The sequence below is a fragment of the Leifsonia sp. LS1 genome, from assembly GCF_020521355.1.
In the GTDB taxonomy this organism is placed as follows: domain Bacteria; phylum Actinomycetota; class Actinomycetes; order Actinomycetales; family Microbacteriaceae; genus Leifsonia.
In genome coordinates, this window is record NZ_BPER01000001.1 from 332,652 (window position 1) to 389,306 (window position 56,655).

Below are 56,655 nucleotides of genomic sequence, written 5' to 3' on the forward strand. Positions count from 1 at the left end.
TCAAGCTCGCGCGCTTCGGCGACAACATGCGCTTCGTCGCGGTGACCGAGGGCGACAAGACGGAGGCCGAGCTCGCATTCGGCGTGCAGGTCAACACCTGGGGCGTCAACGAGCTGGCGGACGCCGTGTCCGCCGCGTCGGCCGACGACGTGGATGCGCTCGTCGCCGAGTACGAGGAGCTCTACGATGTGGCGCCCGAGCTGCGCCGCGGCGGCGACCGCCACGAATCGCTGCGCGACGGTGCCGCGATCGAGCTGGGTCTGCGCTCCTTCCTCGAGGGCGGCGGGTTCGGCGCCTTCACCACCAGCTTCGAGGACCTCGGAGCGCTCACGCAGCTCCCCGGCCTCGCCGTCCAGCGGCTGATGGCCGAGGGCTACGGCTTCGGCGCGGAAGGAGACTGGAAGACCGCGATCCTCGTGCGCGCCGCGAATGTGATGGGCGCGGGGCTCCCGGGCGGCGCCTCCCTCATGGAGGACTACACCTACGACCTGACGCCGGGCGACGAGCGCATCCTGGGCGCCCACATGCTCGAGGTCTCCCCGACGCTCACGACCGCGAAGCCCACGCTCGAGGTGCACCCGCTCGGGATCGGTGGCAAGGACGACCCGGTGCGCCTGGTCTTCACCGCGACGCCCGGTCCCGCCGTCGTGGTGGCCCTCTCGGACATGCGCGACCGCTTCCGCCTCGTGGCGAACGTGGTGGAGATCGTCGAGCCGACGGCTCCGCTGCCCAAGCTCCCGGTCGGCCGCGCCGTGTGGAAGCCGGCCCCCGACTTCACGACCTCCGCCACCGCGTGGCTCGAGGCCGGCGCTGCGCATCACACCGTCATGAGCACCGCGGTCGGTGTGGAGGCCTTCGCCGACTTCGCGCGCATCGCCCGCACCGAGCTGCTCGTGATCGACGACGCGACGACCCTGCGCGGTTTCGAGCGCGAGCTCGACTGGAACGCCGCCTACTACCGCCTCGCCCGCGGCATCTGACCCCTGACTCCCCCCGTCGCGGTGCCGTCGAGACGGCTCGAATTCGCGCGAAATGCGCCGAGGCGGCGGATTATCCGCCGCCTCGGCGGCCCGACCTGGCGCGGGGCCTCGCGGGGAGGTTGGATGGAAGCATGACTCAGCAGGAGATGCCGACCCTCGCGGTGACCGGCGTGACGGGGACGGTCGGGCGGCTGACCGCGGCCGCTCTCGCCGACGCCGGGGTGCCGTTCCGGATGCTCGCCCGCACCCCCGCGAAGGCGCCGCCTCTGTCCGGGACGGTGACCGTCTCGTGCGCATACGGCGACGCGGAACAGGCGCGCACCGCGCTCGCGGGCGTGGACACGCTCTTCATGGTGTCCGCGGCGGAGAACGCCGAGCGCCTGCGAGAGCACTTCACGTTCGTCGACGCCGCGGCCGACGCAGGCGTGCGGCACATCGTCTACACCTCGTTCTTCGGGGCCGCGCCCGACGCGACATTCACCCTCGCCCGCGACCACTACGCGACGGAGGAGCGCATCCGCGCCACCGGCATGGCCCACACGTTCCTGCGCGACAACCTGTACCTCGACTTCGTCGAGTACATGGTCGGGGAGGACGGGGTCATCCGCGGCCCGGCGGGCACCGGACGGGCGGCGATGGTGGCGCGGGCGGACGTCGCCCGGGTCGCGGCCATCGCCCTGCAGCATCCCGAGCGGCATCGCGACGTCACCTACGACCTCACTGGACCGGAAGAGCTGACGATGGCGGAGGTCGCCGAGACCTTGTCGCGCCGGCTCGGCCGGGCCGTCTCGTTCCACGACGAGACCATCCCGGAGGCGTACGAGTCGCGCAAGCGGTGGGAGGCCCCCGATTGGCAGTACGACGCGTGGGTGTCGACGTACACGGCCATCGCCGCGGGCGAGCTCGCCGGGGTGAGCGACGCGGTCGAGCGGGTCACCGGCCGCGCACCTCTCTCGCTCGACGAGTTCCTCCGCGACCGCTGACGGTCGCCGAGGTTCACGTCGTTGCGGCCATTCCGGCGGAATGAGCGCCACGTCGTGAACCTCGACGCCGGGGTTCGGCGGCGACCGCTGCGGATGAGCGCGCTCTCACGGAACGGATACAGTTCTGGATCGAAAAAGGGTACAAATCATCCGTTCCGTGCGATCCTTGAGACATGAAGGATTCTCAGGCTGGGGAGGCGGTCCAGCCGGCCTCCGCGCACGGGCCCGGCCGTGCGCCCTCCGGGATCCCGCTGACCTTCCGGCTCGGAGAGCGGGAGTACGCGGCCCTCGTCCGCATCGCGCGGCATCGCGACACCACGGCCGCCGCGCTCGTGGAGCAGCTGGTGCTGCACGCCCTGAGCAAGGCCGACGTTCCTCCGCCGGCGGAGTCGCATCCCGCGCGCAAGCACACCACCTACGACGAGGCCACCGCAGGCTTCCGGCCCGACCCTCCCGTGCACAGGGCTCCCGAGCCGGAGCGCGAGCCGGAGCCGACGGCCTGAGGCCGCGGGCGCCGTCCCCTTGACCGGGCGGCGCAACCCTCCCATGCTCGTGTCATGGATGAACCGCGCGACGCCGCCCCCGCTGCCGACGAGCGCGACGCGGTGCCCGGCGACGGTCGCCCCGAGACGGCGAGCCAGCGCGCCGACCGCAACTGGAACGAACTGCTCCAGGAGTTCCGCGTCTTTCAGACCGGCACTCAGATCGTCGCCGCCTTCCTGCTGACGCTGCCATTCCAGCAGCGTTTCGGCGAGCTCCCGTCGTTCGACGTCGGCGTCTACATCGTCCTCGTGCTGCTTGCGGTCCTCATCACGCTGCTGGCGCTCGCGCCGGTCGCGCTGCACCGCATCCTCTTCCACCGCCGGATGAAGGAGCAGCTCGTCTCTTACGGCAGCAGGCTGCTGATCGTCTGCCTGGCCGCTGCATCGCTGCTCTTCACCGGCATCGTGATGTTCATCGTCGACTTCCTGCTCGGCGCCGGGGCCGGGTTCGTCGCCGCCGCTGTCGTCTTCGCCGTCGTCGTCGTGCTGTGGATCGTCGTGCCGCTGGTCATCCGGCGTCGGGCGATCCGTACGCTTCGCTCTGGCGCCGCATGATCTCGCGCATCGACGTGCCGCGCGGGACGCCGTACATGAGGCCGGGGAAGTCCAGCGTGCTCTGCACCGCCCAGAGCTCGTCGTGGCGATCGGGCGAGAAGAGCTGAGCGGGGTCGCCGGCGGCGATCCACCCGATGGGAACGACCGTGTCGGGCGACAGCACCGAGCCGACCTGCAGCACGGCGTGGATGCGCAGCTCCGATCGCGCGCCGACCACCGCTCCGGCGAAGACGCACGCGCCGGTGGCGATGAACACCTCGTCCTCGATCGTCGCGCCCGTGACATTGGTGTGCGGGCCGACCAGCACGGCGTCGCCCACGATCAGGGGATGCGCACTCCGTCCCCGCAGCACCGCGTGCTCCATGATCAGGGAGTCCTCGCCGATGACGACGGCGCCCCGGCTGCCGTCGACGACCGCACCTGAGAGCACCCGCGCGCCCGGCCCGAGTGTGACGTCGCCCGTGAGGACGGCGGAGGAGGCGACCCATGCCGTCGGGTGGATGCCGCTCACGCGTCCACCGCGCCGGGGGCCGCCACCAGCTCCGCGATGAGGAGGTCGTCGGCGCCGTCGGTCCAGCGAGCTGTGCGACGCACCCGTAGACCGGCCGGTGCGAACGTCTCGTTCAGCGCGTCCACGCTGCGGAACGGCTCGTGGTGCAGCATCGCGGCCGGCGGCGCGGCCCGGTGCCGTGTCGAGTCGAACGCGACGAACGTCGCCGTCACCACGCGCCCTCCCGGTCGCAACACGCGCGCCCACTCCCGGATCGCCGCCGGCGCGTCCGTGAAGAGCTGCAGGCCCGTCACACACGTGACCAGGTCGACCATCGCGTCGGGCAGCGGGAGGGAGGCCGCATCCGTCTCGATCAGCTCGGAATCGGGCAGATGACGGCGGGCGACCTCCAGCATCCGCGGCGCGAGATCGACCCCGACCATGCGCCCGCGGGCGCCCCGATCACGCAGCGCCCGCAGCACGAGCCCCGTGCCTGTCGCCACGTCGAGGATGTCTCCGACCCCGGCCGCGCCGCCCTCCGCCACGATGAAGTCCGCGACGGCCTCCGCCAGCCCGCGATGCATCGCGCTCTCGTCGTAGGTCGGCGCCCGGTCGTCGAACCGCCGCCGCACCTCCGCCCGCGCCTCGTCGGCACGGCGCTCCACACCGCTCGCACTCATGCCGCCAGGCTACTCGCGGCGCCGGCTGGCGTGGTGGCGACGGAGGAGATCGCGCCGCAATTCCGGAGAGTCACGTCCACGCCGCCCGATCCACCGTTCCGACGGAGGATCGGGCGGCGCGTCGTGCGAGAACTCCGGAGATACACCTGCCACCACCCAGCGGCCCAGCGGACACGTACGCAAGACCGGTGGGTCTACGGCAATCCATACCGATCGGTACTGAAACCTGAGAATTCGCAATCAACGGGCTTGAGATCTCGTCCAGGGTTGCGGGCGTGAGTTCTCAGAGTCCTACCTTCCGCGCCCGAGCGTTCGCCGCAGCGGCGACGGCCAGTGCCCTGCTGGCCATCGTCATGCTGGTCGGCACCGGCTCGCCTGCGTCCGCCACCTCGGCGTACGCGCCCTGCCCGGCGCAGAGCGACGTCTCGTCCTGCGACGCGGACGGCGACACGGTGCCGGATGTGGTCGAGCGCGTCGTGTGCGGCACCGCCACCTGCGCGACCGGTCGTGAAGACCGTGACGAGGATGGCATCCCCGACTGGGTCGAGGTCATGGCCTGCGGTTCCGCCACGTGCGCGTCGCCGACGAAGGACAGCGTCGGCGACGGCATCCCGGACTACGCCCGCCAGATCGTGTGCGGCTCGACGACCTGCTGGACCGACAACGCCGACGTGAACGCGCACGGTGTGCCGAAGTGGGCGTCCGTCGTCATCTGCGGCACCGCCGGCTGCGCGACCGGCCACGAAGACTACGACGCCGACGGCGTGTCCGACGCGATCGTGCTCGCCTCCTGCGTCACCCCGCGCAACCCGCTGGCCTCCACGGGCTCGATGATCGCCATCGGCGTCATCCTCGCGCTCGCCGCCGCCCTGATCGGCACGGGCGCCGTGCTCGCTCGCCGTCGCGGCCTCTACTCCGCGGCTCTCGAGCACGGCGCGGCCGTCTGATGCGCGCGTCGAGGATGCGGGGACGACTCGTCACCCGCCTGGCCGGCGCGCGCGTCGGCATGGCCGTGCTCGCGTCTGTCGCGGCGGTCGCACTCACCCTGGTCGGCACCGTCACGCCCGCGGAGGCGTCGCCCGCCGAGCTCGCCAGGCGGACCGCAGCGGCGACGCTGGCGGAGGTCCGCGCGGCCGCCGCCGTGCAGGATGCGCGCGTGAAGGCCGAGACCGAGGCTCCCGCCCCGCAGGCCACCGGCAGCATCGAGCCGGGCAAGACGTCCACGATCGACGCGGACCGCCTGGGCGCGTCGGTGACCTTCTCCGGCAACAAGGTGGAGTCGAAGCTCGACGTGGAGGTCGGGGGAGCCCCGGCCAACGCCTTGCGTGCGGCCCGCTCCGAGCAGCCGTCCGGCGGCACCCCTGTCTCGGACCCGGTCGAGGTCACGGCGAAGGACGCCGACGGCAAGCAGGTCACCCAGTTCCCGGCGAAGGCGGTCAACACGCGCGGCGGCGGCGAGAAGGGCCCGGTCGTCTCCGACGTCGTCCCCGGTGTCGCCTTGGAGCTGAAGCCGGACCTCGATCTGGTGACATCCAACAACCTCGATCCGGCCACGCTGCAGATCTACACCCGCGAGAACCCGGGCGAGCCGTGGACGGTCCTGCCGTCGTACTACGACGCGGAGGCGGGGGTGGTGAAGGGCGTCTCGTCGCACCTCTCGCAGTTCGTGGTGATCGGGATCCCGTTTCCCGTCCCGGATCGTCCCGTCATCGTGCTCGACCCGGACAATGACGAGGGGCATGTCACGACGCCCGCGCCTCCGGTGACGGAGCTGCCGTACAACATCCAGCTCGCTCAACTGGTGCGGGATCGTCTGCAGAACCTCTGCTTCGCGACGGTGCACATCACGAACGAAGCCCCCGCGAATGTCATGGTCCCGCGCGAGTACCGCGCCGGTCAGATGGCGGCGTGGAACCCTTCCCTCTCACTCGGCATCGGCTTCAACACCTGGGAAGGCGTCGCCTGGGGCGGCGAGCACCCTGAACAGGGTGGCTCGCAGGTCTACTCGCGAGGCGGCGCATCCGACAACGCGGTCTCTGATTCGCTGGTTGGAAACCTGCCGACCTACACCGGTCGCCCTGCCAAGAACATGGGCAACAACGGCAACTTCCCGGGAGACGAGTTCGCGGGCGTCCCGAACGCATTCACCCACCTCGAGGCGCTCTACCTGGACAACAACTACGACCGCGCCCACATCGACAACGGCGGTATGCTCCCGCTAGCCGACGGCGTCTTCACCGGTCTCGGCAAGTACCTGGAGACGCACGGCTTCGACTGCACCGATCCCGTGACCGGAGGCTGGCCCACGCCGCCGTCCGCAGCGGACTTCGCCCGCTGGCGCATGCTCGGCCTCCAGAACTACCTCACCTACGGCGGAGAGCCGTTCGCCTTCTCCACCGGAAACCTCTTCGAGAAGGAAGAGCTCTTCTCCCTCCCCGGAACCGGCGGATCGAGCACGGACCTCACGCTGTACTACAACAGCCAAGACGGTCGCCTCTCCCGCGTCGGCGCGGGCTGGTCGTTCGGGATGGGCGCCCGGGCGCAGCGCTTCATCGAAGGCTCAGTCATGGTGGTCCGCGGGGACGGCGCCTCGTTCGTCTTCACCGGTGACGGCAGCGGCGGCTACCACACCTCGGATGCCGGCGTGCACCAGACGCTGACGGAGGCGGGCGGCGGCCGGTTGAAGCTGACCGACGTGTCCGGGGAGTCGTGGGTGTTCGACGCGTCGAACATCGACGGCATCGGCAACCTGATCCAGCACACCGACACCGAGGGGTGCACGACCACGCTGACCTACGGCGCCCCCGCCGATCCCGAGACGACCCTGTTCTACCCGCTGGCGTCGATCACGGACAGCGCCGGTCAGACCATCGCGGTCGACTCCGACGCCCTGGGCCGCGTCACCGGCTTCACTCGCCCGGGCGGCGACCGCTGGTCGCTCTCCTACGACGGCGCGGGCAACCTCACCACGATCACCCTGCCCGACGGCCGCACCAAGCTGTTCACCTACGATGACAAGCACCAGCTGCTGACGGGAACGGATGCGACGGGCGCCACGTACCTGAAGAACCAGTACGACGACCAGGGCCGCGTCGTGAAGCAGTGGGATGTCGAGGGCAACCTCCGCACGCTGGACTACTCGGTCGCCGGGCAGACCACGTACACCGACAACCTCGGCCGCACGAGCGTCTACGCGTTCGACGACCGGTTCCGGATCACGAAGGTGACGCATCCGGACGGCACGACCGCAGCGTTCTCCTACGACGCCGACAACAACATCCTCTCGTCGACCGACGAGAACGGGAAGAAGACGACCTACGGGTACGACGCGGCGGGAAACCTCACGACCGAGACCGCCCCGGACGGCATCGTCACCAAGTACACCTACACGCCGACCGGCCTCGTTGCGACCAAGACGGACACCGGCGGCCCGCTCGTGGCGGCCTCCACGGGTAACGCGCCACGGGGCTCGCTGCGCACCTGGTCGTACGACTACGACGGGGCCGGGCGCCTCGTCGCGACCCATCAGCCGGACGGCACCACGATCACGAACGAGTACGACGCGGCGGGCAACGTCGTCAAGACGACGCAGCCGTCCGGTGCGGCCACGACCTTCGCCTACGACGCGGCGGGCAACCTCACCGCCAGCACCGACGCGATCGGCCGCACCACGACGTACGCGTACGACGCCGCGGGCCGGATGACCGCGCAGTCCGATCTCGGAGGCCACACCACCTCGTACGCGTGGGATTCCGGCGACCGGCTGGTCACCGCTACCGACGCGACCGGCGCGGCTTTCGGCTACGGCTGGGAGCCGAACGACCACCTCGCCTCCCTGACCGATCCGACCGGCGCGGTGACGAGGTACTCGTGGGATGCCATGTTCCACCTGACCGACTCCACCAGCCCGGGCGGCGGCGTGACGAGGTACGGCTACACCGCCGAGGACGCCCTGTCGTCGCAGACGGATCCGCTCGGCGCGACGACCACCAGCACCACCGACGACCGCGACCGGGTCATCACGACCGTGGACCCCAACGGCGGCGAATGGAGCTACTCCTACGACGGCGTCGGCAACCTGCTGAGCTCCACGTCGCCGTCGGGTGCGAAGACGACGTTCACGTATGACGATGCCGGCCACCTGCTGACGCAGAAGGACCCGACCGGCGGCACCACGACCTCCGTGTACGACTCGGTCGGTCGCCTGATCAGGCAGACCGACCCGGACGGCGTCGTGTCGAAGTACGAGTACGACGCGATGGACCGTGTCGTCCGCGTCATCGACGGTCTCGGCAAGCGCACCGACCTGTCGTACGACGTCGACGGCAACCTGACCGGTGTCGTGGACCGGCAGGGCAACCCGTGGGCGTTCACCTACGATGCGGCCGGGCAGCTCCTGACCGCGAAGACCCCGCTGGGCGCGGTGACCACCTACGGGTACGACGCCGACGGCGGTCTCGCCACGGTGACGGATCCGCTGGGCCGCACGACCACGAACACCTACGACGCCCTCGACCGTCTCGCCTCGACGACCGATCCCGTCGGGCGCACCACGTCGTACGCCTATGACGCGAACGGTCGCACCACCTCCGTCACCGACCCCAACGGGCACACCACCTCATTCGCCTACGACGCCGACGGCAACCAGACGTCGACGACCGACGCCACCGGCGCCGTGACCTCCTATGGATGGGATGCGGCGGGCAACCAGACCTCCGCGACCGACGCGAACGGCCACGTCACCCGCTACGCCTACGACCCCGCCGGGCAGCTCGTCCGCGTGACCGAGGGCTACCGGGAGGGTGCCGCGGCGTCCTCGGACGTCAACGTCGTGTCGAAGTACGGGTACGACGCGGACGGCGCGCTCACCAGCGTCACCGACCCGAACGGCCACCGGACGACCTACAACGTCGACGCCGCCGGCCGCACCACCAGGGAGGTCGACCCGGTCGGCACCACCACCTCCTGGTCGTACACTGCCGCGGGTCGCCTGGCTTCCCTGGTCAACGGCAACGGAGCGCGCACCACCTACGCGTACGACGGTCGCGGCGACCTCTCCCGTCAGAACCAGGCCGGTGCCGTCGCCACCTACGAGTACTCGGCGAACCAGCAGCTCATCGCGATGACCGACCCGACCGGCACCTCCGGCTGGACCTACGACAAGGACGGCCGGACCACCGCCCAGCTCGACCAGCAGGGCGGCCGTCTGAAGACCGCGTACGACAAGGCCGGGCAGGTCACGTCGATGACCCTTCCCACCGGCCAGAAGCTCGACTACACCTACGATGCCGCCGGCGAGGTCACCTCGCAGTCGTCCCCGTGGGGTGCTCTGACGTACTCGTGGGATCCCGCGGGCAACCTCACCGACCTCGTCCGTTCGAACGGTGTCGCCACGAGCTACTCGTACGATGCCGTGAACCGTGTCGTGGATGTGCTGCACACGACGCCGGAGGCGGCCACACCGGCATCCCCGTCGCCATCCGCGACGCCCGTCGCGTTCGTCGCGGGCGACGCGCAGTCGGACAAGTGCGTGACGGTCGCCGGCTACCTCGGTGCGCGTTCTGCGCCCGCCGCGGGTGAGAACGGCATGTGCAAGCACGCGAACACCTACCTGAACGGCCGCACCCTCCCGATGCCGGAGAACCCGGTGGCCGATGGTGGTGCTCTGCGTTACCAGTACGGGTACGACGCGGACGGCAACGTGACGAAGGCGACCCGGACGATCACGCCGGCCGCGCCGGTGGCAGCCGTGACTGACGGTGCGGGGCAGGCTTCGTCGCCGGTTCCTGGTGTGCCGTCGGCGGTGACTCCGCCGGCGAAGGCGAAGGTGACCTCCACGAGTTATGGGTATGACGGTGTGGACCGTCTGGCCTCCTCGTCCGTGTCGTCGGGTGAGAAGAACACGTATGCGTATGACCCGGCGGGCAACCGGATCGGGTGGACGCGCACGGGTGCTGCGGACGGGAACTTCTCCCAGTCCGCCGTGTTCAACGACGCGAACCAGTTGACCCGGTCGAATACGTCGGGTGCTGGTCGTGGGGTGTCTGGTGGTGTGGCGTCGTATTCGTATGATCGTGCCGGGAACCGGGTGTCGCAGTCGGTGGCGGGTGTCGGGACGTCGTTGTCGTACAACCCGTCCGGGCAGGCGACGCAGGTGACCCGTGAGGGCCGCTCCACGGCGTACGCGTATGACGGTCTGGGCCGCCAGGCGTCGTCGACGGATCAGACGAAGTACGGTTCGGTCACGACCGCGAACGTGTTCGATGGGACGTCTCTCGTGCAGTCGGTGAGTTCGACGCAGGGCACGTCAACGGTGGTGCGGGATGCTGCGGGTGCGTTGGCGGAGCATGTCACGTCGTCTGGTGAGGCGACGTGGGATCTGTTGGATGGTCTGGGGTCGACGATCGCGGGCGTGTCCGGTGGGTCGGTCACCCAGTTGGTGTCGTATGACGATTGGGGTGGTCAGGCGTTCGAGACGGACGGGTGGGACGCGCCCGTGGGTTACACCGGTCACGTGCAGGATGCGACCCAGGGTTTGCTGCACACGTTCGCGCGGTCGTATGACGTGGGCACGGGGACGTGGACGAGTCCGGACACGTGGCGGGGGCTGCTGGTCCAGCCGAAGTCGTTGGCGCGGTATCAGTACGCGTGGAACAACCCGACCACGAACTGGGACCCGGACGGGCATTTGTGTGCTCCGCGGACAGGTAGGTCGGATGCTCTCCCGCTCGGCTGTGGTGCACCGCCGGTGCAGGCGTGGGAGAACGTCCAGATGCCGCCGGACTCTGCTGGCGCGCCTCCAAGCAAGCCCAGCAAACCTGTTCCAGGGGGCCCGAACGGCAAGAGTGACCTGCCCGACACACACGATTGGGGTATCGCCGCGGGGTTGTGGCTTCTGACGCCGCAGACTCTTCCCAATCCGAAACTGGTTGCCGGAGTAGTAAATGCGCTTTGGGGAACATTTCAACTGGCTCAGGGATTCGATCTCTTCGCGGCGGGCTCGGTCGCAGACGCGACAATACTTGGCCTGGCTGTTGGAATCCCCGTTCAATTACTAGGGGTCGTGCGCATGGTTATGGGGGGATTCAAGATAGCTAGGGGCTTAACGCAAGTCGCGGAGTCGCAGAGCACCCCTACGGTCGAGATGGCTCCACTAATGTGGGCAATCGAGTTCAGCCGCTACGTTCTCCCCCAGTTTGACGGTGCCCTGAACGTCATTGGAGGAATGATATGACCGATCCTTCGTGGAAGCCGCCGGTCGGCCCTGATGAAGCGGTTGCTGGCGCACTACTTGTACTTCTTCGTGGGATCCTCCTTTGGATTCTTGTGCCGGGTGGTGTGATCGTTTGGCTCTTGTTTGTGGGATGGTCTGGAGTCACACTGGGCAACTTCCTCGGTTGGCTCGATTACAACGTGATTGTCTTGCTTCAGAAGAGCGTATTCAGGCCGTGGCTGGGGCACACCGGGCTTCAAAGAGTTCCCTGGGCCCGCATCCGCGAACTCAAGCATCGGATCAACTTCGGAGGCTTGTTCTAGGCAATGACGAGGAACCTACGAGGTTCGTCGTCGCAGTCGGTGGCGGGTGTCGGGACGTCGTTCTCGTACAACCCGTCCGGGCAGGCGACGCAGGTAACCCGTGAGGGCCGCTCCACGGCGTACGCGTATGACGGTCTGGGCCGCCAGGCGTCGTCGACGGATCAGACGAAGTACGGCACGGAGACGACCGCGAAAGTGTTCGCCGGGACTTCGCTCGTGCAGTCGACGAGTTCGACGCAGGGCACGACGACGGTGGTGCGGGATGCTGCGGGTGCGTTGGCGGAGCATGTCACCGCGTCCGGTGAGGCGACCTGGGACCTGTTGGACGGCCTGGGGTCGACGATCGCGGGCGTGACCGGTGGATCGGTGACCCAGTTGGCGTCGTATGACGATTGGGGTGGCCAGTCGTTCGAGACCGACGGGTGGGATGCTCCGGAGGGTTACACCGGTCACGTGCAGGATGCGACCCAGGGTCTGATGCACACGTTCGCGCGGTCGTATGACGTGGGCACGGGGACGTGGACGAGTCCGGACACGTGGCGGGGGCTGCTGACGCAGCCGAAGTCTCTGGCGCGGTATCAGTACGCGTGGAGCAACCCGACCACGTTCTGGGACCCGGACGGGCACCGGTGCGCGTCGAAGCCCGCGGGCAACGACGGACTCCTCCAGGGCTGCGGTGCACCGCCGGTCCAGGCCACGCAAGCCGTGAAGGACCCACCGACCGCCAACGACCGAGGCGGACGCGATGCGCTCCCCTCCGGAAACGGAACGTCCTACAACCCGAAGAACCTCATCAACGGACCAGCCACGCAGAACCGGCTCTCCGCACTCCACCGCGACGACGTCAACTTCAAGGTGCCGTCGGTCAACTTGCCTACCGGCGCGGGCAACAGCCATGGGTGTCCGGCTGGCACTGAGTGGTACGAGAACTCCTACACGAACGGTCAATGCGCGAACTCCCAATACCTGAAGGAACAGAACCAGTTCTGGGAGAACATCGCGAATTATGTTGCCGAACATGGAAGCCTAGGTGGACAGTTCTGTGGCCTCGTGATTTGCGTGCAACTTGGCAACGGCGGCGGCGGAATTGGGCCAGCGGTCGGCGCTGGCGGATCGGTCGCGGCGGGGCTATCGAATGGAGACGTGAACGGCCTCGGTTTCCAGTTCACATGTTGGGCTGCCGACGGCGGAGGTGTGTACGCCTCTTACTCGCGTGATTGGTTGGGTCGCGACTCGGCTGACTCAGGGATTACCGCCGGAGGCGGAGCAGGTTGCTCCGGCTACATAATGTGGTACTTCTAGGAGCATCAATGACAATTAGCAACGTGATCATGTTGGTCATGGGATTCTGCGGAATCGTAGGAGGGGCTGCGGCGGTGGTCTATCGAGTACCGCTGGCCGACCGCAACCGACGAAACATTGAGGCGAGGTTCGGCGCAGGCCAAGCGGGGTCCCGCCGATCGACCCCCGGGATGATGCTCGCGCTTGGTCTTGGCTGGGCTGCTATCGGACTGGGTGTGGTAATTGCGGCCATCATCGCCTAGACCGGGTCGTCGATGATGGGAGTACTACCCCGGGGAAACACATGAGTTCCTACTTCAACGCGATCCTGCCGCCACTTAACTCGTCGCGCTGAAGGCTCGCTGGCTCCTCCGGGGCGGAAGACTATTCGCAGGGGCGCGAAACCAAGTCGTGAGGAGCATCCATGAGGATCCGACAGGGGGTGAGGATGCTGAGTGGGAGGATTCCAAGCGAAGCCCAGTGAACCGAGTTGCGGGTCGGGTTCAGCGCTTCGTCGGGCGCGTTCGAGCACGCCGACGCACCGTTGTTGGCCGGATCCTCGTTGCGGTGGGGATCGTCAACGCGATCATTTTCTTCGCGGGCGAGTGGTTTCTCGGTTGGCGTCCTGAAAACGCGGTCGGGGTGGCGTCGATCTTCGGATGCTGCATCGGGGCTGGTCTCGACTGGACTTTTGGCCCCGCTGGGCCGCCGAGCAGGTGATGTGATGGTGGGCGTCCTCGTCCTCGTCACGACTCTTGTAACTGCGGGCCTCATCGGCGGCTTTGCGATCTGGCGGATGGAACGCTCGCGACGTCGACTTCTCGACACGGAGTCGGTGTATGGCCGTATCGTCGGCAAACGTCGTAGTGCGGAGCATGGAGAGACCGTTCTGGCCTTCCGCGGTACGGGCCTCGGCGGGTTTGTCGTCACGCCCGAGACCTTTCTCCTTCGCATCCGAACTGGTCGAGGTGACCGGGAGGTGATCGTCGACCACGCCACCTTCGACTCCTACGAGATCGGCGATCGCTTCCCCCGGTCCGGACCGGCGCCGACTCCGAGCCCCCTCACACCCCGTCCCGCCCGTTCACCCGCTCCACGATCAGCGGGTCCACCGGCGTGAACGGGAACGTCGGGAGATCCCGCTCCGGCACCTTGAACGCCGCGGACAGCACCTCGCGCGAGAAGGCGGACGCGGTCGCGCGGTAGCCGACGTCGCCGGGGGTGGGCTGGTCGAAGAAGATGAGGAAGCGGATGCCTTCGTCGGTGAGTGCTTCGATGTGGTGGGGGTAGGCGCGGGGGACGAAGTAGGCCTCGCCGGGGTGGAGCTCGTAGGTGTCGAGGGAGCCGTCGGGGTCGAGGACGGTCATGCGGGCGTGGCCGCTCTGGACGTAGCCGAGCTCGCCGGTCACGGGGTGCCAGTGGGGTTCGCGCATGCCGGTGCCGCCGATCTGCAGCTCGTACATGGAGAGGTCGTCGAGGGCGGCCCAGAACTGCTTGCGGGCGAGACGCGCCTGGCCCCACGCGTACGAGAGTGGGGCGTGCTGGCCTTCCATATCGAAAAGGCGGGCATTGGGGAGGCCGGCGGTTTCGGGGATGCGGGCGGGTCCGTCGCGGTGCACGATCTGGGAGGAGTGCTGGCGGTCGAAGGCGGCGAACGCGTCGGAGGGGAGGCCGTAGGTGTTGCCGAGGACGGCGTTCGTCATGGCGCTGACACTGTCCTGCAGGGAGAAGTGCTGCGGGCGGTCGGTGCGCAGGGCGGCGATGATCTCCGCCTCCCCGTCTCCCACGTTCTCGATGTGGTAGACCGCGCCGGACTCGACGTGGTACATCTGGCCCGTCTGCACGACGAACGACGAGAACGTGTCACCGTCGCCGAGGGTGGAGACGAGCACGGTGCCGGCGACGACGTAGGCGATCTGGTTGGCGTTGACGTTCCACTGGGGTTCACGCAAGGCGCCGGGGGCGAGCGTGATCCGCTTGACGGACATCCCGGTGAGGATGGGCAGCGAGGTCGAGGTGACCTGGGTGATGCTGCCGAACTCGTTCTCGAAGACGTCTTCGCCGCCGATCAGCTGCGCGACGTGCCTGGACTCCGACATGGCGACCCCTGTCTCCCGGATGCGGTCCGGGCTCTGGCGTTCTGCGTACGGTCAGGAGCGTAGGCCGCGGGGAGGGGTGCGGGGCAGTCCCGCTCGTCGCATCCCACCTCGACATCTGTCGAAAGCGGCGGCGCGCCTCAGGCGGGCAGCGCGGCGACGGCGGCGCGGGCGGTGGCGTGGAGGCGCCGCTCGCTGACTCCGAGCCTGCTCATCTGGATGAGTCCCTGCGACAGCGCGACGAGGTGCGCGGCGAGCGTGTCGGTGCCGGCGTCCTCGGGGAGGCGCTCGCGCACGGCGCGCTCCATCGCGCCGGTGGTCTCACCACCGATGCGCGCGACCTCGGGATGCTCGGAGGCGAGCTCGCCGATGCTGTTGAGCATGAGGCAGCCTCGCCGATCGGGTTGGCCGGCGCAGTCGTCGATGATCGCCGCAAGCATGCGTTCGGCGATGTCGCGGCGGCTGCCGTCGCCCGCGGCGACCGCGGCGCGCACGAGCGCGACGCGTCCCGCGCAGTAGCGCTCGAACGCGGCCAGGAAGAGCCCCCACTTGCTGCCGTAGGCGGCGTAGATGCTGCTGGTTCCGACGCCGCTGGCCTGGGCGATGTCGCTCAGCGATGTGGCCGCGTAGCCGCGGCTCCAGAACACGTCGGTGGCCGTCTCGAGGAGCGCGTGTTCATCGAATTCGCGTCGGCGGGCCATCTCGGCACCATAGCACCGGCCGGCGGGGTGCTCCGCACGGGCGGTGACTTGATTATGGAACCGTCATTACACAATGATGGAACCCATGACCCCGAGCGCCGTCGACACCCGCGCATGAACCTCCAGGACATCGTGGACGAGCTGGCCCGGAGCCTCCGCCGCTCCGTCGTCGTCAACGACACCGACTACCGTCCGCTCGCCGCCAGCGCGCAGGGGGACGAGATCGACAGCTTGCGCATGGAGAGCCTGCTGCGGCGCGAGACGCCGGTGGAGGCGCGCCGCTATCTCGAGACCCTGAGGCTGGACACCCTGCAGCAGCCGATCACGATCGACCTCGATGCGTTCGGCGGCAGGCAGCGCCTCGCGGTCCCGATCCGGGACGGGGAGCGGCTGCTCGGGGTGCTCTGGCTCATCGTCGGCGGCCTCCCCGCGCTCACCGGCACCGATCTGGCGAGCGTGAACGCCGCCGTCGAGCTGGCACGGCGCGCGCTGCTGCCCGAGCCGGGCACCCACTCGCGCGAGCGCAGCGATGGATCGCTGATGCGGCTCCTCGATGCCGACCCGGTCGTGCGTCGGCAGGCGTTCGCCGAAGCGGTCGGCCGTCGGCTGATCGCACGCGGCCCTCAGACGGTCGTGCGGGCCGTGCTCCACGACGGGGAGGCCGCCCCGCTCGAGCGCGCCGCGTTCGGCCGCCGCGTGACCGCGAGCCACGCGCCGGTCATCCGTTATCTCGGCGAGTCGGAGCACTGCCTCCTCTTCATCGGCCGCGCTGCCGACGGGGAGGCGATCGATGCCGCGTTGCGCTCCGAGTCGGTGCGCCGGCTGCTCCCGGTGCGCGCCATCGGCTCGGCCGCCCACGCGCACGACGACGACGATCTGACCGTGGCCGTTGCGCGGGCCGTGGCCGCCGCCCGGCTCGCCGCGGGCCTCCCCGAGCTCGGCGGCCGTGCCGACGTCGCCGATGTGGGCGGCTGGATGCTGCTCGACGCCGTCGAGGGCGACCGCTCCTCGCTCGCCGTGTTCTCGCCCGCTGCCGCCGAGCTCCTGGAGCACGGCGACGAGGTGCAGCGCCACACGATCGAGACCTACCTCGACGCGGGAGGCCATGCCCAGCTCGCCTGCGACCGGCTCCACATCCACCGCACCACGCTCTACTACCGCCTCGACAACATGCCCGCCTCGGTGCGCAGGGCGTTGGACGACGGCCTCCTGCGCAGCGCCCTGCACCTCACGCTGAAGCTGGCGCGACTGTGGGAGGGAACCGGGCGGCTCTGACGGCCGGGGCTCAGACGTCCCGCTCCACCTCCAGGGCGCGGTACAGCGTCGAGACGGACCCGAACCCGGCGGCGCGGGCGACGTCGGCGGCGGGGAGGTCGGGGCTGCGGCGGCGGAGTTCCGCCGCGGTGCGGGTGCGGGTGGCGCGCAGCTCGCGAGCGACGGTCGTCCCTTCCGAGGCGAAGGCGGCCTGGAGGGTGCGCTGCGAGACCCCGGCGAGGGTCGCCAGGCGCGGCACGGTCAGGCGGGCGTCCGCGTGGTTGTCGACGATGAGCCGGACCGCCCGCGAGAACAACGTCAGCTCGCTCGGGTCGCCCTCCGCGATGAGCCGCGCGAGGGAGTGCGCCACCTCCATCGCCGCCGCGCGCAGTGGCCCGACGACGAGTGGGTTGCCCAGTGATCCGGAACTCAGCGAGATGGCGAAGGCGGCGAGCGGCGCCAGCACGCCGGCGGGGAGTTCGGGCCGCGACCGCGCGCGGCGGGCGGTGAGGTCGAGGTCGCTCAGCAGGGCGGCGGGTGCGCTGATGTAGAGGATCTCGTTGAGCGGGCTGCGGGTCTCGAACGCCACCGGCTCCACGCCGGGCGGGACCAGGAAGAGTCCGGGCCGTCGTTGCAGCATCGCCTCGGCAGGGGCGCCGACGACGTGCCCGCTGACGCACAGGATGATCGCGGCGCGGGTCAGCGAGAGCTCGTCCCGTGGCCACTCGACGACGGCACGCGGCAGGTTCGCGTGGGCGAAGGTCAGCTCGGGGAAGCGGGTCATGCGCAGCCGGAGGCTTTCGGACTCCTCCAGCCGCGTGATCCGCAGGTTCGCCGAGCTCAGGTACTCGGTGAGCCGTTCGTTCGCCTGCACGTCGGCGATGCCGCGGGCGCGGAGGCGCAGCGCTTCGACGGGCTCCATGGCGTCCCATCTCGACTGCCGTGACGCCATCCGACCGCCTCCGCTCTCCGGCTCGATCCCAGTGAACCATCCGCTGGAGGATCCGACGAGAGCGCGGACGCACTGGCCATCGCGATCCGCAGGCCGCAGCTTCCGCGCAGAAGTCGCAGAGCGTGTCGCAGATCGCGCAAAACCAGAAGCGCCGGCTCTGACCGTCGCCACACTCGGGGACACATTCTCGATGCTGCACTCGTGGGAGGAGCGGACCATGACGGAGGGCGCCATCACCCGCACCCTGATGATCGCGGGATTCGGACTGGTGACGTGCGTCACCGAGACCGTGCGGAGCGACTCGGGGGCGCAGTTCACGACGCTGCGTTCGGCCGTCGATCAGGCCGGTCGCCGGATCGACCACCGCACCTGGCGTCGCGTCGAGCAGGTGCTGTGCGCGAAGTAGCCGTCGCTCGACATTCGTAGCAAGAGGTGTCGACACCAGACCCTCCCGCGCCCCCGGTGCACCCGAGTAGCTTCTGCTCTGTCAGCGAGAACCGCGAACAGAGAGAAGCAGACGATGCCGTACATCACCACGACTGATGGAACCGAGATCTACTACACCGACCAGGGCACCGGGCAGCCCATCGTGCTCAGCCACGGCTGGCCGCTCAGCTCCGACGCCTGGCAGGTGGAGCTCAAGCTCTTCGCCGACGCCGGCTACCGCACCATCGCGCACGACCGCCGCGGCCACGGCCGCTCGTCCAAGACCTACACCGGCAACGACATGACCACCTACGCGAAGGACCTCAGCGAGCTGGTCGAGGCACTCGACCTGCACGACGTCATCCTGATCGGCCACTCCACCGGCGGCGGCGAGGTGGTGCGCTACGCCGCCCAGTTCGCGAACGGCCGTGTCGCCAAGGTGATCACCGCCGGCGCCGTGCCGCCGCTGATGCTCAAGACCGAGAGCAACCCCGAGGGCGCGCCGATCGAGGTCTTCGACGGGATCCGGGAGGGCGTCCTGAAGGACCGCTCGCAGTTCTACCAGGACCTCGCCGTCTCCTTCTTCGGCTTCAACCGCGAGGGCGTCGAAGGCTCGAAGGGCCTGATCGACGACTTCTGGCGTCAGGGGATGCTGGTCAACCTCGCCGCCGCCTACGACTGCGTCAAGGCGTTCAGCGAGACCGACCAGACCGAGGACCTGAAGGCCATCGACGTGCCGATCTTCATCGCGCACGGCGACGATGACCAGATCGTCCCGATCGTGGCCGCCGCCGAGAAGTCGATCAAACTGGTGAAGGACGGCACCCTCAAGGTCTACCCGGGCGCCTCGCACGGCATCTGGGGCGCGTACCAGCAGCAGCTCGACCAGGACATCCTGGACTTCATCAAGAAGTAGGCACTCTGCCGCACGGCCCCGCGGGCGGTTCCCGCGGGGCCGTGCGTACGCTTGGCGACGTTCCCTTCGACCACGACCCATGGAGGCGCTATGAGCCCGGCTCTCGCCCCGCTGCGGGTGCGCATCTTCCGCGTGCTCTGGTTGGCGGGCATCGTCAGCAACATCGGGAGCTGGATGCAGACCGTCGGCGCGCAGTGGCTGCTCGTCGAGCACGGCAGCTCGGCGGCGGTCGTCGCGCTCGTGCAGACCGCCGCCTCCGCTCCCGTCCTGCTGCTCGCCCTCCCCGCCGGGGTGCTGGGGGAGTTCCTCAACCGCCGCACCGTCCTGATCGTCGTGCAATCCGTCCAGCTCGCCGTCGTCCTCGTGCTCTCCGGTCTGACCATCGCGGGCGCGACGACGCCGGCCCTGCTGCTCGTCCTGACCTTTCTGCTCGGCGCGTGCTCGGCCGTGCAGCTGCCCGCGTACCAGGCGATCGTGCCCGACATCGTCCCGCGACCGCTCATCGCGGACGCCGCCGTGCTGTCGTCGATCGGCGTCAACGTCGCGCGGGCGATCGGCCCTGCGGCAGCGGGTCTCCTGGTCGCGCAGCTGGGGGTCGCCTCCGTCTTCCTCGCGAACGCGCTCTCGTTCGCCGTCTTCCTCGCGGCGCTGGTGCTGTGGCGCGGCTACGTGCCTCCGCGCGGGAGGCCGGAGCGCTTCCTCGACGCCACACGGGCCGGCCTCCGCTACATCCGCCATGCCGGCGTGATCCGCGGTCTTTACCTGCGGCTGGCGCTGTTCCTCCTCCCCGCGAACGCGCTCTGGGCGCTGCTGCCCGTGGTGGCGAGCGGCACCTACCGGATGGGCGCGGGAGGCTACGGCCTGCTGCTCGCCGCGGTGGGGGTCGGGTCGGTGGCGGGCGCGTTCGTGCTGCCGCCGCTGCGTCGGCGCTTCAGCGCGAGCGCCGTCGTCTCGGTCTCCGCCGGAGTCTTCGGCGCGAGCATGGTCGGCCTCATCGTGCTGCCGTCGCTGTGGCTGGTGCTGCTCGTGCTGGTGGTCGCCGGCATCGCCTGGATCGGCGTCATCGCGACGATCAACGGCGCCGTCCAGTCGTTCCTCCCGGTGTGGGTGCGCACCCGCGGCCTCTCGATCTACCAGCTCGTGCTCTTCGGCATGACGGCCGTCGGTGCGGCGGTGACCGGTGCTCTGGCGGGGCCCTTCGGGGTCGGGCCGGTGCTCGTCGGCTCCGGCGTGCTGCTCGTCGTGCTCGCAGCGGTCGGGCTCCTGCGTCCTTCTGTATCGCCCGAGGGCAAGGGGCGGTCGATCGTTCCGCTGCCGCTGACCGACGTCCCGCCCGTCGAGGCCGCTGCCGCGCCGGGTGAAGGGGCCGGCGAGGCCGGGACCGACGCGCACACCCCCGTGCTCGTCCTCGTGCGCTACACCGTTCCCGAGGAGCGGCGGCCGGAGTTCGAGCGTCGCATGGCCGACGTCGCCCGCACCCGCCGTCGCACCGGAGCACGCGACTGGTCCCTGTACGTCGATCGGGAGGATACTGCGGTGATGGTCGAGGCGTTCACCGTGGGGTCGTGGCAGGAGCACCTGAGTCAGCACCTCGACCGGATCACGGAGTATGACGAGGGCGTCCTCGCTCGCGCCCGCGAGCTCGCCGACGGCGACCCCGTCGCCGAGCACCTGATCGCGCGGGCCGCATCCGCCCGGCGACGCTGACGGCACCCACCGAGCGACAACCACCGAGCGAGTCCCCCCGAGGAGGAATTCATGACCGACGACCATCCTGCGCACGACGCCCGCATCCCCGGAGTCGACCCCTCCGTACCGCCGTCCGGCCCCGGCTGCGTCGAGTGCACGAGGGACGGCTCGTGGTGGTTCCACCTGCGCCGCTGCGCGGAGTGCGGCCACATCGGGTGCTGCGATCAGTCGCTCGGCAAGCACGCGACCGCGCACGCGCAGCAGACCGGGCACCGCATCATCCAGAGCTTCGAGCCCGGCGAGGACTGGTTCTGGGACTACGCGACCCAGCGCTTCGCCTCCGGTCCCGAACTCGCCGCGCCGCACAGCCATCCGCTCGACCAGTCCGCCCCGGGCCCCGCCGATCGCCTTCCTGCGGACTGGCAGCGCCTCCTCGCCTGACCTCACGGCGCCGAGACGGCGCAAACTCGCACGAATCGTGCCGAGACGGCGCAGAATCCGCCGCCTCGGCGGGCGGTTCGCCGCGGCGTCAGCCCGGTGAATCGAGCCTGCCCGAGACACCCGAGCGGGGCACGAGAATGCGGGAATCCGGTGAAATCCCTTGCGATATCCCCGGCGGTGGTCGACAGTGTCTGCATGCCCCCTGCCTTCCCGTCCGGCGGCGCGCCCGCGAACATGCCGGTCGTCGTGCCGTGCCCGCGCTGCGGGGGACGCATCGTGGTCGTCGGACGCACCGTGGACGGAGCCTTGCGGCTCACGGCCGGAGGAGCCTGTACCGACTGCGGCGGCACCGTCTACTCCGCCCTCGACCTGGAGAACGCCCGGCGGTAGCGCGAGCCGCCGGATCACCCTCCGGTGCCACGCCGCGCAGCCGCACCGACCGCCGAGCACACGGACTCTCTGCGGACTCGACCGCTTCGCCCCCACTTTCTGCGGACCCGGTGGCGGGTGCGGCGGGTACGGCGGGTGCGGCGGGTGCGGGTCAGGGGGTCTCGGGCTCGGGGAGGTGCTCCTTGGGGAGCTTGCGGACCTTGGCCCGGCGCTTGCGTCGGTCGGGGATCATCGAGCGCATCTCCTCGAGCTTGCCGAAGCAGAGGAGGCGGTCGCCCGGCTCCAGGAGCACGCCGCTCCGCGGGTTCGGGATGACCGAGCTGCCGCGGTGCAGGGTCAGCACTGTGATGTCGCGGTCCCACAGGCCGGACTCCTTGATGGTCTTGCCGACCAGGTCCGCGTTGGTGTGCACGAGCAACTCGGCGACACCGTAGCCGGTGGACACGGTGAGGCGCTGGCGTACATCGATCTCGGGGAACGCGACCTGGTTGTCGATGAAGTCGATGATCGCGCCGGCGACGTCGAGGCCGGTGGCGCGTTCGATGCCCTCGAGGCCGGGTGAGGAGTTGACCTCCATGACGAGCGGACCGTCGTTGCCTTCGAGCATGTCGACGCCGGCGACGCGGAGGCCCATGATCTGCGCCGAGCGGACGGCCGCCTGCTCGTACTCCGGCGTCAGCTCCACTTTCTCGACGGTGCCGCCGCGATGCACGTTGGAGCGGAACTCGTCGCCGTTCGCGATGCGGCGCATGGCCGCGACGACCCGGTCGCCGACGACGAGCGCCCGGATGTCGCGTCCCCGGCTCTCGCGGATGAAGCTCTGGATGAGCACGTTCTGCTTCGTCGAGTGCAGGGTCTCGATGATCGACTCGGCGATCTTCACCTCGGGCGCGAGGATGACGCCGATCCCCTGGGTGCCTTCGAGCAGTTTGATGACGACCGGAGCGCCCCCGACCTGCTCGATCGCGCGGCGCACGTCATTGCGGTTGTTGACGAATGTGGTCGCCGGCATGGAGATGTTGTGCCGGGAGAGGATCTGGCTGGCCCGCAGCTTGTCGCGGGAGTTGGTGATGCCGTTGGCGGTGTTGGGCGTGTAGACGTCCATCTGCTCGAACTGGCGCACGACGGCCGTGCCGAAGTACGTGATCGAGTTGCCGATGCGCGGCAGGATGGCGTCGTAGTCCGAGAGGAGCTTTCCGCGGTACTGCAGGTCGGGCTCGTCGCCGGAGAGGTCGATCGCGAAGCGCAGGGTGTTCAGCACCTTGACCCGGTGGCCGCGCTGGAGTGCCGCCGCGCGGAGCCGTTGCGTCGAGTACGCGTGAGGGGCGCGCGAGAGGATGGCGAGTTTCACCGGTGCTCCTGCCAAGATGGGGGATATGGCTGACGACCTCCATTCACACCCCGTGGTGGTCGGCTGGCGCGAGTGGGTCGGCTTGCCGAGTATCGACGTTCCGTGGATCAAGGTCAAGATCGACACGGGGGCTCGCAGTTCGGCGCTGCACGCGTACGACGTCCAGGAGCTGCCGGAGGGCCGTGTACGGTTCACGGTCCATCCGTGGCAGGACTCCGACGCCGACGAGATCGAGGTCGAATGCGCCATCCATGACCGGCGGGTGGTCCGCAGCTCGTCCGGGCACACGGAGGAGCGGATCGTGGTGCTGCTGGAGCTCGTACTCGCCGGGCGCACCATCCACGCGGAGACCACCCTCAGCAATCGCGATCAGATGGGGTTCCGGATGCTCGTGGGCAGGGAGGCGCTGCGGCAGGGCTTCCTCGTCGCTCCGGGCTCGTCGTTCCTCGGGGGCCGCGCCCCGCGCGAGGTCCGCCGCCGTAATCGCGGCCGCGCGTAGCGGGCTAGCGTCCGCGGAGCAGCTGCTCGATCCGCGCCCACGTGCGGTAATCGACGCGGCGTCCGTCCTTGTCGACGGCCGACTCCACCCGGATGTCACGGACGCTGCCGTCCTTGGCCTCGGTGGTCGTCGTGACGCACTCGACCAGTCCGAAGCCGGGCAGCAGCATCGTGAGAGACCTCTCGGCATCTGCCATGGCACGCACGATACGCCCATCCACCCAGCCGCAAAGGGATACGGCGGCTGCTACGACACCGGCGCGTTATTTCTTGCGATAGCCCCTTCGGTTCCCGGACCGGCTGCCCTACCGTCGGCTCATGGAGCACCTTGCACATCGGATCAACCGGCGTCTCGCGGCGGCGATCGCTTTCGCCGCCGTCGTAGCCATGGCGACCACGGGAGCGGCCACCGCCTCCGCCAGCACGGGGGCGACCCAGGTGCCGCCGCTCTCTCCCTCCACCGCTTGGAGCCTCACGGCCATCGACGCGCGTATCCAGCGGCAGGTCGAGATGATCCTGTCGCAGCAGCGGGCGAGCGGGGCGATACTGCACGGGAGCGGAGGCGTCAACGTCTACTTCGGCAACTCGGCGGCGCTGGGGCTCGTCGCCGAAGGCTCGTCGCGCAGTCTCGCAGCGGCCGAACGGTGGCACGACTGGGTGATGGAGCGGCTCAACCGGGCGCCCGATGCGCAGGGGGCTTCGTTCACGTCGTACGACTACGCGATCCGGAGCGGTGAGGAGGTGGCGACGCAGGGGTACGACTCGGTCGACAGCTACGCCGCCACCACGCTCTCGGTCGCGGCGGCGCTGTGGCGATCCGGAGACCCGCACGTTCGCGCCGATATCGCCTCCCGGGCTGCCGACTATCGGGGCATCGCTGCGCTGCTCGTCAGCCCGGTGCCGACGGGGGTGCGGAAGACGTCGGGGCTGACCCAGGCGACGGTCCGCTACAACATCGGGTACACGATGGACAACGCCGAGGTCTACGAGGGTCTCGCCGACGGCGCCGCCCTCTTCACCGGGCTGGGCCTCGAGACCGACGCGGCCCGGCTCCGCGCTGCCGCCGGGGCCTCCCGCGCGGCCATCCTCGGCACGCTCTGGAACCCGGCCGCGCAGACCTGGAACGTCTACGACCGCAGTGCTGCGAACCTCGGCGGAGCGTTCTACCCCGCCGGGATGGCGCAGTACTTCCCACTGATCCACGGTGTCGTCGACGCCCACGACCCCCGCGTCATCGCCAGCTGGGCGCACCTGACCACACGGTGGCCGGGCTGGACGCAGAATCTGCTGAACCGGGGGGAGGCAGCGACGCCGATGGCGTACGCGGCGGTCGCGCTCGGTCACGCCGACGGAGCCCGCGCGATGCTCGACGACATCGCCGCCCGATACGCTCCGGCATGGCGCTACCCGACCGGATGCGACGCCACGCAGTGCCAGTGGTGGAGTCCGTCGCAGGCCGGCTGGACCATCCGCACCCTCCTGCTGCTCCGCCGGCAGACCGAGCCCGTCGTACAGTGACGGGATGACACACATCGACGTGCGCTCCGCCCGGCCCGACGAGTGGGCGGCGGTCGGAGGCCTGCGCTGGGACTCGCTGCTCGAGTTCGGCGGAGTGCCCGACGACGACCGCGCGGTCTTCGCTGCACGTTTCGCCGAATGGGCCGCCTCGAACGGGGCGACGCACGAGTGCATCGTCGCTGTGGACGCGGACGGCGTCGTGGTCGGGATGGCGTGGCTGGCCCGCACCCTGCGCGTTCCGAGCGCCCGCTCTTTCCACCGTGCGTCGGCCGACCTGCAATGCGCGTACGTCGTCCCCGGGCTCCGCAACGACGGCGTCGGCGGCCGGCTCATCGACGCGGTCGTCGCGCACGCGCGCAGCCTCGGCGTCGAGCGCGTCACGGTGCACTCGAGCCCGCGGGCGGTCGGCGTCTACGAACGTCACGGGTTCGCGTCGGAGGCGCGGCTGCTGCACCGGCCGGTCGAGCACGACGACATCGTCACGGCACGCGACTGAGCGGCCGAGGTCGCGGTGCCGCTCGTCACCTCCGGCCGCGCCCGAATCGTCAGTAGACAGTGATGTCCACCGTCAATTGCTGACGGTTTCTGTCCTCCAGATTGAGGACACCCCTTCGCGGGCAATAACGTTGCTCTCAGCCCGGGGATGCCGCCGCGATGTGGAAACGAAATCCGACCAGCGATGACGTCTCAACCCGACACGGAGCAGTCGGCATCCCCCGGGGGTACTTCTCCGGAACCGAGGGCGCGATGACGTCTCCGCCCGCTCCTCGATACGCAGGCGGCGAGACCGAGTTCCCGATTCCGCGTCATGGATGCCCCGGACCCGCGTCTCTCCCTCTGAGGGGATGCGTCCCCTCTGCTGGTGAGAGGACGATCCATGACGAACATCAAGGCACCGAACGTGACCGACGACGTCGAGGTGGGCAGTGCGCTCGACTTCCACGCGGAGGTCTACACGAGTACGACGACGCACGACCCGATCCGGGTGGGCTGCTGGTGTCCCATCGGGCGCACCCACACGTACGAAGAGGCGGTCGCCGCCTAGGGCGAGCGCCTCTTCGCAGGTCCGGTCGCCCGACGGGCGGCCGCGGGCGGGCGTGCGTGCGGGTCTAGGCCGCCGGCGAGGACGGGGTGGCGACGCCGCGCCCGAAGGTGATGGCGCGGACGATCTGGATGACCCCGAGCACGATCAGGCTGATGCCGGTCAGCACGAACAGCACCACGATGCCCCACAGCGGGGTGAAGAGCAGCACGATGCCCGCGACGATGCTGAGGATGCCGAAGAAGACCGCCCAGCCGCGTGACGGGCTGTCGCCGAGCTGCGCGAGGGTGACCGCGCCCTCCACGATCCAGGCGATGCCGACGAGGATGCCGAGGAACACGGCCAGGAACGCCGTCGTGGCGCCGAGGTTGGCGAAGGCCACGATCGCGGCGATCACGAGCAGCACGCCGAAGACGATGTCGAGCGCGCGCGAGCCTCCGCTCAGCCCGCTGGCGAAGATGCCGATGCTGAGGTAGGCGAGACCGGACACGAGCAGCGAGATGGCGATCAGCACGGTCAGGCCGACCGCGGCGGTCTTGGGCCAGAACACGATGATGATGCCGATGATCAGCGCCACCGTGCCGCTGATCCCGAGCGCGACGCGCACGCTGTTGATGACCGAACCGGTCATGTCCTTGCCGTTGAGCGAGAAGGCGGCGAAACCCGAAGGCTGAGAAGTGGACATCGCGAGCATCCTTTCCGTGGATGCTTCGGACGCTATCGCCCCGCACGCCCGCGTGTCTATGACCGTCGTCACCGATGCGTCACCGGCACGTCAGAGAGGCTCGGGCGGGAGGGTGCCGCGCATCAGCGCAGGCGCTCCTCCTCTTCGCGCTCCAGGCGCTCCTTCTCGGCGACCTTGGCCTCTTCGACCTTCTGGATCTCTTCTTCACGCGGGGTCTTGTTCGTCATGTCCGCGAGCCTACTCCGGGGCACCGCGGAGCAGCCCGCGGAGGCTCGCGATCGTGTCGGCCTCGGCGGCCGTCTTGTCGTCGCGGTAGCGCTTGACGCGGGCGAAGCGCAGCGCGATGCCTCCCGGATACCGGCTCGAGCGCTGCACGCCGTCGATCGCGATCTCGACCACCGTCGTCGGCGCCACCCACACGGTGCCGGGAGTGCGCCGGATCTCGATCTGCTGGAAAAGCTCCGTCTGCATGCGCAGCAGTTCGTCGGTGAGCCCTTTGAAGGTCTTGCCGACCATGACGAAGCCGCCCGGCTCGACGAACTCGCCGTCGGGGTCGCGCGCACCCAGGTGGAGGTTCGACAGGAGACCCTGCCGTCTGCCCGACCCCCACTCGCACGCGAGCACGACGAGGTCGTAGGTGTGCACCGGCTTGACCTTCACCCAGCTGGAGCCGCGCCGCCCGGCCGCGTAAGGCGAGCCGAGCGCCTTGACGACGACACCCTCCTGGCCTGCCGCGAGCGCCTCCCGGGCGACCTGCTCGGCGACCGCGGGATCGTCGGTCACCCGGCCCGGGATGCGGTGCTCGCCGGCCACGCGCTCCAGTTCCTCGCGGCGCAGTGCGAGCGGTTCGTCGAGCAGATCCCGCCCGTCGACGTGCAGGATGTCGAAGAACCAGGGGTGCAGCACCGTCTCGCTCGCGGACTCGGAGCCGAAACGCGACATCGTCTCCTGGAACGGGCGCGGCCCGCCGTCCTCGTCGAGAGCGAGCGTCTCGCCGTCGAGGATCAGGTCGCGGGCGGGCATCCGGCGCACCACCTCCACGACCTCCGGGACGCGATGCGTGATGTCGGCGAGCGTGCGGGTGAAGACACGCACCTCCTCGCCCGCGCGATGCACCTGGATGCGTGCGCCGTCGAGCTTGAACTCGACCGATGCCTCGCCCGTGGTCTCGAGGGCGGCGGTGGCGGTGGAGGCCGTCGCCGCGAGCATCGGGAGCACCGGTCGCCCCACGACCAGGCCCACCGTGTCGAGCTCGTCGGGGGTGCCCGTCAGGGCCAGCAGAGCCGTCTCTCCGAGGTCGCCCGACAGCATCGCCGCGCGCCGCACGCTCGCGGCCGGCCGGCCGGAGGCACGGGAGATCGCATCCAGCAGCACGCCCTCCAGCGCGCCGGTGCGCATCTCACCCAGCAGGACGCGGCCGATGAAGTCCTGCTCGGCAGCGGTCGCGCGCGCGGTGAAGTCGCGCAGCGTGGCGGTGCGCTCGGCGGCCGAGCCCGCGCCCGACAGTGTGGGCAGCCGATCGAGCAGGGCATCGAGATCGCCGACGGTCAGCGTCTCCGTGGCGGCCGGCTCGCCCATCGCGGTGCCCAGCCCGCGCCAGCCGACCCCCACCCGGCCTTGCCGCGGCCGGCCCACCAGCATCCCGACCGCCGGGGCGATCTCGTCCGGGGCGAGACGGTTCAGGAGGTCGGCCAGGGCATCCACCTTCGCCAGCCGTGACCGCGTGGCGGCGACGGCGTCGGCGGTGGTCACGAGCGCATCGAGGAGCACGCCGCCCAGTGTGCCACCGCCCACCGACGCGCGGGAGGCCACGGTGACCGCTGAAGTTCACGACGTTGCGCCCATTCCGGCCGGAATGGGCGCAACGTCGTGAACCTCGCGCCCCGTCGCTGGCGTCGCGTCTGAGGGGATGCACAGAATCGCGCCGCCGCGTCCCAGCCGCGCCCGGGCACCCCTCGGCTTGAATGAATCGGGGTCTCGACCGGGGCCGTGAGATGGGGGCCGTGGCGTGTTCGATGGGGTGCTGTCGCTCGACGTGCTGAGCGGCCCACTGCCGATGGCGGTCTACGGTGCGGCCGCGGCCATCCTGATCGCTCTGCTGCTGCAGCGGCCCACCCCACGCCGGATGCTGCGCCTCGCCCTGGCCGCGATCGCCGGCGTGGTCGCAGCCGTGATCGTGTGGCTCGTGTGCGTGCGCTGGCTGAACCTCTTCGGCGAGTCGCTCGGGATGGGCAACTACCTCTGGATCGCCGCGGCGTCGTGCGGTGTGGCACTGTGCGCCGTGAGCATCGGGCGTCGGCCACGCTGGCGCACGGTCGTCGCGATCGCGGGCATCCCGGTGTTCGCGGCTGCAGCGACGCTCGGGATCAACGCGAACTACGGCCTCGACCGCACGGTCGGCGGGTTGCTGGCGATCGCCGTCCCGAAACCGGTCGCGCTGACACCGCCGACCAGCGCCGACCGTCACTACGACACCGAGCTCTGGAAGCACTGGACCCCGCCAGGCGACATGCCCGCCCACGGCGAGGTCGGCACGGTCCGCATCCCCCCGACGCGCAGCGGCTTCGCAGCCCGGGAGGCCGGTCTCTACCTGCCGCCTGCCGCCCGCGTGAAGCATCCGCCCGTGCTGCCGCTGATCGTCATGATGATGGGGCAGCCCGGGTCGCCCGACCCGACGTTCATCGCCGAGGCCCTGGACCGCTTCAGCGCGACCCATCACGGGCTGGCCCCGATCGTGATCGTCCCCGACCAGCTCGGAGACCCGACACACGACACGCTCTGCCGCGACACCCGGCGGTTCGGGAACGTGGAGACCTACATCACCCAGGATGTGTCGGCGTGGGCGGAGAGGAATCTCACCGTCACGCACGACCACCGGTTCTGGACCGTCGCCGGCTACTCCAACGGCGGGCTCTGCGCGCTCTCGTTCGGGATCGACCGCCCCGACCTCTTCGCGAACGTGCTCGACATCTCGGGCGAGGAATACTCCGGTGCGGAACACCCCGACGCCACCCTGCGCGACGAGTTCGGCGGCGACGCGGTCGCGTACGACCGGTCGAAGCCGTTCAACCGGCTCCGGAGTTTCGCGCACCCCGGCACCACGGCGATCTTCACCGCCTGCGCCGACGACCCCGCCTACCACCGGGTCGCCGTGCGGGCCGCGCAACTGGCGCGCGCCGCGGGCATCAACACGGCGTTCGTCGACATCCCGAAGGGCGGTCACGGCGCGGGAGCGCTGAACGGCGGCCTGGACGGCGGCCTCCCGTACCTCTACCCGTTGCTGGGGCTCGAGGCCCCGCGCTAGCCCGCGGCCTTCTCGATGTTGAGCAGGAACTCCACCGAACCGGTCTTCTCGACCGTCACGAACCCGAGGGTCGGCGCCTGAACGCCGTAGTCGGCGAAGGTGATGGGGATGCTGCCGCTGAGCTGACCGCCGTCTCCGTTCAGTCCCACCTGGAGGTCGGCGGTGACGGTCTTCGAGACGCCGTGGAGGGTGAGCGTGCCGGTCGCCTTCACCGTCTGCGCGGTTCCGGCCTCCGGCGTGCTCACGGAGACCGGCTCCGAGAGCACGAAGGTCGCCTCCGGGTATTTGTCGGTCTGCAGGGCGGTGGAGCGGAAGTAGTCGTCGCGGTTCGGCTCGTCGGTCGCGATCGTGGCGACGGCGACGGTGACCGTGGCCTTCATGAGAGTGAGCCGGTCGACCGTGAAGGATCCGGTGACGTCGGAGGTGCGTCCCGTCACGGTCACGTCGACCCCGTTGAGCACCTCCTTGACCCGGTAGCCTGCGAACGACGACGCGCCGACCTTCCAATCGCCGCTGAGGTCGGACGTGTCGATCGTGGTCTTCGCGTCGGGATCGGTCGTGAGCGCGACGGTCGGCACCGCGTCCGCGGGCGCTGCGATGAGGTCGCGGTAGATGTAGGGGGCGGCGATCGCGCCGGCGACACCCAGCACGACGACGCCGGCGGCGACGGAGATCCAGACCTTCGAGGACTTCTTCATCGGGGACATGTCATCAAACCTACGGACTCGGAGGGGTCCGCCGGCTGGCAGTAGCCGATGATCCGCCTGGGAGAGGGCTGGCAGGCGTTCGCCGGGATGCGGTCGGGCCGCACCGCGGTGAGAGGTCTCAGCGCCCCAGGGTGGCGCTCGGCGACTCGCCGTACGCGTCGGCGTAGTAGCCCGCGAAGCGACCGACGTGGGTGAATCCCCACTTCGCGGCGACGTCGCGCACGAGAGGGGAGCGGCCGTCGGCGCGGGCCGCGAAGAGCTCCTTCCGTGCCCCCTCGAGCCGGACGTTGCGCAGGTAGCGCGCCGGGGAGATGCTCAGCCAGCGCTGGAACTGCTCCTGCAGGCCCCGCACGGAAAGGCGTGCGGCCTCGGCGGCGGCGGCGATCGACACCGGGTCGGCGGCGTGGTCCCGGAGATACTCCTCGGCTCGCTGCAGCGCGGCGGGCGCCTGTCGACGCTGCGCGGTCGTCACCTCCGGCAGCAGGTGGTGCGCCGTCATGCTCATCAGCACGTCGAGCAGGCCGGCCCGCACGAGCTCCGACTCGAAGGCCTCCGTCGGCGCCACGTCGATGTAGAACCGCAGCGCGGCGCGGACCGCGTCGGAGCCGGCGGCGGCCTGGTGCAGGAGCGCGGGCGACGGCGGCAGCCCGCCGTAGCGGGAGAGCCAGCGGGCGACCGTGGGGGCGTCGATGCTGAGGGTCACGGAGCGTACCGAATCGAACTCGACCGCGAGCTCGTGGTGGGCCGGGAGGATCAGCGATCGGTCCTGATCGCCCTGGCGGCCTCGGCTGCGCCAGGCGTACGACCCCGATGTGATGTCGGTGAACAGCACATCCCGCGACCCGTCCATGGCCGCCTGGACGTGACCCTGGAAGCGCAGCGTCGAGACGGTGACGACGCCGTCCGTCGCGACGGTCTGGGCGAACGCGAAAGGCTCACCGTGCCTCGCCTCCGTGACCAGCCCATCCGCGAAGGCGGTGGCGAAGACCTGATGGACTTCGTCGATGTCCGTCGTGGCGAACTCGTTCCGCACCAGCTCCATGCCACCCACCATCCTCCCGAGACCGTGCGCGCACAAGCGAGCGCCCCTGACAGTCGCACCGGTGGCCGGCGATCAGGGCGTCGGCATCCCGCCGTTCACGCTGAGCGTCTCGCCGATCACGTAACTCGACTCGGGGGAGGCGAGGAAGACGTAGGCGGGAGCGAGCTCGGCCGGTTGGCCCGCACGCCCGATCGGCGTCTGCGCGCCGAAGTCGGGCAGCTTCTCCGGCGGCTGACCGGAGCTGGGCTGCAGCGGAGTCCAGATCGGGCCGGGGGCGACCGCGTTCACGCGGATCCCCTTCGGCGCGAGCTGTTGCGCGAGGGCTTTGGTGAACGCGTTGATGGCGGCCTTGGTCGTCGCGTAGTCGACCAGCTGCTCGCCGGGCAGGTAGGCCTGGACCGAGGTCGTGTTGATGATGGTCGATCCCGGCGTCAGATGCGGGAGCGCAGCCTTCGTGAGCCAGAACATCGCGTACACGTTGGTCTTCATCGTCAGGTCGAACTGCTCGTCCGGCAGCTCGGCCAGATCGGTGCAGAAGACCTGCTTGCCCGCATTGTTGACCAGGATGTCGAGGCCGCCGAACTCCGCGACCGTGCGGGAGACCGCCTCGGCGGCGAAAGCCTTCTGGGCGAGGTCGCCGGGCAGGAGGAGCGCGGAGCGTCCCGCCGCGCGGATCTGCTCGCCGATGGCCTGGGCGTCCACCTCTTCGTCGGGGAGGTAGACGATGGCGACGTCGGCGCCCTCGCGGGCGAACGCGATCGCCGCCGCTGCGCCGATCCCGGAGTCCCCTCCGGTCACGAGTGCCTTGCGTCCGGTCAGGCGCCCGCTGCCCACGTAGCTGCGCTCGCCGTGGTCCGCGGGCGGGTCGAGCTCACTGTCACGGCCCGGCTCCGGCACCTGCTCCTCGGGCGGCGAGATGCGCGGATAGCGGTCGACGGGATTGTCGAAGGTGTACTGGTTCTCTGGCATGTGTCAGTCCTCGTCGATCTGGGAGAGCAGCTTCTTGCTCGCCCGGGTGATGTCGTCATGGTCGTTCTGGGCGGCGCGGCTTTCGAGCGAGATCACCGCGCACCGGTGTACGCGGCGGAAGTCGCCGTACGGGAAGCTGTAGCGCTGCTTGGTCTCCGGGTCCGCTTCCGGATCCTCGCCGAGGTGCCACAGCGCGTAGTCGTCCCAACCGTTGCGTCGATGTACGCGTTCTCGTCGCTGGCGCTCGGGGCGTGCTCGCTCCAGTCGTCCCGCGCGTCGCGGACGAATCGGCTCTTCTCGACGAGGCCGCGCGCGTGATCGAGCGCTTTCCGGTTCAGGGTCACGGACATCGGTCCATCCCTTCTGTCGTTTCGGCTCCTGTGCTGTGATCGAATGCCTCGGGTGCTCGATGGGCAAGGGCTTGACCGGCGGCCCGAGTCGTCGTTGTATACGCGCCGTGCCGATCGCACGTCGTGGCGGCGCCCTCAAGGGGGTTGACGGCGTGCCGGTGCCACCCGACGGTGGGTGCCATGACGTCCATCGCCCCCGCTCGTCCGTCCGGAACGCCCGACCTCCCGGCCGAGCCGTCGAGCCCGGGCTTCGACCGCTATCTCGCCGCCGCGCGCGCGTGGGGCGGCCGGGTCGCCCCCCTGCTCGCGGCTCTCCGCGCGATCGAGCCGCAGACCCTCCTGCCTCTGCCGGGCGGCGGATCGACGGACGAGCGGTTCCGGGGTCTGGCGCGGATCGCGGAGGCGGACCTCACGGCCGCCCGCGTGCTCGAACCCCACGTCGACGCCGTCGCGATCATGGCGGAGGCGGGCAGGAACGACCTGTCCGCGGCGAAGGGCACGACGTGGGGGGTGTTCGCGGCGGAGGCGCCGGGCGCGGCCGTGCAGGCGGTCGAGGACGGCGGTCGCTGGCTGCTGAGCGGCCGCAAGGCTTGGTGCTCGCTCGGCGGCGAGCTGTCCCACGGGCTTGTCACCGCCACCACCCTCGACGGGGAGGCGCGGATGTTCGCCGTCGAACTGACCCCGCCCGCCGTGCGGGCGGAGCCGGCGGCGTGGGTCGCTCGCGGCCTCCCCGAAGTGGTGAGCGGGCCGCTCCGGTTCGACCGGGCGTCCGCGACGCCGATCGGGGGCGCGGCCTGGTATCTCGATCGTCCGGGCTTCCGCTGGGGAGCGATCGGCGTCGCTGCCTGCTGGTGGGGTGGCTGCCTCCCGATCGCGTCGGCCCTGCGGGAGCGCGTGCGGGCCCGGCCGCAGGATGCGCTCGGAGCCGCCCGACTCGGAGAGCTGCACCGGGCGCTGGAGGCGGGACGCCTCGCCGTGCGGGACGCCGCGGCGCGCATCGATGCCGCAGCGGCCGGTCGTGCGGACGATGCGCCCGACCTGGCGGCCCTCGCGCACTCGGTCCGCGGGATCGTCGCCGACGCCGTCGTGGTCGCGCTCGCGGCGGCCCGCGAGGTGCTCGGCCCGGCTGCGCTCGCCTTCGACGAGGGCCTCGCGCGCCGGTGCGCCGACCTCGAGCTCTACGTGTCGCAGTACCACCGGGGCCGGGACGACGCGTCGCTGGCCGCCCATCTCGGCGACGGCGATCTCGCATGGTGACGTTCGATCCGCTCGTCACGGAGACGTCGCTCGCAGAATGGGAGGCCGCCGAGGGATGGGCTGATGTGCCGGTGGCCGACGCCGCGTGGCTGGCGGGTTTCGACGCGGTCACGGTGCTCGCCGCCCACCCCGACGACGAGACGCTCGGCGTCGGCGGTCTGCTCGCGCTCTGCGCGGGGATGGGACTGCCCGTGGACGTGGTGGTGGCGACCGTCGACAGCCCCGGCCGGGCCGACGAACTGTCGACCGCGCTCGAACGCCTCGGCCTCGACGCAGACACGGCCTCCCTCGGCCGAGGCGATGGCCGTCTCAAGCACGAGTCGGACGACCTGCGGCACGGCCTCGAGGCGGCGATCCCCGGCGACGGGGGTGCGCGCCGCCTCGTGCTCGCCCCCTGGCCGGGCGACCGCCACGGGGATCATCGCACGCTCGGCCGCGAGGCGGCGGCGGTGTGCGGGATGCGCGGTCACACCCTGCGCTTCTACCCCATCTGGCTCTGGCAGTGGGGCACGCCGGACGACCTCCCGTGGGAACGTGTCTCGCAGGTCGCGTCGACACCCGAGGCCCGGCGGCGGAAGAGGGCCGCGCTCGCCGCCTTCACGAGTCAGCTGCACTCGCCGCACAACCCGTCGGGCGTTCTGTCGGCGGAGTTCGTCGAGCGGGCCGCCGAGGGCCGCGAAGTGCTGATCGAGCCGCAGCGCGATCCTGCGCGGGAGCACTTCGAGCGACTGCACCGCGACAGTGCGGATCCGTGGTCGGTGCGCACCCGCTGGTATGAGCGGCGGAAGCGCGCCATGACCGTGGCCGCTCTTCCGTCCGAACGGTACGGCAGGGCCTTCGAGATCGGATGCTCGAACGGGGAACTGTCCGCCGCGCTGGCCGAGCGGTGCGATGCGCTCGTCGGCGTCGACGCTGCGGCCTCCGCCGTGACGCTGGCCGCCGAGCGGGCGGCGGCTCTGCCGAACGTCCGTGTCCACCGGATGCGCGTCCCCGACGAGTGGCCCTCCGGAGACTTCGATCTGGTGGTCGTCTCCGAAGTCGCCTACTACCTTGCGGCGGACCAGTGGGAGGCGACCGTGCAGCGGATCGTCCGTTCTCTGCGCCCCGGGGGCCACTTCCTCCTGTGCCACTGGACGGGATGGGCCGACGACTTCGCCCAATCCGGGCGGCAGGCGCACGAGCACGTCGCCACGCGCTCCGGGCTGGAACGGATCGTCGAGCACGTCGAGAACGACTTCCGGCTGGAGGTCTTCGCGTGACCATCGAGCACATCGTGGTCGCGATCCCGGCACGGGACGAGGAGGTGACGCTCGACTCCTGCCTGGAATCGGTGCTGGACGCCTGCGAGGCGTCCGCCGTGCCGTCGACCGTCGTGCTCATCCTCGATTCGTGCAGCGATCGTTCCGCGGCCATCGCCCGGCAGTACCCGGAGGTCGTGACGATCGAGCGCGACTACGGCAACGTCGGCCGCGCCCGCGACGCCGCCGCGACGGCCGGGCTCCGGCTCGCCGGGGGCGACCCCGAACACACCTGGATCGCGTTCACGGATGCCGACACCGCCGTCCCGGCGCCCTGGCTGCGCGCTCATCTCTCGGCGGCCGCCCAGGCCGATGCCTTCGTCGGCGCGGTCGTGCCGCGCCTCGACGACCTCGACCAGGCGCGGCGCGGAGTGTGGCTGCGGACGCATCCGCCCGGCGCGACTCTCGGCCATGTGCACGGCGCGAACCTGGGCGTGCGGGCGAACGCCTACCTCGCCGTCGGCGGCGTTCCCGCGCTCACCGTCGGCGAAGACGTCGACCTCGTGGCGCGGCTCCGCGCCGCCGGGTACCGCATCGCGGAGAGCGAGCGGCACCCGGTGGTCACCTCCGCGCGGCTGGAGGGGCGAGCGCCCGACGGCTACGCGGCCTATCTGCGTGAAATGGCGTCCTGAGCGTTCAGCGCCCGGCCGGCGTCCGGTTCTCCGCGCTGACCATCCAGGCCAGCTGCTCCAGCCGCTCGATGATCGTGTGCAGGATGTCGGCGGACGTGGGGTCGGCCTCGTCGACATCGTCGTGCACCGAGCGCATGGTGCGCACCACCGACTCGAGGCGGTCGGTGATGAGGTCCACGGCCTCCGCGGTGTCGATCTCGCCGTTGGGGAACTCGTCGAGGGAGGTCGTCTCCGCGACGGTGCGCGAGCGGCCGTCCGGCGTGGCGTGGAGGGCGCGGAGGCGCTCTCCGATGTCGTCGCTGAACTCGCGCGCCGCGTCGACGATCTCATCGAGCTGCAGATGCAGGTCGCGGAAGTTGCGGCCCACGATGTTCCAGTGCGCCTGCTTGCCCTGGAGGTGCAGCTCGATCAGGTCGACGTGCACGCGCTGCAGGTCGGCTGCGAGAGAGGCGGATGCGGTGAAGCCGTGCTCCGCGTTCTCTCGGCGGGTGGTGTGCTCGCCCGCCGACTCGCCGCGCACGCGTGCGGTGCGCGGGGATGCCGCGGACGTGCTGCTGCCGGCCTTCGACGTCTTCTTCGCGGTAGTGGCCATGACTGCCTGCTCCTTCTCGTTCGATGGGGAATTCGATCTCCGGTGGACGGTAGGCGGCCGATACGGCCCTGTGAACGGGGTTGACGTGCAGCCCGCGCCGGTCCGCGTCCGCGCCCTCCCGGCAGCGCGGGGCCGGCTATGCGGGGAGCACGTCCGCCAGGTGGGCGCGCAGCTGGCCCGGCACGTCGACGCTCTCCGGGTCGTACAGCCACTCGTACTGCAAGCCGTCCCACAGGGCGAGCAGCCAGCACGCCTCGTGCTCGGGGTCGCGGTGGGCGGGGAGGTCGCCCGCGGCCGCGGCGTCCTGGAACATCCGGGTGAACCCGTCGAGCGCGCGCGTGAACCGCTGCTCGAAGTAGCCGTGCGCCGCGTGGCCCAGCGGGGTCGCTTCGGACGAGATGACCGCGTAGAGCTCGATGAGGCCCGGCTGCTCGGTCTCGTTGCGTGCCGCACCGTCGGCCAAGCCGCGGAGGGTGTCCGCCGCCGAGAGCGCGGGAGCGGTCTCCACGGCACCGTCGATGCGCCGGTCGCGCTCGCGGAGCACCTCGTGCAGCAGGGCGTCCTTGGCGGGGAAGTGGTGGTAGATCGCCGACTTGGAGACGCCGACCCGCTGCGCGATGTCGAGCAGGCTGGTGTCGCCGTACCCTTCGCGGGCGAAGAGGGCGGTGGCGTCGGCCACGATCTTCGCACGACGCTGACGGCCGGCTCGGTAGCCCGGCGCGACGGGAGAGGCGTCCTCCGTCACCAGTGGGGGGAGAGGGCGCGCGGGTGGCGAGGCGCCGTCCCCGCGCTCATCCCCGGGATCGCGTCGCCCCGGCGGGTCGGCCAGGAGGCGCTCGTGCGCGGCGATCCGGGAGGCGCTGTCGACACGCTCCGGCACGTACTGCTCCACGAGGTGGAGGCCCGCCCAGGCCGCCGTCAGACGGGTCGCCTCGTCGGCAGGATCGCGTCCCTCGCCCAGTGCGCCCGACGCCGACGCGCGCTCGAGCACGGCCCGTCGCTCCGCGCGGACGCGGACGACGCGCTCCCGCATCACGGCGTGCAGCGGGTGGGATGTCGCGGACGCCTCGCCGGTCAGCGCGGCGAAGAAGCGCACCGCGTCCGGTGCGGCGGACGGGGCACTCGCCTGTGCGGCGAACGGCAGGCCGTCGTCGGTCGCGGCACCCGTCGCCCCGTGGCACAGTCCGTCGTCGATCCGTCTGGCCACCTCGGCGAGCAGCTCCTCCCGCCCCGAGAAGTGCTTGAGCAGTGCGGGGTGCGAGATGCCGGCACGCGCTGCGATCTCGCGCAGGGACACGGCGCGGAAGCCCTGCTCGGCGAACAGTGCGGTCGCGGCTTCGACGATCGCCTGTCTGGTCGCCGCGGCGCGCGCGAACCGGCTCCCATCGATCACAGACGTCACACGCACCTCCGGAGCCCATCGTAGCCGCGTTACCGATCGGTCGGATTTCAGTTACCACGCGGTCGTTTTGTGGGATATGCTGACCCGCATCGTCAAGGCGGACGACTCGAAAGGACTCGACAATGACAGAGATGTCACCCGCGGCGGCTGCCGCGTACACGGGTACGACAGGGATCAAGGCACCCGGAACGACCCCCTCCCGCACCCCTCGGGGCTACACCCCGGGCCTCGCCGTGGTGAACTTCGGCGTCCTGCTCGCGCTGCTCACTCCCGTGCTCGTCTCGATGGCGTTCAAGGTCGAGCACCTGAGCGCGTCCACGGAGGAGGCCACCGCACAGCTCGGCCTCATCCTGGGGGTCGGCGCGCTGTTCGCGCTCATCGCGAACCCGCTCGCCGGTCGTCTCTCCGACCGCACGACCTCCCGGTTCGGGATGCGTCGCCCGTGGATCCTCGGCGGTGCCGTCGTGGGGGTCGGCGCCTTCGTCCTGGTCGGTTCCGCCACCTCCATCTGGGTCGTCCTGATCGGCTGGTGCCTGGCCCAGGCGTCGCTGAACGCCGTGCTCGCCGCGGCCAACGCGACGCTGCCGGATCAGGTGCCCGCGGCCAGCCGCGGCAGGGTCTCCGGGATCGTCGGCATCACCACTCCGCTCGCCATCCTCGCCGGCAGCTTCATCATCAACTTCATCTCCGACGACCTGCTGCGGTTCCTCGTCCCCGCCCTGCTCGCGCTCCTCGTGGCGGTGTTCTTCGTCGCGGTGCTGAAGGACCGACGGCTGACGGAGAAGCCGCGACAGCGTTTCACCATCGGGCAGTTCTTCGGGTCGTTCGTCTTCAACCCGGTCAAGCACCCCGACTTCGGCTGGACCTGGCTGACCAAGTTCTTCGTGATGTTCGGCTACGCCGGCATCGCCACCTTCCTGCCCTTCTACCTCACGCAGAAGTTCCAGCTCGACGAGCAGGCGGCGATCTCCACCATCCTCCTCGCCAACCTGGCTTCGACCGTCGCGATGGTCATCTCCAGCCCGATCGGCGGCTACCTCTCCGACAAGCTCGGCAAGCGCCGGCCGTTCGTCGCCATCGCCGGGCTGATCATGGTCGTCGGCCTGGTGATCCTGGCCTTCGCGCCCAGTGTCGCCGTCGTGGTCGTGGCGCAGGCGGTCATCGGCCTCGGGGCGGGCTCCTTCTTCTCCGTCGACCTCGCGCTCGCCACCCAGGTGCTGCCCAACGCAGACGACACGGCGAAGGATCTCGGGGTGCTCAACATCGCCAACGCGCTCCCGCAGTCGATCGCCCCGGCCATCGCGCCGTCCATCATCGCGCTGGGATCGGCGACCGCCATCGGCGGGTACTCGGTGTGGTACCTCTTCGGCGCCGTCGTCGCCCTGCTCGGCGCCGTGCTCGTCTACCGGATCAAAGGAGTGAAATGACCGCCACCGACACCGACACCGTCACCGCCCGCCCCTGGCTCGACCCCGAGCTGCCGGTCGCGGAGCGCGTCGAGCTGCTGCTGAGCGAGATGACCCTCGAGGAGAAGGCCGGACTGTTCTTCCACACGATGATCGGGATGGGCGAGCTCACCGAGCCGAACCCGGTGTTCTCGACCCCGTCGGCGGTCGACTTCGTGGAACGCCGCCGGATGTCGCACTTCAACCTCATCGGGGGCGATTCCACCGCCCGCGAGATCGCGGAGTGGCACAACGCTCTCCAGCGGCTCGCCGCCTCCACCCGTCTCGGCATCCCGGTGACCCTCTCGACCGACCCTCGGCACTCCTTCACCGACAACCCCGGCACCGCGATGCTCGCCGGGCCGTTCTCGCAGTGGCCAGAGCCCCTCGGTCTCGCGGCCATCCGCGACGAGGGCGTCGTCGAGCGGTTCGCCGACATCGCACGGCAGGAGTACACGGCCGTGGGGCTGCGTGTGGCGTTGCACCCGCAGGTCGACCTCGCGACGGAGCCGCGCTGGTCGCGGCAGGTCGCGACCTTCGGCGAGGACGCGGAGCTGACCTCGCGGCTCGGTGCCGCCTACGTCCGCGGCTTCCAGGGTGCCTCGTTCGGGCCCGGATCCGTCTCCACCATGACCAAGCACTTCCCCGGCGGCGGTCCGCAGAAGGACGGCGAAGACCCGCACTTCGCCCACGGCCGCGAGCAGGTCTACCCCGGCGGCGCCTTCGAGCTGCACCTCGCGCCGTTCGAGGCGCTCATCGAGGCGGGCACCCGCCAGATGATGCCCTACTACGGCATGCCGGTCGGCACCGAGTACGAGGAGGTCGGCTTCGGCTTCAATACGTCCGTCATCACCGGCCTGCTGCGCGAGCGCCTCGGGTTCGACGGTCTTGTGTGCACCGACTGGGGCCTCCTGACCGATGCCGAGATCTTCGGCCAGCCGTTCCCGGCCCGTGCGTGGGGCGTGGAGCACCTGAGCCCGCGCGAGCGGATGAAGAAGGTCCTGGACGCCGGGGCCGACCAGTTCGGCGGCGAGGCCTGCCCCGAGCTGCTCATCGAGCTGGTGGAGAGCGGCGACGTGCCCGAGCGCCGCCTCGACGAGTCGGCGCGGCGCATCCTCCGCGAGAAGTTCGAGCTCGGCCTCTTCGAGGATGCGCTCGTCGACCTCGAGGCCGCCGATGCGATCGTGGGCAGCGACGCGTTCGTCGCGGCAGGGGAATGGGCGCAGCGTGCCTCCATCACCCTGCTCACCAACGGCGCCGCCGGCGCGCCCCTGCTTCCTCTCCGGGACGCCCCGCGGCTGTACGTCGAGGGCATCGACCCCGAGCGCGCCGCCGCCTATGGTGAGGTCGTCGCGACCCCGCAGGAGGCTGATGCCATCGTCGTCCGCCTCCAGGCCCCGTACGAGGAGCGCCCCACGGTCTTCGAGGGCCTCTTCCACTCGGGCTCCCTCGAGTTCCCCGCGGAGGTCGTCGACCGCATCCGCGACCTCGCCGCCCACGCGCCCGTGATCGTCGACGTCTTCGCCGACCGTCCCGCGATCCTCGAACCCCTCGTCGGGACCGCCGCGGCCGTGACGGTCAACTGGGGCGCGAGTGCCGACGCCCTCCTCGACGTGGTCACCGGCCGATTCGCCCCGCAGGGCAGCCTGCCGTTCGACCTCCCCCGCTCGATGGCCGCGGTCGAGTCCGCCCGCCCCGACGTCCCGTTCGACACCGCCGACCCGCTGTTCCGGTTCGGGCACGGGCTGCGCTACTGAGTCCGGCGGCGGCCGCGGGGCGAACCGCGGCCGCCGCCTCCCCCAATCCCTCTCGCGGCGGACGCGGAGGCGCCGGCCCCCGCCATACCGTCGAGTCGGAGGTGGAGGATGAAGCTGTTCCTGCTCATCGGGGGAGCCGCGGCGCTGGTGCTGAGCTTCCTGCTCGGGATGGGGCAGCTCGCCGTGGCACAGCACAACTCCTGCGTCACCCTCAGAGAGGTCCCCATCGGCGCCTTCGCTCCCGAGAAGGGTGGCGTGCTCAGAGAGGCGCACCTCGCGCTCTGGCCGATCGGCGAAGCGTGTTCGTGGGTCCGTGCTGACCCCGACGGACAGGTGCGAGAAGGGATCGTCCGCTCCCATGTCGGCGACTACGCCACCTCCCTCGTGACCTACGGTCTTGCTGCGTGCGGAGTGCTCGGGCTGGTGGCAGGGGCGGCGCGTCGCCGGATTCCGACCACCACCGGCCTATGAGTATGATTTATCGATGCGACAGCGCTGTCATGAGCGCGCAGGCCGCAGTTCGAGGAGGTGGACGTGCCCACGCGCAACGCGCAGCACCTGGTGGTCGACATCGGCGGAAGCCATGTGACGGCCGCCGCAGTGCGCATCGACGCGACTGCGGGGCCGCATCCTGCCGCCGCCCTCGTCTCCCGCGTCGAGCGCGGCGTCGATCCGCATGAGTCCAGCGACCCCGTGCTCGATGCCTGGGCGGCGGCCTGTCGCGACGCGGCCGTCCGGGCAGGCGTCGATCCGGGCGCGTGCGAGTGGGGGCTCGCCATGCCTGGTCCGTTCGACTACGAGCGCGGCATCGCCCACTACGCCGGGGTGGGCAAGTTCGACCACCTCGCCGGTGTCGACATCCGGTCGGGGCTCGCCGCGCGGCTCGGCGCCGAGGCGCGCCGCATCCACTTCGTCCACGACGCGGCGGCGTACGGCATCGGCGAGTGGCGGTTCGGGGCCGGCGCGGGAACGGCCCGTCGCTTCGTCTGCATCACTCTCGGCACCGGCGTCGGCTCCGCCTTCGTTGACGACGGGCGGCTCGTGTTCGATCGCCCGGACGTCCCGCCCGGCGGTGAAGCTCACCGCCTCACCTTCGCCGGGCGTCCGCTCGAAGACACGGTGTCCACGCGCGCCCTCCTCGCGCGGTACGGCGGCGCTTCCCTCACCGTCAAAGACCTGGCCACCCGCGCCCGTGCGGGCGACCACCGTGCGCAGCTCGCCTTCGACACGGCGATGGCGGCCCTCGCGCACACGATCGCCCCGTGGCTCGCCTCCTTCGGCACGACGGACGTGGTCCTCGGAGGTGCGATCTCCCGCTCGTGGGACGTGCTCGAGCGGGGCTTCCGCGCGGGTCTCGCGCAGACGGGCACCGACGGCGACCTCCGCATCGTCCCCTCCGGCCTCCTGGCCGACGCCCCCCTCTTCGGTGCCGCCCACCTCCTGGAGCAGCTGGCGGCCGGCCCCTGCCTCACCGCCCCGTCCCTCGCGTAGCAACCGTCCGCCGCGCGACACAGGGGTCGCATCCTGCCGCTTCGGCTCCGCCATTCCGGCGATTCGCGGCCCCTCGGTTGTCGCGCCGACGGCGCGGGTCTAGGTGCCCGGCGGCCGCTCGCCCGACCCACGCTGCACCAGGCGGGTCGGGAGCACGACGCGGGAGGGGCCCTCGTGGCGGCGCTCCATCGCGCCGAAGGCGAGACGGGCGGCGGTGCGGCCCATCTCGACGGGGTCGTGGGCGATGACGGTGACGCCGAGCACGTCGGCGAGCTCGAAGTCGTCGAAGCCGACGAGGGCGGGCCAGGCGTCGAGCTCGATCATCGCCCGCACGGCGCCGATGGTGATGCGGTTGTTGCTGGTGAAGAGGGCGGTGGGGCGGTCGGCCCCGGTGAGGAGGCCGCGCACCTCGGCGAGGGCGGCGCCGACATCGTGCGCGTCGTGGCGCACCCAGCGGTCGGGGTCGAGCGAGGCGGCGCGCATGGCGTCCTGGAAGCCGGCGAGGCGCTCGCGGTGGGTCTCGAGGCGGGAGAGGTCGCCGACGAAGCCGATGGCGGTGTGGCCGGCGGCGACGAGGTGCCCGACGGCGTCGGCGGCGCCGCGGCGGTTGTCGAGCAGCACGGAGTCCGCATCGATGCCGACGCCCGGGCGGTCGACGAAGACGACCGGGATGCCGCGCGACTGCACGCCCGCGAGATCGCTGTGGTCGGAGATGGTCGAGACGAGGATCAGCGCGCGCACCTGGCGGTCGACGAACTCTCCGATCAGTCCGCGCTCGCGGCTGGGCTCCTCGTCGGAGCTCGCGACGGTCAGCTGCATCCCGTGCGAGCGCAGCTCCTGCTCGACGCCCTTCGCGACGGCCGAGTAGAACGGGTTGGCGAGATCGCCGGTGATGAGCCCGACGAGGTTGGAGGTCAGGCCGCGCGCCAGGAGGCTGGCCGCCCGGTTGAGCTGGAACCCGAGCTGGTGGGCTGCGTCGAGCACACGCTCCCGGGTGGCCTCGGCCACCCGGGGCTCGCCGTTGACGGCGCGGGAGGCTGTCTTGAGGCTGACGCCGGCACGCTCCGCCACCTGGGCCAGCGTCGGAGGGGTGTGCGGCCGGGCCGGGACGGATGCCGGCTGCGCGCCGGAAGGGTCCGTGGCCATGGGGGTCGCCTTCCTCGTCCGGCTGGATGCGCCGCCCGGGCGGGTCGCACGGAAACTCGTGCTTGACGGCGGTGACAGCGTAGGACAAAATCTACCAGTGACAGCGCTGTCACATGCGGGGTCACCAGAGTTCGTTCCCTTTCTCACCAGCCAGGAGTCCAGCCAGAATGCTCCGCATTTCGCCCACGCGGCCGCCCATGCAATGGCGCCGCGCCGCCCACGCCTCCCGAATCGCCGCTGCCTCGGCCGCCCTCGCCCTCGTCGCCACCGGTGCCGGCCTCGCCGCGCTCCCGGCGACAGCGGCTCCGACGACGTTCCTCTCGTCGTTCGAGACCGCCGACCCACAGCCGCTCGCGAGCACGCCGTTTGGCACGCAGACCAACGTGACCGGCAAGATCCCCCCGGGCAGCCTTTCCGCCTACATCACCGGTGTCACTGCTTCGGCGGAGAACGGGACGGGGGAGGCCGCCGTCAAGCTGACCGACAACAACTCCAGCACCAAATGGCTCGCCAAGGCGGCGACCGGCTGGGTGACCTACACGTTCGCCAAGCCGACGCTCGTCACCGGCTACGCGCTCACCTCGGGCAACGACAGCCCCGGACGAGATCCGAAGGACTTCACGATCGAGGGCTCGAACGACGGCAGCACCTGGAGCCCGGTGGACTCCCAGACCGGTCAGACCTTCCGGGACCGCCAGACGACGAACACCTACGCGCTCGCCGCGCCGGTGACCTTCTCCCAGTACCGGCTCACGATCACGCTCAACAGCGGCGACCCCTACCTGCAGCTGGCTGACTGGGACCTCCGCGACGGCACCCCCGGTGCGACCCCGATGGTCTCGGTCGTCGGCAGCGGCCCGACCAACGGCTACAACGCGAAGGCGGGCGCCGGGTTCAGCGGCACGCACGCTCTGCGCTATGCCGGCAAGCACCAGGCCGACGGGCCGGCCGCAGCGACGAACCTGCTCTATGACGGCGTCGGCGCCACCATCGGCTCGAAGACGGAGCTCTCCTACCTGGTCCTGCCCGACAGGGGCACCGACCTCGCAGTGCCGTCGTCGTGGGTCGCGATCGACCTCGTACTGGACGACGGGACGACGCTCTCGAGCAAGCAGAACCTCACCGACGCCAACGGCTTCGGCGTCACCGCACGCGCCCACGGCGAGCAGAAGTCGCTGTTCGAGAACGAGTGGAACAACATCCAGATCGACCTCTCCAGCCTCGCCGGCCGCACGGTGGACAAGATCCTCCTGAGCTACGACTACCCGACCGGCTCCGCGGGCACGGTCTTCTCCGGCTGGGTCGACGACGTGCGCATCGGCGACGCGGCCACGGCGCCCGACTCCTCCAGCAAGGTGAAGCTCGTCGACACCCGTCGCGGCACCCTCTCGAGCTCGTCGTTCTCACGCGGCACGAACATCCCGGCGACCGCCTGGCCGAACGGCTTCAATTTCTTCACGCCGTTCACCAACGGCGGCAGCCAGGGCACGCTGTACGAGTACCAGCGCGCCAACAACTCGGACAACCTCCCGACGCTGCAGGCCATCGGCATCTCGCACGAGCCGAGCATCTGGATGGGCGACCGTGACCAGCTCGGGATCATGCCGTCCACCTCCAGCACCCCGAGCGGCGACCTCACCACCCGTCAGCTGGCGTTCAGCCACAGCGACGAGATCGCGCGCCCGGACCTCTACAGCGTCAAGTTCCAGAACAACCTCGTCACCGAGGTCACGCCGACCGATCACGGCGGCATCTTCCGCTTCCAGTTCCCCGGCACGACCGGCAGCGTGATCGTCGACCGCGTCGGCGGGAGCTCCTCGCTCACTGTCGCCGCCGACGGCACCGTCTCCGGCTGGACCGACGGCGGCAGCGGCAGCGGCGTAAGCCGGATGTTCATCTCGGGGGCGTTCGACACGGCCCCGAGCGCGGTGGGCAACGCCTCGGGGAGCCGCACCGGTGCCCGTTACGCCGCCTTCTCCACCACGGCGGGCCAGACCGTGCAACTGCGACTCGCGACCTCCTTCATCTCTGCCGCGCAGGCGAAGAAGAACCTCGACCTGGAGGTCACCGGCAAGAGCTTCGAGGACGTGAACACGGCGGCGGCGGATGCCTGGAACGACCGCCTCGGCGTCATCGACGTGGAGGGTGCGACCGCCAACCAGCAGACCACCCTGTACTCGAACCTGTACCGGATGAACCTCTACCCCAACTCGCAGTTCGAGAACACGGGCACGGCGTCCGCGCCGGTCTACAAGCACGCCAGCCCGGTCGCCCCGCAGACGGGCAGTCCCACCGACACCGCCACCAACGCGAAGGTCGTCGACGGCAAGATCTACGTCAACAACGGCTTCTGGGACACCTACCGCACGGTGTGGCCGCTCTACTCGCTGCTGTACCCGAAGCTGACCGACGAACTGGTCGACGGCTTCGTGCAGCAGTACCGCGAGGGAGGCTGGGTCTCCCGGTGGTCGTCGCCGGGCTACTCGGACATCATGACCGGCACCAGCTCCGACGTCGCCTTCGCCGACGCGTACGTCAACGGCTCGGTCGACACGGCCACGGCACTCGACGCCTACGACGCCGCCCTCAAGAACGCGACCGTGCTCGCGCCGTCGAACAATGTCGGCCGCAAGTCGCTCGACACCTCGATCTTCCTCGGCTACACGCCCGACTCGCAGGGCGAGAGCGTCTCGTGGGGGCTCGAGGGCTACATCAACGACCACGGCATCGGTCAGATGGCGGCGAAACTCGCGGAGGATCCGGCGACGCCGGACGCCCGGCGCGAGCAGCTGAAGGAGGAGTCCACGTACTTCCTCGACCGTGCCACCAACTACGTCCAGATGTTCGACCCGGCGACCGGCTTCTTCCGCCCGAAGACCGCCTCCGGCGCTGTCTCCGGCGACGCGAGCTTCGACCCGAAGACCTGGTGGGGGCCGTACACGGAGACCAACGCCTGGAACTTCGCGTTTCACGCGCCGTTCGACGTCGACGGGCTCGCCTCGCTCTACGGCGGCTCGCAGGGTCTCGTCGACAAGCTCGACCAGTTCTTCGCGACGCCGGAGGACGGCGGCGGCGGGAGCATCCACGAGATGGTGGAGGCGCGAGCGGTGCGCATGGGCCAGCTCGGGATGAGCAACCAGCCCTCGCACCACATCCCGTACCTCTACGCCGCGGCCGGCGCGCCCGCCAAGACGCAGGCCGCCGTGCGTGAGATCGAGAAACGGCTCTACGTGGGCAGCGAGATCGGCCAGGGCTACCTCGGCGACGAGGACAACGGCGAGATGTCGTCGTGGTACGTCTTCTCGGCGCTCGGCTTCTACCCGCTGCAGCTCGGCAGCGGCGACTACACGATCGGCTCGCCGCTCTTCACGAAGGCCACCGTGCACCTGCAGGGCGGCAAGGAACTGGTGATCAACGCGCCGAACAACAGCGACGCGAACGTCTACGTCGCCTCGGCGAAGCTGAACGGGCAAGCGCTCGACACGGCCGCGCTCCCGCACGACATCCTGAGCAAGGGGGGCACGGTCGACTTCACCATGAGCGCCACGCCGACCTCGTGGGGCGCGCACACCAGCTCGAAGCCCGTCCCCACACCTGCGACCGATGCCACCAAGGCCGGCTACGGCACGATGGCGGCCTCGGACGGCAGCGGCATCGCCGCCCTGACCGACGACAACTCGCGCAGCGTCGCCACGTTCGCGACGGCGACGCCCGCCATCTCGTGGACGTCGACGAGTGGTGCGGTCGCGGTGAACAGCTATACGCTGACCTCCCCGGCGACCGGCGCGGTCCCGACCGCCTGGCACCTGGAGGGATCGGCGGACGGCACGAGTTGGTTGCCGCTGGACCGCCGGACCGAACAGACGTTCACCTGGGCGACGCAGACGCGGCCGTTCGAGCTCGCGCAGCCGGGATCGTTCACGCACTACCGCCTGACGATCGACGCGACGACCACCGGAGCCCCGGCTTCGCTGGCCGAGTTCGAACTGCTCGCCACGCCGGGCACGGTCGGCGACCTCGCCGTCACTCCCGCTGAGGGCGTGACGGCGGCGGTGGGCGCATCCGTGGGGACGACGCTCGCGACGGTCTCGGGCGGTGTCGCGACCTCCGCGGACGGCCTGACGGTCACGGCCGACTTCCACGACGGCGCCGGCCCGCAGCCGGCGAGCGTCTCGAAGACGCCGCTCGGCACCTGGGCGGTGACCGCGCCGCACACCTTCGACGCGGTCGGCGAGTACACGGTGACCGTCACCGCGGGTGACGGCACCTCGCAGGCGAGCGCAGACGTGCCCGTCTCGATCAGCCGCGACGCCACACTCGTGGGCGCGTTCGACAGCACGTGCATCGGCGACGCCGGCGTGGGTGCGAACTGCGACGCGAAGGCCTGGGCCTTCAACCGCGCGCTGCTCGCCAACACCGGCTTCGTGCAGGGGACGACGGTGGCGGTGCCCGGCACCTCCCTCACGTTCGACCTGCCCGCCGTGGCCGCCGGCCAGCCGGACAACGCCACGGGCAACGGTCAGACCATCGCGGTCGACCCGGGTCAGGGAGCCACGAAGCTGTCCGTCATCGGCACTGCGACGCAGACGGCGCAGCACGTGACCGCGACGATCACCTTCACCGACGGCAGCACCGCCCCGCTGGCGATCGACTACGGCGACTGGGTGGGGGCGGCGAACAACCCGATCAACGGCGGCATCGTGGTCGGCACGTCAGCCGGACGCCTGAGCGGGTCGAGCGCCGCGGACGGTCAGACGGCGGCGATCTTCTCGACCGCGCCGTACGCCATCCCGGCGGGCAAGACCGTGAAGACGATCACCCTTCCGGTGCAGACCGGCGACCCGGGGTCGGCGGGCCGCATCCACGTGTTCGCCTTCGCCTCCGACGGCGTGCGCACGCCCGTCCCGGCGCTCACCGCGACGGGCTCCGCCGTGGACGCGCAGAAGACGGGCGTCGAGTTCACCGCGCCGCTCGCGACAGCGACAGGAGGCGCGCCCGGCGCGACCGGCGCCTACACGGCGCGCGTGAACTGGGGCGACGGCAGCCCGGTGGGCGACGCGACGGTGACCACCGGGGCCGACCCGGCGACCGTGTCCGGCACGCACACCTACGCGACGGCCGGGGACTACACGATCTCCGTCACGGTGGACGACGGGCTGAAGAGCGCCGCCGTCACGACCACGGTCCACGTCGACCAGGCGTACCTGCCGAAGCTCGACACGGTCGCGGGGACGTTCGCACCCGGCGCCGATGTCACGATCACGGGTCACGGTTTCGCCGCGGGCGAGCCCGTCACCGTCACCCTCGGCACCACGCCGGCCACCCCGGTGGCGACAACGGCCGACAGCTCCGGGGCGATCAGCACCACTGTCCACGTTCCGGACGGCACCGCCGACGCCACCTACTCGGTGACGGCGCGCGGCGACACCTCGCAGACCGACGCGACCGCGTCCATCGTGGTGAAGGCGCCGGTCGCCCCGGGAGCCGACGCGACGCTGAGCCTCTCCGCCGCGGCGGGAGAGCGCGGCGCGACGGTAGTCGCCTACGGCGATCACTTCCCGGCGGGCGAGACAGTCACCTTCACCCTCCACTCCGACCCGATCGCGCTCGGCACGGCGACCGTGAACGCCCAGGGCGTCTTCACCGCGCCCCTGGTCGTGCCGGCCGGCGCCGCGAGCGGAGCGCACGAGATCGAGGCGACGGCGGGCGGGGTGAGCGTGCGTGTCGCGTTCACCGTGCTCGACGCCCCGGCGGTCGACAACGGTACGGCGCCCGCGCAGGGCGGCCGCTGGGCCGGACTGGCCGACACCGGTTCGGATGCGCACGGCGCGCAGACGGCCGCGACGGTCGGCGCCTGGCTGGTCCTCGTCGGCGCACTGCTCGCCGCCGGCGGGTACATCGTGAGCCGCCGCATCCGCCGCACCCGAGAGGGCTCGGCCGAGTGAGGGAGGCGACGATCCCCTCCGGCGCGGTGACGGCGGTCGGGCTGCTGGAGCATCCCGCCGGTGCCGACGAGGCCGAGACCGTGGCCATGGTGGGGGAGCGCCCGTACGCGTGGGTGCTCCCCGCCCTGCCGGCCGAGGTCGAGCGGGTCGTCGTCGCCCTCGAGCGTCGCCAACGCGAGCGGAGCCGGGGGAGCCTGTGGCGTCGGGCCGCCGCCCTCCGTCTCCGCCCGCTCGACCGCGAGATGGCCGCCGTGCGCGAGCTCCGCGAGCTTGCCACGGAGGTGCTCGATCGCCGCGGCGGCAACCGCTACGGCGCGGTCGTGCCGGTGTCGGAGGTGGTGCTGCTGCAGACGGACCGGGAGGCGTGGGCGCACCTGCTCGCGCTGGGAGGGCTCGCGCGATAGGCGCCGCTCACTCAGCAGGCCTCAGAGGGGTCGCGAACTGCCGGAATGGCGTCGGCCAAGCGGCAGGATGCGACCCCTCTCTGACCTTCTTTCGGCTTATCCGAACGTGAACGAGTACGCGGTCACCCCGCTCGGCACCGTCACGGTCAGCGTTCCGCTCCCGGTGTCCTTCGCCGACAGCAGCTGCCGCGCGTTCGGCACCCCGGAGACGTGGACCGTCTGCTTCTTGCCGTCGCGCTCGACCATCACATCGCCGGTGCCGGAGAGCACCATCTGCACGACCTTCGCCGTGTAGGAGAGGCGGATGGTCGCGGGGCCGGCGGACGGGGTGATGGACTGCGTTCCGACGTTCCAGCCGCCCTCGAGGGCGAAGGTGTTCGCGTTCTGCTTCGCCGGCAGGCTGAACGTCTGCGTGCCGCTCGTGTACTTCTCGGGGCCGTCGTAGTTGCGCACCTTCGTGTAGCCGAGGTACGACTCCGGCGTGATGTCCGCGACCTGGGGCGTCGAGTCGGCGACTTCGGTCGGGGCGGGTAGGTTCACGGACGGGTTCGCCTGTTTCAGGAGGTCGCGGATGAACGACTCCGTCTGGGCGTAGTTGCCCTCGCCGAACTGCACGTTGCGCACCGTCCCGCTCGCGTCGATCAGGTAGTGGGCCGGCCAGTACCGGTTGCGGTAGTTGGTCCAGGTGGAGAGGTTGTTGTCGATCGCGACGGGGTAAGTGATCCCGAACCCCTTGGCGGCCGACTCGACGTTGCCCGGCACCTTCTCGAACGCGTATTCGGGGGAGTGCACGCCGATGATCTGCAGGCCCGCCGCCTTGTACGCCTTCTCCCAGGCGACGACGTGCGGGATGGAGCGCTCGCAGTTGATGCAGGAGTAGGCCCAGAAGTCGATCAGGACGACCTTGCCCTTCTCCTGGTCCAGCGCGATCGGTTTGTTCCCCGGAGTGTTGAACCACTGCTGGATGCCCGTGATGTCGGGAGCGGTGCCGCACGACTCCAGCTTCGTCGCATTGTTCGTGCATTTGGAGAGGTCCTTGTTCTGGTCGTTGACCAGCCCGCCGAGGTTGAGCGCCTCGCTCACCTGATCGGACGATGAGAACTGGTCCTGCAGCGCTGACGTGTAGTCCGGGATGAGCCGCTGCAGAGCCTGCGGGACGTTGAAGAGCAGCCCCACCGCGAGCGCCACCATCAGCACGCCCCCGGTGATGCGGATGCCCTTCTGGTGCTTGCGGAACCCCTTGACCCGCTCCGAGACGCGCCGGCCGGCGAGGGCGAAGATCAGCAGCGGGATGGCCGCCCCGACCGCGAACGCCAGGGTCAGGACGATCGTCTCGACGCCGATCCTGCCCGTCGATCCGGCGACCGTGATCGCCGCGAGCACCGGTCCTGCGCACGGCACGTACACCGCGCCGAGCGCGATCCCGAGCACGAAGCCGCCGCGGTCGGTGCCCACAGTGCGCTGGGGGATCCAGGAGAACGGCTTCTCCAGGATCTCCTCGAACTTCGGCACGATCAGGCCGATGCCGATCAGCACCAGCACGACGATCCCGGCGTACCGGAGCACGTCCTGCGGCAGGTGCAGCAGCGCGAGCAGCAGGGAGCCGACGAGCGTGAACACGCTGAACGAGACCACCAGACCCAGGATCACCTGGTACGGCCGCCACCGGGAGGCGCCGGTCGCGCGGTCGCTCTGCGCGCCGCCGGAGAAGAAGATCACCGGCAGCACGGGGAGGATGCAGGGGGAGATCCCCGTGATGAGGCCGCCGAGGAATCCGATCAGCGCGAGTGTCAGGTACATGCCCTGCGTTCGGCGACGGCATCCGGATCGGATTGGTCGGACGACGTTCCAATCCGATCGGGAGCGAGGCTCCGAAGCCCCGTCGTAGCAAGCACGTCGCAGCACGTCAATCACTGCATGAACGCACGAAGGAGTCTCACAATGCGCACTTCCAAGATCTCGCTCGCCGTCGCCGGAACGGTCGCGGCCCTCGCCCTGGCCCTGACCGGGTGTTCGTCCGGTTCGGGTTCGGGCTCGTCGTCGAGCTCGTCCTCCGGCTCCTCGATGACCACCCCGTCGGCCTCCGCCACCATGGACCCGGCGGCCGACCTGGTCGGCTCCGGCTGCGCCGCCTACGCCAAGCAGGTCCCGACCGGTGCCGGCTCCGTCGCCGGCATGTCGCAGGACCCGGTGGCGACCGCCGCCTCCAACAACCCGCTGCTCACCACACTGGTCGCGGCGGTCTCGGGCAAGCTCAACCCGAAGGTCAACCTGGTCGACACCCTCAACGGCGGTGAGTTCACCGTCTTCGCGCCGGTCGACAGCGCCTTCGCGAAGATCGACTCTGCCACCATCGACACGCTGAAGACCGACGCCGGCGCCGACACGCTGACCAAGATCCTCACGTACCACGTGGTGCCCGGCCAGATCTCGCCCTCCGACATCGACGGCACCCACAAGACGGTCGAGGGCGGCACCGTCACCGTCACCGGCTCGGGCGACTCGATCAAGGTCAACGACGCCAACGTCATCTGCGGCGGCGTCCACACCGCCAACGCCACGGTGTACCTCATCGACTCGGTGCTGATGCCCCCGGCGCAGTGACCCTGCTCTGAACCACGAAGCGCCCGGCCCCGTGCCGGGCGCTTCGTCGTCCCCCGTCGGTTAGTTCCGGGATCGGGGAGCGCGTGCCGGGGACGCCGTCGCTTGACTGGGGGCGTGAGAACGATCCTGCGGACCATCCCCCTGCCCTCGCCGGAGCTGTACTACCCGGCCTCCGGCGTCAGCGTCGTCACCGCGCTGCGAGAGCGCCGCTCCCAGCACGAGTTCGCATCCGGCCCGCTCCCGCTCACCGTTCTCGGCACGTTGCTCAACGAGGCAGCCGGGATCACGGAGCGCTTCGGCCGCGGCACCCCGTCCCCGGGTCGCGCCTACCCGGTGGCGTGCGTCGTGGCGGTGTGCGCCGTCGACGGCGTCCCGCCGGCGTTCTACCGCTACGAGCCCAAGGACCACACCCTCGCGCCGCTGGGCATCGACGCGGAGCCCCGCGAGTGGCTGAAGGGCGTGCTCGCCAACCGCGGAATCGCCGAGACGGAGGCGGTGCACGTCTTCGCGGTCGGCGACGGCTACTCCGCGGAGCAGCACTTCGGCGACAACGCCGAACGCTTCCTCCTGCTGGAGGCCGGCCAGCTGATCCAGAGCATGCTCCTCGTCGCCCAGCACCAGAAGATCGGCGCCTGCACCATCGGCCGCTTCGACCGCGCCGCCGCGGAGACCCTCCTCGCCCCCACCACGGCCCACGGCCTCCCCCTCCACAGCGCGGCCTTCGGCCTCCCCCTGACGTGAGACGTGAGTCGTTGCGGGTGCCATCCCCTGGTGACCCGCGACGACCCACGTCTCGGCGGTACCCTCGGGAATCCTCAGGTTCGACGGCCGGGTCCCTAGAGGTTGCTCAGTGAGCGTCCGCTTGACTGGCACGATGAGCTCCGCCGCGCTGCGCGTCCCGCGCCACTGGATCGTCTGGACCGTCGTCCTCTTCGCCGCCACGTTCGCCCTGGGCTTCGCCGCCAAGGCGCTGCCCGCGCTGCGCGCCGCCACCCTCGACGACACGATCAACCGCGCTCACGCCCACACCCTCGACGACATCGCGCGCCTGCTGGACAAGCTCGACAAGCCCGTCGTCGTCGCCGTCATCCTCGCAGTGGTCTTCGTCGTGCTGTTGCTCGTGCGCGGCTGGCGTCTCGCGCTCGGCGTCTGCGCCGTCACCGGCCTCGGCTGGATCACCACCCTGATCGTGAAGGCGGTCGTCGCCCAGCCGCGTCCCTCCACCGCGGGCCTGGTCCACCCCCTCCACGTCAGCCCGGCGACTCTCAGCTATCCGAGCGGACATGTGGTCTTCGCGACCGCTCTGGTCACCGCGCTCGTGCTGATCTGCCGGCGCCCGCTCGCCCGCACCGTCGTGCTGGTGGTCGGGGCGCTGTTCGTGCTCCTGGTGGCCTGGTCGCGCCTGTACGTCGGCGTCCACTACGTCACCGACGTCGTTGGCGCGGTGCTCAACGGCGTCGCCGGAGTGCTGCTGTTCGCGGGCCTGTGGAACCTGCTGGCGGCGCGGCTGTTCGCCAGGCGCGTCTGAACGGGAGCGGGGTCGCATTCTGCCGCTCTGGCAGGCGCGAAGCGGCAGAATGCGACCCCGCTGTGGCGCCCTAGACCCGGTGCCCGAGCGACCAGATGCGGTCGCCGCGGCCCGAGAGGGCGTCGGAGAGGTCGGCGGCCTGGGCGTCGGTGAGGGAGGCGACGTAGTCGATCACCCCGCGGGCGCGGGAGAGCTCGTCGACGGGGCGCCAGGCGGCGACGGCGCGATAGCGGGTGGCGTCCATCGCCGCGTAGTCCTCGTGGGCGAGGTCGATCAGCTCGCGCAGGCGGCGGGGCACGCGGTGGCGGTCGTGCTCGTCGTCCATCCACTCGATGAGGGCGCGGACGGTGCGGGAGATCACGGTGCTGAGGCCGCGCTGCTGGATGGCGAGGTCGGGACGGCTGAGCACGAACTGGCGGTGCAGGAACTTGAGGATCTCGACCCGGTGCCAGGCCGCCGGCCCCAGACTGAGCGGACCCGTGCGCAGGGAGTCGCCCGTCACCACGCCCACCGAGTCGACGAAGCCGCGGATCCAGCGGCCGGTGAACGCCGCGAGCTCGCGCTCGAGGGCGAGGGAGCCGTCGAAGGGGCGGATGAGGAGCGCGTCGACCAGCTCGGCGTTCACCGCCCAGACCGCGTCGTAGAAGGCGTCGTCCTCGGCGATCCACGGGTCGTCGCGGTCCACCTTGCGACGCAGGCGCTCCAGCGCGGCCCCGGGAGCGGAGCTGCCCGTCAGGTCGTGAGAGGAGGCCGCCGCCCAGCTGGGCACGTCGTCGAGCCAGCCGTGGAACTCGGCCGTCACCGATGCGTGGTCGAGGATGCCGGCCCGGTAGAAGTCGTCGATGTCGTGCACCGAGTAGGCGATATCGTCCGAGATGTCCATGACGGCGCCCTCGGCGGTCTGTCGGAGCGGGCGCGCCTCCACCTGCTCCCGGGCGTCGTCGAGGTCGGCCTCGTCGACGAAGTAGGCCGAGTACTTGAAGACGTCGTGGTCGGCGCCCGTGCGGTGGATGCCGCGCGGCACGGAGTCGGCGTGGTGCAGCGCCCGCACGTCCACCCGTGGCGACCACGGGTACTTCGCGATCGCCGCCCGGGTGGCCGCGGTGAGGTCGAGCCCGCTCGGCGCGCTCTCGATCACGTCGAGCGAGGCGATGATGCGGTAGGTCTGCGCGTTGCCCTCGAAGCCGTCGGCGAGGCCGAGCTCGTCGCGAGCGATGCGGTTGAGCACCGCCTCGCCGAGGTGGCCGAACGGGGGATGCCCCAGGTCGTGTGCGCACGCCGCAGCCTCCACCACGGTGGGATCGCACGGTCCGGCATCGGTGTCCCCGATGCGCTCGGCGATCGAACGGGCGACGGAGGCGACCTTCATCGTGTGCGTCAGCCGATTGTGCACCGGTGCGCCGGCGGTGGAGGGGGACACGACCTGCGTCACTGCCGACAGGCGCGAGAAGTAGGGCGAGAACTGCACCCTCTCGAGGTCGGTGACGAAGGGGCCGCCCGCCGCGAGCGGGTCGCCCCCGCCGAGGGCGTCGGAGGCTGTCGTGTCGGCCGCGGCGAAGCGGCGGGCGTCTCTGCGCACGGGTGATCCGATCTGTCGTCGTCCGCCAGTCGTATCACGATCGGGCGCGGCGCGTCTCACCTCTCGCGTGTCGGGCGAGCGCGAGGAACAGTCCGGGCGCAGTCCGCTGCCGGGGCGGTCACGCCTTCGCGGCGGCCGCCTCCGCGGCCTCCGCCTCGTCGAGCGTCTTGCGGATCTCGTCCATGTCGAGCCCGCGG

Annotated in this window: 49 protein-coding genes and 1 pseudogene (2 of these 50 running past the window's edge); 31 read left to right on the top strand and 19 right to left on the bottom strand. The window is 70.5% G+C overall.

The genetic code is table 11. From position 1 onward, the window contains the following. The 4 genes from araA to LLS1_RS01715 form a co-directional block, all read left to right on the top strand. On the top strand, window positions 1-980 hold the 3' portion of the coding sequence (gene araA, locus LLS1_RS01700; protein WP_226653316.1) for an L-arabinose isomerase. Its footprint begins 553 nt before the window's first position; only the last 980 of its 1,533 coding nucleotides appear in the window; the start codon falls outside the window, past its left edge; the stop codon is at window positions 978-980. Window positions 981-1,111: 131 nt separating this feature from the next. Beyond that, window positions 1,112-1,963, top strand: coding sequence for an SDR family oxidoreductase (locus LLS1_RS01705; RefSeq protein ID WP_226653317.1), 852 nt, complete (start codon window positions 1,112-1,114; stop codon window positions 1,961-1,963). 173 nt (window positions 1,964-2,136) lie between these two features. Then, on the top strand, window positions 2,137-2,466 hold the full coding sequence (locus LLS1_RS01710; protein ID WP_226653318.1) for a hypothetical protein: 330 nt from the start codon (window positions 2,137-2,139) through the stop codon (window positions 2,464-2,466). Between the two features lie 54 nt (window positions 2,467-2,520). Then, window positions 2,521-3,060, top strand: coding sequence for a DUF6328 family protein (locus tag LLS1_RS01715; RefSeq protein ID WP_226653319.1), 540 nt, complete (start codon window positions 2,521-2,523; stop codon window positions 3,058-3,060). Here the strand turns inward: LLS1_RS01715 and LLS1_RS01720 are convergent. Both LLS1_RS01720 and LLS1_RS01725 read right to left on the bottom strand, forming a co-directional pair. Continuing rightward, window positions 3,014-3,571 (bottom strand): gamma carbonic anhydrase family protein, encoded by a 558-nt coding sequence (locus LLS1_RS01720; RefSeq protein ID WP_223358493.1) that lies wholly within the window; start codon window positions 3,569-3,571, stop codon window positions 3,014-3,016. The two genes, LLS1_RS01715 and LLS1_RS01720, sit on opposite strands and share 47 nt — an antisense overlap. Next, window positions 3,568-4,230 carry a class I SAM-dependent methyltransferase gene (locus tag LLS1_RS01725; protein WP_226653320.1) on the bottom strand — a complete coding sequence of 221 codons (663 nt, stop codon included), beginning with the start codon at window positions 4,228-4,230 and terminating at the stop codon, window positions 3,568-3,570. Before LLS1_RS01725 ends, LLS1_RS01720 begins: the two co-directional genes overlap by 4 nt. 275 nt (window positions 4,231-4,505) lie before the next feature. On the opposite strand from LLS1_RS01725, the gene LLS1_RS01730 reads away from it, so the two are divergent. Genes LLS1_RS01730 through LLS1_RS01745 form a run of 4 tightly spaced genes read left to right on the top strand, consistent with a single transcriptional unit; the run spans window position 4,506 to window position 13,068 of the window. Next, the gene (locus LLS1_RS01730; RefSeq protein WP_226653321.1) at window positions 4,506-5,177 is read left to right on the top strand and encodes a hypothetical protein; all 672 of its coding nucleotides are present in this window, start codon (window positions 4,506-4,508) and stop codon (window positions 5,175-5,177) included. Between the two features lie 14 nt (window positions 5,178-5,191). Next, on the top strand, window positions 5,192-11,464 hold the full coding sequence (locus tag LLS1_RS01735) for an RHS repeat-associated core domain-containing protein (RefSeq protein ID WP_226653322.1): 6,273 nt from the start codon (window positions 5,192-5,194) through the stop codon (window positions 11,462-11,464). Then, the gene (locus LLS1_RS01740; RefSeq protein WP_226653323.1) at window positions 11,461-11,766 is read left to right on the top strand and encodes a hypothetical protein; all 306 of its coding nucleotides are present in this window, start codon (window positions 11,461-11,463) and stop codon (window positions 11,764-11,766) included. The genes LLS1_RS01735 and LLS1_RS01740 overlap by 4 nt, the downstream gene beginning before the upstream one ends. Window positions 11,767-11,769: 3 nt before the next feature. After that, window positions 11,770-13,068: an RHS repeat-associated core domain-containing protein gene (locus tag LLS1_RS01745; protein ID WP_226653324.1), complete on the top strand. Its 1,299-nt coding sequence runs from the start codon at window positions 11,770-11,772 to the stop codon at window positions 13,066-13,068. Between the two features lie 1,043 nt (window positions 13,069-14,111). On the opposite strand, the gene LLS1_RS01750 is transcribed toward LLS1_RS01745, so the two are convergent. Both LLS1_RS01750 and LLS1_RS01755 read right to left on the bottom strand, forming a co-directional pair. Continuing rightward, window positions 14,112-15,146 carry a cupin domain-containing protein gene (locus LLS1_RS01750; protein WP_226653325.1) on the bottom strand — a complete coding sequence of 345 codons (1,035 nt, stop codon included), beginning with the start codon at window positions 15,144-15,146 and terminating at the stop codon, window positions 14,112-14,114. Window positions 15,147-15,283: 137 nt separating this feature from the next. Next, window positions 15,284-15,844 carry a TetR/AcrR family transcriptional regulator gene (locus LLS1_RS01755; protein ID WP_226653326.1) on the bottom strand — a complete coding sequence of 187 codons (561 nt, stop codon included), beginning with the start codon at window positions 15,842-15,844 and terminating at the stop codon, window positions 15,284-15,286. Window positions 15,845-15,958: 114 nt separating this feature from the next. On the opposite strand from LLS1_RS01755, the gene LLS1_RS01760 reads away from it, so the two are divergent. Next, entirely contained in the window at window positions 15,959-17,119 is a 1,161-nt protein-coding gene (locus LLS1_RS01760) for a helix-turn-helix domain-containing protein (RefSeq protein WP_226653327.1), read from the top strand. Window positions 17,120-17,129: 10 nt separating this feature from the next. Here LLS1_RS01760 and LLS1_RS01765 read toward each other — a convergent pair whose 3' ends face one another. Continuing rightward, complete coding sequence (locus LLS1_RS01765; protein WP_226653328.1) at window positions 17,130-18,020, bottom strand: helix-turn-helix domain-containing protein; 891 nt, start codon at window positions 18,018-18,020, stop codon at window positions 17,130-17,132. A 247-nt stretch (window positions 18,021-18,267) separates the two neighbouring features. Between LLS1_RS01765 and LLS1_RS01770 the strand changes: the two genes are divergently transcribed. The 5 genes from LLS1_RS01770 (at window position 18,268) to LLS1_RS01790 (ending at window position 21,912) form a co-directional block, all read left to right on the top strand. Further along, a complete protein-coding gene (locus LLS1_RS01770; RefSeq protein WP_223358470.1) occupies window positions 18,268-18,456 on the top strand; it encodes a hypothetical protein in 189 nt (62 codons plus the stop codon). A gap of 114 nt (window positions 18,457-18,570) precedes the next feature. Next, window positions 18,571-19,392 carry an alpha/beta fold hydrolase gene (locus tag LLS1_RS01775; protein WP_223358469.1) on the top strand — a complete coding sequence of 274 codons (822 nt, stop codon included), beginning with the start codon at window positions 18,571-18,573 and terminating at the stop codon, window positions 19,390-19,392. Between the two features lie 90 nt (window positions 19,393-19,482). Beyond that, window positions 19,483-21,099: an MFS transporter gene (locus tag LLS1_RS01780; protein WP_226653329.1), complete on the top strand. Its 1,617-nt coding sequence runs from the start codon at window positions 19,483-19,485 to the stop codon at window positions 21,097-21,099. Window positions 21,100-21,150: 51 nt separating this feature from the next. After that, window positions 21,151-21,522 carry a UBP-type zinc finger domain-containing protein gene (locus LLS1_RS01785; RefSeq protein ID WP_226653330.1) on the top strand — a complete coding sequence of 124 codons (372 nt, stop codon included), beginning with the start codon at window positions 21,151-21,153 and terminating at the stop codon, window positions 21,520-21,522. Window positions 21,523-21,717: 195 nt separating this feature from the next. Continuing rightward, window positions 21,718-21,912, top strand: a complete 195-nt coding sequence (locus LLS1_RS01790) for a hypothetical protein (protein ID WP_226653331.1) — start codon at window positions 21,718-21,720, stop codon at window positions 21,910-21,912. Window positions 21,913-22,063: 151 nt separating this feature from the next. Here LLS1_RS01790 and rimK read toward each other — a convergent pair whose 3' ends face one another. Further along, the gene (rimK, locus tag LLS1_RS01795) at window positions 22,064-23,263 is read right to left on the bottom strand and encodes a 30S ribosomal protein S6--L-glutamate ligase (protein WP_226653332.1); all 1,200 of its coding nucleotides are present in this window, start codon (window positions 23,261-23,263) and stop codon (window positions 22,064-22,066) included. A 25-nt stretch (window positions 23,264-23,288) separates the two neighbouring features. Between rimK and LLS1_RS01800 the strand changes: the two genes are divergently transcribed. Next, complete coding sequence (locus tag LLS1_RS01800; protein ID WP_226653333.1) at window positions 23,289-23,762, top strand: RimK/LysX family protein; 474 nt, start codon at window positions 23,289-23,291, stop codon at window positions 23,760-23,762. A 4-nt stretch (window positions 23,763-23,766) separates the two neighbouring features. Here the strand turns inward: LLS1_RS01800 and LLS1_RS01805 are convergent, their stop codons facing one another. Then, window positions 23,767-23,958 carry a hypothetical protein gene (locus LLS1_RS01805; protein ID WP_223358463.1) on the bottom strand — a complete coding sequence of 64 codons (192 nt, stop codon included), beginning with the start codon at window positions 23,956-23,958 and terminating at the stop codon, window positions 23,767-23,769. A 121-nt stretch (window positions 23,959-24,079) separates the two neighbouring features. Here LLS1_RS01805 and LLS1_RS01810 point away from each other — a divergent pair, with 121 nt between their 5' ends. The 3 genes from LLS1_RS01810 (at window position 24,080) to LLS1_RS01820 (ending at window position 26,324) form a co-directional block, all read left to right on the top strand. After that, entirely contained in the window at window positions 24,080-25,279 is a 1,200-nt protein-coding gene (locus LLS1_RS01810; RefSeq protein ID WP_226653334.1) for a hypothetical protein, read from the top strand. Between the two features lie 4 nt (window positions 25,280-25,283). Continuing rightward, complete coding sequence (locus LLS1_RS01815; protein ID WP_226653335.1) at window positions 25,284-25,775, top strand: GNAT family N-acetyltransferase; 492 nt, start codon at window positions 25,284-25,286, stop codon at window positions 25,773-25,775. Between the two features lie 381 nt (window positions 25,776-26,156). Next, window positions 26,157-26,324 carry a hypothetical protein gene (locus LLS1_RS01820; protein ID WP_223358460.1) on the top strand — a complete coding sequence of 56 codons (168 nt, stop codon included), beginning with the start codon at window positions 26,157-26,159 and terminating at the stop codon, window positions 26,322-26,324. Between the two features lie 64 nt (window positions 26,325-26,388). Here LLS1_RS01820 and LLS1_RS01825 read toward each other — a convergent pair whose 3' ends face one another. Both LLS1_RS01825 and LLS1_RS01830 read right to left on the bottom strand, forming a co-directional pair. Further along, window positions 26,389-27,006: an HdeD family acid-resistance protein gene (locus LLS1_RS01825; RefSeq protein ID WP_226653336.1), complete on the bottom strand. Its 618-nt coding sequence runs from the start codon at window positions 27,004-27,006 to the stop codon at window positions 26,389-26,391. Between the two features lie 237 nt (window positions 27,007-27,243). Next, window positions 27,244-28,776, bottom strand: a complete 1,533-nt coding sequence (locus tag LLS1_RS01830) for an ATP-dependent DNA ligase (protein ID WP_226653594.1) — start codon at window positions 28,774-28,776, stop codon at window positions 27,244-27,246. A 238-nt stretch (window positions 28,777-29,014) separates the two neighbouring features. Here LLS1_RS01830 and LLS1_RS01835 point away from each other — a divergent pair, with 238 nt between their 5' ends. Beyond that, window positions 29,015-30,310 carry an esterase family protein gene (locus LLS1_RS01835; RefSeq protein WP_226653337.1) on the top strand — a complete coding sequence of 432 codons (1,296 nt, stop codon included), beginning with the start codon at window positions 29,015-29,017 and terminating at the stop codon, window positions 30,308-30,310. Here the strand turns inward: LLS1_RS01835 and LLS1_RS01840 are convergent. From LLS1_RS01840 to LLS1_RS01855, 4 genes and pseudogenes are all read right to left on the bottom strand, one after another. Then, the gene (locus LLS1_RS01840) at window positions 30,307-31,008 is read right to left on the bottom strand and encodes a YceI family protein (RefSeq protein WP_226653338.1); all 702 of its coding nucleotides are present in this window, start codon (window positions 31,006-31,008) and stop codon (window positions 30,307-30,309) included. The genes LLS1_RS01835 and LLS1_RS01840 overlap by 4 nt on opposite strands. 127 nt (window positions 31,009-31,135) lie before the next feature. Next, complete coding sequence (locus LLS1_RS01845) at window positions 31,136-32,059, bottom strand: helix-turn-helix domain-containing protein (RefSeq protein ID WP_226653339.1); 924 nt, start codon at window positions 32,057-32,059, stop codon at window positions 31,136-31,138. Window positions 32,060-32,131: 72 nt separating this feature from the next. Continuing rightward, on the bottom strand, window positions 32,132-33,028 hold the full coding sequence (locus tag LLS1_RS01850; protein WP_226653340.1) for an SDR family oxidoreductase: 897 nt from the start codon (window positions 33,026-33,028) through the stop codon (window positions 32,132-32,134). 3 nt (window positions 33,029-33,031) lie between these two features. Further along, a pseudogene (locus LLS1_RS01855) lies at window positions 33,032-33,378 on the bottom strand (hypothetical protein). 180 nt (window positions 33,379-33,558) lie between these two features. Between LLS1_RS01855 and LLS1_RS01860 the strand changes: the two are divergent. From LLS1_RS01860 to LLS1_RS01870, 3 genes are read left to right on the top strand one after another with little or no spacing between them, the layout of a single operon-like run. Further along, window positions 33,559-34,635: a hypothetical protein gene (locus LLS1_RS01860; RefSeq protein ID WP_226653341.1), complete on the top strand. Its 1,077-nt coding sequence runs from the start codon at window positions 33,559-33,561 to the stop codon at window positions 34,633-34,635. Further along, window positions 34,629-35,894 carry a bifunctional PIG-L family deacetylase/class I SAM-dependent methyltransferase gene (locus LLS1_RS01865; RefSeq protein ID WP_226653342.1) on the top strand — a complete coding sequence of 422 codons (1,266 nt, stop codon included), beginning with the start codon at window positions 34,629-34,631 and terminating at the stop codon, window positions 35,892-35,894. The genes LLS1_RS01860 and LLS1_RS01865 overlap by 7 nt, the downstream gene beginning before the upstream one ends. After that, window positions 35,891-36,565 (top strand): glycosyltransferase family 2 protein, encoded by a 675-nt coding sequence (locus tag LLS1_RS01870; RefSeq protein ID WP_226653343.1) that lies wholly within the window; start codon window positions 35,891-35,893, stop codon window positions 36,563-36,565. The genes LLS1_RS01865 and LLS1_RS01870 overlap by 4 nt, the downstream gene beginning before the upstream one ends. A gap of 4 nt (window positions 36,566-36,569) precedes the next feature. On the opposite strand, the gene LLS1_RS01875 is transcribed toward LLS1_RS01870, so the two are convergent. Then, window positions 36,570-37,157 carry a Dps family protein gene (locus LLS1_RS01875; RefSeq protein ID WP_226653344.1) on the bottom strand — a complete coding sequence of 196 codons (588 nt, stop codon included), beginning with the start codon at window positions 37,155-37,157 and terminating at the stop codon, window positions 36,570-36,572. Window positions 37,158-37,293: 136 nt separating this feature from the next. Continuing rightward, window positions 37,294-38,559: a TetR/AcrR family transcriptional regulator gene (locus tag LLS1_RS01880; protein ID WP_226653345.1), complete on the bottom strand. Its 1,266-nt coding sequence runs from the start codon at window positions 38,557-38,559 to the stop codon at window positions 37,294-37,296. A 122-nt stretch (window positions 38,560-38,681) separates the two neighbouring features. Here LLS1_RS01880 and LLS1_RS01885 point away from each other — a divergent pair, with 122 nt between their 5' ends. The 4 genes from LLS1_RS01885 to LLS1_RS01900 all read left to right on the top strand — a co-directional run bounded on the left by LLS1_RS01885 (window position 38,682) and on the right by LLS1_RS01900 (window position 43,252). After that, window positions 38,682-39,986: an MFS transporter gene (locus LLS1_RS01885; protein ID WP_223358448.1), complete on the top strand. Its 1,305-nt coding sequence runs from the start codon at window positions 38,682-38,684 to the stop codon at window positions 39,984-39,986. Further along, window positions 39,983-41,761 (top strand): glycoside hydrolase family 3 protein, encoded by a 1,779-nt coding sequence (locus LLS1_RS01890; RefSeq protein WP_226653346.1) that lies wholly within the window; start codon window positions 39,983-39,985, stop codon window positions 41,759-41,761. The genes LLS1_RS01885 and LLS1_RS01890 overlap by 4 nt, the downstream gene beginning before the upstream one ends. A 108-nt stretch (window positions 41,762-41,869) precedes the next feature. Then, on the top strand, window positions 41,870-42,232 hold the full coding sequence (locus LLS1_RS01895) for a hypothetical protein (protein ID WP_226653347.1): 363 nt from the start codon (window positions 41,870-41,872) through the stop codon (window positions 42,230-42,232). A 63-nt stretch (window positions 42,233-42,295) separates the two neighbouring features. Next, window positions 42,296-43,252, top strand: coding sequence for an ROK family protein (locus tag LLS1_RS01900; RefSeq protein WP_226653348.1), 957 nt, complete (start codon window positions 42,296-42,298; stop codon window positions 43,250-43,252). A 99-nt stretch (window positions 43,253-43,351) separates the two neighbouring features. On the opposite strand, the gene LLS1_RS01905 is transcribed toward LLS1_RS01900, so the two are convergent. Next, window positions 43,352-44,398 (bottom strand): LacI family DNA-binding transcriptional regulator, encoded by a 1,047-nt coding sequence (locus LLS1_RS01905; protein WP_226653349.1) that lies wholly within the window; start codon window positions 44,396-44,398, stop codon window positions 43,352-43,354. A gap of 167 nt (window positions 44,399-44,565) precedes the next feature. Between LLS1_RS01905 and LLS1_RS01910 the strand changes: the two genes are divergently transcribed. After that, on the top strand, window positions 44,566-50,343 hold the full coding sequence (locus LLS1_RS01910) for a GH92 family glycosyl hydrolase (protein WP_226653350.1): 5,778 nt from the start codon (window positions 44,566-44,568) through the stop codon (window positions 50,341-50,343). Continuing rightward, window positions 50,340-50,747, top strand: coding sequence for a hypothetical protein (locus LLS1_RS01915; RefSeq protein WP_226653351.1), 408 nt, complete (start codon window positions 50,340-50,342; stop codon window positions 50,745-50,747). The genes LLS1_RS01910 and LLS1_RS01915 overlap by 4 nt, the downstream gene beginning before the upstream one ends. Before the next feature lie 96 nt (window positions 50,748-50,843). Here LLS1_RS01915 and LLS1_RS01920 read toward each other — a convergent pair whose 3' ends face one another. Further along, complete coding sequence (locus tag LLS1_RS01920; RefSeq protein WP_226653352.1) at window positions 50,844-52,547, bottom strand: cytochrome c biogenesis protein DipZ; 1,704 nt, start codon at window positions 52,545-52,547, stop codon at window positions 50,844-50,846. A 141-nt stretch (window positions 52,548-52,688) separates the two neighbouring features. Here LLS1_RS01920 and LLS1_RS01925 point away from each other — a divergent pair, with 141 nt between their 5' ends. The 3 genes from LLS1_RS01925 to LLS1_RS01935 all read left to right on the top strand — a co-directional run bounded on the left by LLS1_RS01925 (window position 52,689) and on the right by LLS1_RS01935 (window position 54,879). After that, window positions 52,689-53,351: a fasciclin domain-containing protein gene (locus LLS1_RS01925; protein WP_223358439.1), complete on the top strand. Its 663-nt coding sequence runs from the start codon at window positions 52,689-52,691 to the stop codon at window positions 53,349-53,351. Window positions 53,352-53,465: 114 nt separating this feature from the next. Continuing rightward, the gene (locus LLS1_RS01930) at window positions 53,466-54,092 is read left to right on the top strand and encodes a SagB/ThcOx family dehydrogenase (protein WP_226653353.1); all 627 of its coding nucleotides are present in this window, start codon (window positions 53,466-53,468) and stop codon (window positions 54,090-54,092) included. Between the two features lie 133 nt (window positions 54,093-54,225). Further along, window positions 54,226-54,879, top strand: coding sequence for a phosphatase PAP2 family protein (locus LLS1_RS01935; RefSeq protein WP_226653354.1), 654 nt, complete (start codon window positions 54,226-54,228; stop codon window positions 54,877-54,879). Window positions 54,880-54,949: 70 nt separating this feature from the next. Here the strand turns inward: LLS1_RS01935 and LLS1_RS01940 are convergent, their stop codons facing one another. Together LLS1_RS01940 and trxA are read right to left on the bottom strand one after the other, a co-directional pair. Next, a complete protein-coding gene (locus tag LLS1_RS01940) occupies window positions 54,950-56,458 on the bottom strand; it encodes a deoxyguanosinetriphosphate triphosphohydrolase family protein (RefSeq protein WP_226653355.1) in 1,509 nt (502 codons plus the stop codon). Between the two features lie 118 nt (window positions 56,459-56,576). After that, window positions 56,577-56,655 carry the 3' end of a thioredoxin gene (gene trxA / locus LLS1_RS01945; protein WP_223358431.1) on the bottom strand. It continues 308 nt past the right edge of the window, so 79 of the gene's 387 nt are visible here — the last part of the coding sequence; its start codon lies beyond the right edge, outside the window; its stop codon occupies window positions 56,577-56,579.

What these genes read in the sequence shown, in the direction of transcription:
- LLS1_RS01705 (WP_226653317.1), top strand. Translation starts at nt 1,112, where the DNA reads ATGACTCAGCAGGAGATGCCGACCCTCGCGGTGACCGGCGTGACGGGG.
- LLS1_RS01710 (WP_226653318.1), top strand. Translation starts at nt 2,137, where the DNA reads ATGAAGGATTCTCAGGCTGGGGAGGCGGTCCAGCCGGCCTCCGCGCAC.
- LLS1_RS01715 (WP_226653319.1), top strand. Translation starts at nt 2,521, where the DNA reads ATGGATGAACCGCGCGACGCCGCCCCCGCTGCCGACGAGCGCGACGCG.
- LLS1_RS01725 (WP_226653320.1), bottom strand. Translation starts at nt 4,230, where the DNA reads ATGAGTGCGAGCGGTGTGGAGCGCCGTGCCGACGAGGCGCGGGCGGAG.
- LLS1_RS01735 (WP_226653322.1), top strand. Translation starts at nt 5,192, where the DNA reads ATGCGGGGACGACTCGTCACCCGCCTGGCCGGCGCGCGCGTCGGCATG.
- LLS1_RS01740 (WP_226653323.1), top strand. Translation starts at nt 11,461, where the DNA reads ATGACCGATCCTTCGTGGAAGCCGCCGGTCGGCCCTGATGAAGCGGTT.
- LLS1_RS01745 (WP_226653324.1), top strand. Translation starts at nt 11,770, where the DNA reads ATGACGAGGAACCTACGAGGTTCGTCGTCGCAGTCGGTGGCGGGTGTC.
- LLS1_RS01750 (WP_226653325.1), bottom strand. Translation starts at nt 15,146, where the DNA reads ATGTCGGAGTCCAGGCACGTCGCGCAGCTGATCGGCGGCGAAGACGTC.
- LLS1_RS01755 (WP_226653326.1), bottom strand. Translation starts at nt 15,844, where the DNA reads ATGGCCCGCCGACGCGAATTCGATGAACACGCGCTCCTCGAGACGGCC.
- LLS1_RS01760 (WP_226653327.1), top strand. Translation starts at nt 15,959, where the DNA reads ATGAACCTCCAGGACATCGTGGACGAGCTGGCCCGGAGCCTCCGCCGC.
- LLS1_RS01765 (WP_226653328.1), bottom strand. Translation starts at nt 18,020, where the DNA reads ATGGAGCCCGTCGAAGCGCTGCGCCTCCGCGCCCGCGGCATCGCCGAC.
- LLS1_RS01770 (WP_223358470.1), top strand. Translation starts at nt 18,268, where the DNA reads ATGACGGAGGGCGCCATCACCCGCACCCTGATGATCGCGGGATTCGGA.
- LLS1_RS01775 (WP_223358469.1), top strand. Translation starts at nt 18,571, where the DNA reads ATGCCGTACATCACCACGACTGATGGAACCGAGATCTACTACACCGAC.
- LLS1_RS01780 (WP_226653329.1), top strand. Translation starts at nt 19,483, where the DNA reads ATGAGCCCGGCTCTCGCCCCGCTGCGGGTGCGCATCTTCCGCGTGCTC.
- LLS1_RS01785 (WP_226653330.1), top strand. Translation starts at nt 21,151, where the DNA reads ATGACCGACGACCATCCTGCGCACGACGCCCGCATCCCCGGAGTCGAC.
- LLS1_RS01790 (WP_226653331.1), top strand. Translation starts at nt 21,718, where the DNA reads ATGCCCCCTGCCTTCCCGTCCGGCGGCGCGCCCGCGAACATGCCGGTC.
- LLS1_RS01800 (WP_226653333.1), top strand. Translation starts at nt 23,289, where the DNA reads ATGGCTGACGACCTCCATTCACACCCCGTGGTGGTCGGCTGGCGCGAG.
- LLS1_RS01805 (WP_223358463.1), bottom strand. Translation starts at nt 23,958, where the DNA reads ATGGCAGATGCCGAGAGGTCTCTCACGATGCTGCTGCCCGGCTTCGGA.
- LLS1_RS01810 (WP_226653334.1), top strand. Translation starts at nt 24,080, where the DNA reads ATGGAGCACCTTGCACATCGGATCAACCGGCGTCTCGCGGCGGCGATC.
- LLS1_RS01815 (WP_226653335.1), top strand. Translation starts at nt 25,284, where the DNA reads ATGACACACATCGACGTGCGCTCCGCCCGGCCCGACGAGTGGGCGGCG.
- LLS1_RS01820 (WP_223358460.1), top strand. Translation starts at nt 26,157, where the DNA reads ATGACGAACATCAAGGCACCGAACGTGACCGACGACGTCGAGGTGGGC.
- LLS1_RS01825 (WP_226653336.1), bottom strand. Translation starts at nt 27,006, where the DNA reads ATGTCCACTTCTCAGCCTTCGGGTTTCGCCGCCTTCTCGCTCAACGGC.
- LLS1_RS01840 (WP_226653338.1), bottom strand. Translation starts at nt 31,008, where the DNA reads ATGAAGAAGTCCTCGAAGGTCTGGATCTCCGTCGCCGCCGGCGTCGTC.
- LLS1_RS01845 (WP_226653339.1), bottom strand. Translation starts at nt 32,059, where the DNA reads ATGGAGCTGGTGCGGAACGAGTTCGCCACGACGGACATCGACGAAGTC.
- LLS1_RS01850 (WP_226653340.1), bottom strand. Translation starts at nt 33,028, where the DNA reads ATGCCAGAGAACCAGTACACCTTCGACAATCCCGTCGACCGCTATCCG.
- LLS1_RS01860 (WP_226653341.1), top strand. Translation starts at nt 33,559, where the DNA reads ATGACGTCCATCGCCCCCGCTCGTCCGTCCGGAACGCCCGACCTCCCG.
- LLS1_RS01865 (WP_226653342.1), top strand. Translation starts at nt 34,629, where the DNA reads ATGGTGACGTTCGATCCGCTCGTCACGGAGACGTCGCTCGCAGAATGG.
- LLS1_RS01875 (WP_226653344.1), bottom strand. Translation starts at nt 37,157, where the DNA reads ATGGCCACTACCGCGAAGAAGACGTCGAAGGCCGGCAGCAGCACGTCC.
- LLS1_RS01885 (WP_223358448.1), top strand. Translation starts at nt 38,682, where the DNA reads ATGACAGAGATGTCACCCGCGGCGGCTGCCGCGTACACGGGTACGACA.
- LLS1_RS01890 (WP_226653346.1), top strand. Translation starts at nt 39,983, where the DNA reads ATGACCGCCACCGACACCGACACCGTCACCGCCCGCCCCTGGCTCGAC.
- LLS1_RS01895 (WP_226653347.1), top strand. Translation starts at nt 41,870, where the DNA reads ATGAAGCTGTTCCTGCTCATCGGGGGAGCCGCGGCGCTGGTGCTGAGC.
- LLS1_RS01905 (WP_226653349.1), bottom strand. Translation starts at nt 44,398, where the DNA reads ATGGCCACGGACCCTTCCGGCGCGCAGCCGGCATCCGTCCCGGCCCGG.
- LLS1_RS01910 (WP_226653350.1), top strand. Translation starts at nt 44,566, where the DNA reads ATGCTCCGCATTTCGCCCACGCGGCCGCCCATGCAATGGCGCCGCGCC.
- LLS1_RS01920 (WP_226653352.1), bottom strand. Translation starts at nt 52,547, where the DNA reads ATGTACCTGACACTCGCGCTGATCGGATTCCTCGGCGGCCTCATCACG.
- LLS1_RS01925 (WP_223358439.1), top strand. Translation starts at nt 52,689, where the DNA reads ATGCGCACTTCCAAGATCTCGCTCGCCGTCGCCGGAACGGTCGCGGCC.
- LLS1_RS01935 (WP_226653354.1), top strand. Translation starts at nt 54,226, where the DNA reads ATGAGCTCCGCCGCGCTGCGCGTCCCGCGCCACTGGATCGTCTGGACC.